The 57,671-nt window shown below is 40.9% G+C and carries 51 protein-coding genes, 1 tRNA gene and 1 pseudogene (1 of these 53 cut by a window edge); 10 read left to right on the top strand and 43 right to left on the bottom strand.

Going from position 1 to position 57,671, the window contains the following annotated elements; all coding sequences use genetic code 11:
* On the bottom strand, positions 1–544 hold the beginning of the coding sequence (locus tag A5877_RS13000; protein WP_005237340.1) for a glycoside hydrolase family 1 protein. It extends 899 nt beyond the left edge of the window; only the first 544 of its 1,443 coding nucleotides appear in the window; it begins with the start codon at positions 542–544; its stop codon lies beyond the left edge, outside the window.
* Positions 541–2,412 carry a beta-glucoside-specific PTS transporter subunit IIABC gene (locus A5877_RS12995; protein WP_086299180.1) on the bottom strand — a complete coding sequence of 624 codons (1,872 nt, stop codon included), beginning with the start codon at positions 2,410–2,412 and terminating at the stop codon, positions 541–543. Before A5877_RS12995 ends, A5877_RS13000 begins: the two co-directional genes overlap by 4 nt.
* Before the next feature lie 107 nt (positions 2,413–2,519).
* Between A5877_RS12995 and A5877_RS12990 the strand changes: the two genes are divergently transcribed.
* Together A5877_RS12990 and A5877_RS12985 are read left to right on the top strand one after the other, a co-directional pair.
* A complete protein-coding gene (locus A5877_RS12990) occupies positions 2,520–3,329 on the top strand; it encodes a MurR/RpiR family transcriptional regulator (RefSeq protein WP_008377267.1) in 810 nt (269 codons plus the stop codon).
* Positions 3,330–3,574: 245 nt separating this feature from the next.
* Positions 3,575–4,156: a polymer-forming cytoskeletal protein gene (locus A5877_RS12985; protein ID WP_005237347.1), complete on the top strand. Its 582-nt coding sequence runs from the start codon at positions 3,575–3,577 to the stop codon at positions 4,154–4,156.
* A 193-nt stretch (positions 4,157–4,349) separates the two neighbouring features.
* Here the strand turns inward: A5877_RS12985 and A5877_RS12980 are convergent, their stop codons facing one another.
* The 4 genes from A5877_RS12980 to A5877_RS12965 form a co-directional block, all read right to left on the bottom strand.
* Positions 4,350–6,014: a peptide ABC transporter substrate-binding protein gene (locus tag A5877_RS12980; protein WP_005237349.1), complete on the bottom strand. Its 1,665-nt coding sequence runs from the start codon at positions 6,012–6,014 to the stop codon at positions 4,350–4,352.
* Positions 6,015–6,168: 154 nt separating this feature from the next.
* Positions 6,169–7,116 (bottom strand): hypothetical protein, encoded by a 948-nt coding sequence (locus A5877_RS12975; protein ID WP_086316951.1) that lies wholly within the window; start codon positions 7,114–7,116, stop codon positions 6,169–6,171.
* Positions 7,117–7,224: 108 nt separating this feature from the next.
* Positions 7,225–8,064, bottom strand: coding sequence for a Cof-type HAD-IIB family hydrolase (locus A5877_RS12970; RefSeq protein ID WP_005237353.1), 840 nt, complete (start codon positions 8,062–8,064; stop codon positions 7,225–7,227).
* A gap of 157 nt (positions 8,065–8,221) precedes the next feature.
* Entirely contained in the window at positions 8,222–8,845 is a 624-nt protein-coding gene (locus A5877_RS12965; protein WP_008377258.1) for a GNAT family N-acetyltransferase, read from the bottom strand.
* A gap of 73 nt (positions 8,846–8,918) precedes the next feature.
* Between A5877_RS12965 and A5877_RS12960 the strand changes: the two genes are divergently transcribed.
* Positions 8,919–9,707 (top strand): MerR family transcriptional regulator, encoded by a 789-nt coding sequence (locus A5877_RS12960; RefSeq protein ID WP_005237356.1) that lies wholly within the window; start codon positions 8,919–8,921, stop codon positions 9,705–9,707.
* 87 nt (positions 9,708–9,794) lie between these two features.
* Here A5877_RS12960 and A5877_RS12955 read toward each other — a convergent pair whose 3' ends face one another.
* Both A5877_RS12955 and A5877_RS12950 read right to left on the bottom strand, forming a co-directional pair.
* The gene (locus tag A5877_RS12955; RefSeq protein ID WP_086316950.1) at positions 9,795–11,567 is read right to left on the bottom strand and encodes an oleate hydratase; all 1,773 of its coding nucleotides are present in this window, start codon (positions 11,565–11,567) and stop codon (positions 9,795–9,797) included.
* A 244-nt stretch (positions 11,568–11,811) separates the two neighbouring features.
* On the bottom strand, positions 11,812–13,455 hold the full coding sequence (locus A5877_RS12950) for an SH3 domain-containing protein (protein WP_008377254.1): 1,644 nt from the start codon (positions 13,453–13,455) through the stop codon (positions 11,812–11,814).
* 554 nt (positions 13,456–14,009) lie between these two features.
* Here A5877_RS12950 and A5877_RS17220 point away from each other — a divergent pair.
* Positions 14,010–14,150: a hypothetical protein gene (locus A5877_RS17220; RefSeq protein WP_005237363.1), complete on the top strand. Its 141-nt coding sequence runs from the start codon at positions 14,010–14,012 to the stop codon at positions 14,148–14,150.
* A 345-nt stretch (positions 14,151–14,495) separates the two neighbouring features.
* Here the strand turns inward: A5877_RS17220 and A5877_RS12945 are convergent, their stop codons facing one another.
* The 4 genes from A5877_RS12945 to A5877_RS12930 form a co-directional block, all read right to left on the bottom strand.
* Positions 14,496–14,954: a GNAT family N-acetyltransferase gene (locus A5877_RS12945; protein WP_086316949.1), complete on the bottom strand. Its 459-nt coding sequence runs from the start codon at positions 14,952–14,954 to the stop codon at positions 14,496–14,498.
* A 72-nt stretch (positions 14,955–15,026) separates the two neighbouring features.
* The gene (locus A5877_RS12940; RefSeq protein WP_086316948.1) at positions 15,027–15,326 is read right to left on the bottom strand and encodes a MazG-like family protein; all 300 of its coding nucleotides are present in this window, start codon (positions 15,324–15,326) and stop codon (positions 15,027–15,029) included.
* Positions 15,327–15,472: 146 nt separating this feature from the next.
* Positions 15,473–16,786 carry a PTS sugar transporter subunit IIC gene (locus tag A5877_RS12935; protein WP_005237366.1) on the bottom strand — a complete coding sequence of 438 codons (1,314 nt, stop codon included), beginning with the start codon at positions 16,784–16,786 and terminating at the stop codon, positions 15,473–15,475.
* Between the two features lie 12 nt (positions 16,787–16,798).
* Positions 16,799–18,178 (bottom strand): glycoside hydrolase family 1 protein, encoded by a 1,380-nt coding sequence (locus A5877_RS12930; RefSeq protein ID WP_086316947.1) that lies wholly within the window; start codon positions 18,176–18,178, stop codon positions 16,799–16,801.
* Between the two features lie 199 nt (positions 18,179–18,377).
* On the opposite strand from A5877_RS12930, the gene A5877_RS12925 reads away from it, so the two are divergent.
* On the top strand, positions 18,378–19,076 hold the full coding sequence (locus tag A5877_RS12925) for a GntR family transcriptional regulator (protein WP_034868333.1): 699 nt from the start codon (positions 18,378–18,380) through the stop codon (positions 19,074–19,076).
* A gap of 64 nt (positions 19,077–19,140) precedes the next feature.
* Here the strand turns inward: A5877_RS12925 and A5877_RS12920 are convergent, their stop codons facing one another.
* From A5877_RS12920 to groES, 5 genes are all read right to left on the bottom strand, one after another.
* Positions 19,141–20,460 (bottom strand): glycosyltransferase, encoded by a 1,320-nt coding sequence (locus A5877_RS12920; protein WP_005237369.1) that lies wholly within the window; start codon positions 20,458–20,460, stop codon positions 19,141–19,143.
* A complete protein-coding gene (locus tag A5877_RS12915; protein WP_005237370.1) occupies positions 20,460–20,966 on the bottom strand; it encodes a hypothetical protein in 507 nt (168 codons plus the stop codon). Before A5877_RS12915 ends, A5877_RS12920 begins: the two co-directional genes overlap by 1 nt.
* A 97-nt stretch (positions 20,967–21,063) precedes the next feature.
* Positions 21,064–21,810 (bottom strand): YcjF family protein, encoded by a 747-nt coding sequence (locus A5877_RS12910; RefSeq protein WP_005225303.1) that lies wholly within the window; start codon positions 21,808–21,810, stop codon positions 21,064–21,066.
* 805 nt (positions 21,811–22,615) lie between these two features.
* Positions 22,616–24,244, bottom strand: coding sequence for a chaperonin GroEL (groL, locus tag A5877_RS12900; protein ID WP_005237384.1), 1,629 nt, complete (start codon positions 24,242–24,244; stop codon positions 22,616–22,618).
* 32 nt (positions 24,245–24,276) lie between these two features.
* Entirely contained in the window at positions 24,277–24,561 is a 285-nt protein-coding gene (gene groES, locus A5877_RS12895) for a co-chaperone GroES (protein ID WP_005225291.1), read from the bottom strand.
* Between the two features lie 217 nt (positions 24,562–24,778).
* On the opposite strand from groES, the gene A5877_RS12890 reads away from it, so the two are divergent.
* On the top strand, positions 24,779–25,423 hold the full coding sequence (locus tag A5877_RS12890) for a CPBP family intramembrane glutamic endopeptidase (RefSeq protein ID WP_008377239.1): 645 nt from the start codon (positions 24,779–24,781) through the stop codon (positions 25,421–25,423).
* Positions 25,424–25,466: 43 nt separating this feature from the next.
* Here the strand turns inward: A5877_RS12890 and A5877_RS12885 are convergent, their stop codons facing one another.
* The 10 genes from A5877_RS12885 to A5877_RS12840 form a co-directional block, all read right to left on the bottom strand.
* Positions 25,467–26,897, bottom strand: coding sequence for a 6-phospho-beta-glucosidase (locus A5877_RS12885; RefSeq protein WP_086316946.1), 1,431 nt, complete (start codon positions 26,895–26,897; stop codon positions 25,467–25,469).
* Positions 26,898–26,922: 25 nt separating this feature from the next.
* Positions 26,923–28,215, bottom strand: coding sequence for a PTS sugar transporter subunit IIC (locus tag A5877_RS12880; RefSeq protein ID WP_005237388.1), 1,293 nt, complete (start codon positions 28,213–28,215; stop codon positions 26,923–26,925).
* Between the two features lie 155 nt (positions 28,216–28,370).
* Positions 28,371–29,108, bottom strand: coding sequence for a MurR/RpiR family transcriptional regulator (locus A5877_RS12875; protein WP_008377233.1), 738 nt, complete (start codon positions 29,106–29,108; stop codon positions 28,371–28,373).
* Positions 29,109–29,150: 42 nt separating this feature from the next.
* Entirely contained in the window at positions 29,151–29,957 is an 807-nt protein-coding gene (locus tag A5877_RS12870) for an MBL fold metallo-hydrolase (RefSeq protein ID WP_005237390.1), read from the bottom strand.
* A 55-nt stretch (positions 29,958–30,012) separates the two neighbouring features.
* Complete coding sequence (locus tag A5877_RS12865) at positions 30,013–30,867, bottom strand: two-component system regulatory protein YycI (RefSeq protein ID WP_005237391.1); 855 nt, start codon at positions 30,865–30,867, stop codon at positions 30,013–30,015.
* Positions 30,868–32,178: a YycH family regulatory protein gene (locus A5877_RS12860; RefSeq protein WP_086316945.1), complete on the bottom strand. Its 1,311-nt coding sequence runs from the start codon at positions 32,176–32,178 to the stop codon at positions 30,868–30,870.
* Positions 32,175–34,016: a cell wall metabolism sensor histidine kinase WalK gene (gene walK / locus A5877_RS12855; protein WP_008377228.1), complete on the bottom strand. Its 1,842-nt coding sequence runs from the start codon at positions 34,014–34,016 to the stop codon at positions 32,175–32,177. The genes A5877_RS12860 and walK overlap by 4 nt, the downstream gene beginning before the upstream one ends.
* A 3-nt stretch (positions 34,017–34,019) precedes the next feature.
* Complete coding sequence (gene yycF, locus A5877_RS12850; RefSeq protein ID WP_010747607.1) at positions 34,020–34,724, bottom strand: response regulator YycF; 705 nt, start codon at positions 34,722–34,724, stop codon at positions 34,020–34,022.
* A gap of 132 nt (positions 34,725–34,856) precedes the next feature.
* Positions 34,857–35,717: a DegV family protein gene (locus A5877_RS12845; RefSeq protein WP_005225280.1), complete on the bottom strand. Its 861-nt coding sequence runs from the start codon at positions 35,715–35,717 to the stop codon at positions 34,857–34,859.
* Positions 35,710–36,276 (bottom strand): DUF1836 domain-containing protein, encoded by a 567-nt coding sequence (locus A5877_RS12840; RefSeq protein ID WP_034872437.1) that lies wholly within the window; start codon positions 36,274–36,276, stop codon positions 35,710–35,712. The genes A5877_RS12845 and A5877_RS12840 overlap by 8 nt, the downstream gene beginning before the upstream one ends.
* A gap of 269 nt (positions 36,277–36,545) precedes the next feature.
* Between A5877_RS12840 and A5877_RS12835 the strand changes: the two genes are divergently transcribed.
* A tRNA-Lys gene (locus A5877_RS12835) sits at positions 36,546–36,618 on the top strand.
* A 419-nt stretch (positions 36,619–37,037) separates the two neighbouring features.
* On the opposite strand, the gene A5877_RS12830 is transcribed toward A5877_RS12835, so the two are convergent.
* The 5 genes from A5877_RS12830 to A5877_RS12805 form a co-directional block, all read right to left on the bottom strand.
* Entirely contained in the window at positions 37,038–37,253 is a 216-nt protein-coding gene (locus tag A5877_RS12830) for a Txe/YoeB family addiction module toxin (RefSeq protein WP_236919532.1), read from the bottom strand.
* 35 nt (positions 37,254–37,288) lie between these two features.
* A complete protein-coding gene (locus tag A5877_RS12825) occupies positions 37,289–37,540 on the bottom strand; it encodes a type II toxin-antitoxin system Phd/YefM family antitoxin (protein WP_005237397.1) in 252 nt (83 codons plus the stop codon).
* A 391-nt stretch (positions 37,541–37,931) separates the two neighbouring features.
* Positions 37,932–38,420 (bottom strand): ATP-binding protein, encoded by a 489-nt coding sequence (locus A5877_RS12815; RefSeq protein WP_005237399.1) that lies wholly within the window; start codon positions 38,418–38,420, stop codon positions 37,932–37,934.
* A 538-nt stretch (positions 38,421–38,958) separates the two neighbouring features.
* Complete coding sequence (locus A5877_RS12810) at positions 38,959–39,348, bottom strand: DUF4430 domain-containing protein (protein WP_016613764.1); 390 nt, start codon at positions 39,346–39,348, stop codon at positions 38,959–38,961.
* A gap of 85 nt (positions 39,349–39,433) precedes the next feature.
* Entirely contained in the window at positions 39,434–41,911 is a 2,478-nt protein-coding gene (locus A5877_RS12805) for a vitamin B12-dependent ribonucleotide reductase (protein WP_086316944.1), read from the bottom strand.
* Between the two features lie 141 nt (positions 41,912–42,052).
* On the opposite strand from A5877_RS12805, the pseudogene A5877_RS12800 reads away from it, so the two are divergent.
* Positions 42,053–42,592, top strand: a pseudogene (locus A5877_RS12800) (hypothetical protein).
* Positions 42,593–43,151: 559 nt separating this feature from the next.
* A complete protein-coding gene (locus tag A5877_RS12795) occupies positions 43,152–44,579 on the top strand; it encodes an APC family permease (protein WP_005225272.1) in 1,428 nt (475 codons plus the stop codon).
* 115 nt (positions 44,580–44,694) lie between these two features.
* On the opposite strand, the gene A5877_RS12790 is transcribed toward A5877_RS12795, so the two are convergent.
* The 5 genes from A5877_RS12790 to A5877_RS12770 form a co-directional block, all read right to left on the bottom strand.
* A complete protein-coding gene (locus A5877_RS12790) occupies positions 44,695–45,333 on the bottom strand; it encodes a TetR family transcriptional regulator (RefSeq protein WP_016613761.1) in 639 nt (212 codons plus the stop codon).
* Positions 45,334–45,380: 47 nt separating this feature from the next.
* Complete coding sequence (locus tag A5877_RS12785; RefSeq protein WP_008377215.1) at positions 45,381–46,082, bottom strand: ABC transporter ATP-binding protein; 702 nt, start codon at positions 46,080–46,082, stop codon at positions 45,381–45,383.
* 5 nt (positions 46,083–46,087) lie between these two features.
* Entirely contained in the window at positions 46,088–47,164 is a 1,077-nt protein-coding gene (locus tag A5877_RS12780) for an ABC transporter permease (protein WP_016613760.1), read from the bottom strand.
* Positions 47,165–47,482: 318 nt separating this feature from the next.
* Entirely contained in the window at positions 47,483–48,442 is a 960-nt protein-coding gene (locus A5877_RS12775) for an L-lactate dehydrogenase (protein WP_008377211.1), read from the bottom strand.
* 93 nt (positions 48,443–48,535) lie between these two features.
* A complete protein-coding gene (locus A5877_RS12770) occupies positions 48,536–49,504 on the bottom strand; it encodes a TDT family transporter (protein WP_086316943.1) in 969 nt (322 codons plus the stop codon).
* 150 nt (positions 49,505–49,654) lie between these two features.
* Between A5877_RS12770 and A5877_RS12765 the strand changes: the two genes are divergently transcribed.
* Positions 49,655–50,509 (top strand): LysR family transcriptional regulator, encoded by an 855-nt coding sequence (locus A5877_RS12765; protein ID WP_008377207.1) that lies wholly within the window; start codon positions 49,655–49,657, stop codon positions 50,507–50,509.
* 100 nt (positions 50,510–50,609) lie between these two features.
* On the opposite strand, the gene A5877_RS12760 is transcribed toward A5877_RS12765, so the two are convergent.
* The 6 genes from A5877_RS12760 to A5877_RS12735 form a co-directional block, all read right to left on the bottom strand.
* Entirely contained in the window at positions 50,610–50,954 is a 345-nt protein-coding gene (locus tag A5877_RS12760) for a hypothetical protein (RefSeq protein WP_005237412.1), read from the bottom strand.
* Positions 50,955–51,542: 588 nt separating this feature from the next.
* A complete protein-coding gene (locus tag A5877_RS12755) occupies positions 51,543–53,714 on the bottom strand; it encodes a glucosaminidase domain-containing protein (RefSeq protein WP_233499090.1) in 2,172 nt (723 codons plus the stop codon).
* 233 nt (positions 53,715–53,947) lie between these two features.
* Positions 53,948–55,465 (bottom strand): hypothetical protein, encoded by a 1,518-nt coding sequence (locus tag A5877_RS12750; RefSeq protein WP_008377200.1) that lies wholly within the window; start codon positions 55,463–55,465, stop codon positions 53,948–53,950.
* Positions 55,458–56,276: a hypothetical protein gene (locus A5877_RS12745; RefSeq protein ID WP_016621803.1), complete on the bottom strand. Its 819-nt coding sequence runs from the start codon at positions 56,274–56,276 to the stop codon at positions 55,458–55,460. The genes A5877_RS12750 and A5877_RS12745 overlap by 8 nt, the downstream gene beginning before the upstream one ends.
* 66 nt (positions 56,277–56,342) lie before the next feature.
* Positions 56,343–57,068: a class A sortase gene (locus A5877_RS12740; RefSeq protein ID WP_233499089.1), complete on the bottom strand. Its 726-nt coding sequence runs from the start codon at positions 57,066–57,068 to the stop codon at positions 56,343–56,345.
* Positions 57,069–57,162: 94 nt separating this feature from the next.
* A partial coding sequence (locus A5877_RS12735; protein ID WP_139843944.1) for an LPXTG cell wall anchor domain-containing protein occupies positions 57,163–57,671 on the bottom strand: 509 nt, incomplete at its 5' end.

Below are 57,671 nucleotides of genomic sequence, written 5' to 3'. Positions count from 1 at the left end.
TCGTATGGGTATGGTTGATTTCATTGAAAGTCATCCAATATTTCACTTTCCCTTTATAGCGTGCAAAAACCACTTTTGTATACCGATCAAAAAAATCGATCAGTGCACGATTTTGCCAACCACCATATTTCGTTACCAAATGCAGTGGTGTCTCAAAGTGAGCTAACGTAACAACTGGTTGGATCCCTTTTTCATTCAAGGCATCAAATAAATCATCATAAAATTGTAAACCTGCTTCATTCGGTTCCGTCTCATCCCCATTCGGAAAAATGCGACTCCAAGCAATTGAGGTACGCAAACACTTCAAGCCCATTTCCGCAAACAGTTCAATGTCTTCTGGGTACCGATGATAAAAGTCGATGGCTTCATGGCTCGGATAAAAGTTTTCCTCTTCAAGCTGCAGTGAAACTTGCTCAATACGTTTTTCACCAACTGGTAAAATATCTGCTACGCTTAATCCTTTTCCTCCTTCCAAATAAGCTCCTTCGGCTTGATTTGCGGCGATTGCGCCGCCCCATAGGAAATTTTTTGGAAATACACTCATGAAATCGCTCCTTTTAATAAATCATTTGCTACCAATGCGGTAACGTCTTTTTTCGCTTGATCCACAACTGTCAATGCATCTTCTTTGATCACACTGGTAAAGACCAACATGGTTGTCGGATCATATCCTTTTTCAATAATTTTTGCTAAGTCAAAGGTGCCAATTTTTTGCCCCTTCACGACTTGATCCCCTTGTTTCACCGAAATCTCAAACACGCCTTTTGCTAAATCAACCGTGTCTAAGCCGATATGAACCAACACTTCCGTCCCAGCAGCTGATTGGATCCCAAAAGCATGTCCAGTTGGAAACACTGTCACAACCGTACCAGTAAGTGGCGCATAAATATCGCCGGCTGATGGATAAACGGCTAATCCATCTCCCATTGCTCGAGAAGAAAATACTTCATCTTTGACATCATCAAGCGTGATCGCTTCACCAGCAACTGGTGTCATCACTTGCAACCCTGCCCCTTCTTCTAAAACAGGTTCTAGCGTTTCTTCAAATCCTAATACATAGGTCAAAATAGCAGTACCGAAGAACGCAAAGGCAATGCCGATCAAATAGTACACAAAGGTGTCCCCAAAGAAAGCTGGCAATGTCGTCAATGCTGGAAAAACATAGACGATGGCCTTGGTTTGCATCATGCCCATAAACGCACCAGCAATGGCACCAACGATGGTTTGAGCAATCAACGGCTTTTTAAATTTTACCGAAAGTCCATAGACGATGGGTTCTGTAATTCCTCCAAGCAATGCTGGAAGCAAGGAAGATAGCGCCAGACCTTTGGTTTCTTTTCTGCGAGAGCGTAAAAATACACCTAAAGCAACCCCAGCACTCGCAAATGTTGCTGCTGCGATCATCGGGCGCAGCGTATCATAGCCATATACCGCTAGGTTATTGACCATGATCGGTACAACTCCCCAATGGATCCCGATCATTACTAAGAATGTCCAACCGCCACCGATCAACAAGCCAGCCAACAGCCCACTCTTATCGCTGATAAAGTTCATGGCATTGCCTAAACCGTCCCCAAGCATTACACCGACCGGTCCAATGATCAAAACAGTCAGAGGCACCATGATCAAAAGAGCCACTAGCGATAGAGCAAAAATCTCGATACTCTTAGGAATGATCCGTTTGAGTAGGCGTTCCAAGTGCGAGTAGATATAGATCGAAACGATCGCTGGAATCACGGTACCCGAATACCCCATCAGCACAGCTGGGATGCCAAAGAAATCAACCGTCACACCGTTTTCCGTCACCATTGCTGTAAAATTCGGCTCCAGCAACGCCCCAACGATTGCTAAAGCAATAAACATATTGACTTTGAAAATCCGCGCTGCACTGATCGCTAAAAATAAAGGCAAGAAATAAAAGACACTATTGCCAGCAGCAGCTAATATTTTATAGGTGCTTCCTTCTGCGTCCATCAAATGATAGGTCGTAAAAACAACTAGTAAAGCTTTCAACATCCCTGCCCCTGCAAGCGCAACAATGATTGGATTAAAGATCGCAGACAATACATTGAAGAATCGGATAAATACATTGCCTTGTTTTTCTGTTGATTCTTCGGCATCTCCATCACTTTCCAAAGCGTTTTGGATCGAATACTTGCTCATGATCGTTTGAAAAACATCTGCCACATGATTCCCGATCACGACTTGAAACTGGCCATTTCCTTCAATGACTGACAATACCCCATCAAGCTGCTGAATTTTGTTCTTATTTTTTCGTGCCAACTCGACATCTTTCAACTTAAAACGCAATCTAGTGATGCAATGATACAGGCTAACGATATTTTGTTCCCCACCGACCTGTGCTATAATTTCACTAGCAAGTTTTGAATAATCTTTTGCCAAATGACTCACTCCCGTGTTTGATTTATAAAGCGCTTTATGGCGTTACTATAGCAGATTTTTTTCTCACACCTGCGAAAGTTCGCAATTTGGAAACTGCTTACAAGAAAGGAAAGAAAATGGGCCTCTTAATCATTCGTTTATTGAATCTTTTAAATAATGCACCCACTGATTCCACCAACTACTATATCGGTTTGACCATGATCAACTATTACGATCAGATCCAAACTCTAAGTATTGGTGAATTCGCCGCTCTTTGCCATGTGTCAAAGTCAACCGTTTCAAAATTCGCCCGTACCTTAGGCTTTGATGACTATGGTGATTTAAAAGACAACGCAGCTTTCATCGAGAACCGCTTCAACAATCCGCTAAATTATCGCTCGAATATTTTGTCTGCTTTGGAGCAAGAAGGCGTAGACTCCTATTTTGACGCAGTGATACAAGACATCGATTATCTGCGGCATCATCTTGATCTGCCAGCCATCGAACGGGTCGCACAAGCAATTGTTTCGCATAAAAATGTCTTTGCTTTTGGAATATTATTCTCAGAATCGGCTGCTATTGATTTCCAGATCAAACTAGCTTACAACGGCAAGTTCATTCGGACCTTCCAAGACGATCTCGTACAGGAAGAAATCATCAAATCTGCCGATGAAGAATCGCTTTTTATTATTTTTACCAATTCCGGTGACTACCTGACCAAGCAACAAATTCGAAATGGAACGCCTCGAAAAGATTTCTTTGATCGAACCAAAGCCAAAGTCATCGTGATCACCGCCAACCCACAGATCTCGGAACTTCCCTTTGTCCAAGAAGCAATCATCTTCCCTCATCAAACCCATTTCCAAACCCATGCCTTTATGTATCAGTTCATCATGGATTTGATCGTATCGAAGTTCAAGCAGTTGACTGATCGAAAGCGAATGTAGTAATGACCCTCCATTATAGAAGAAGTGCATTTCTTCCATAATGGAGGGTTCTTTGTGAATGAGATGTCTCATTCATTCGTAAGCGTCACGCATTTATTCCTAGTTTCTTTGAAATTTTTTTAATCCTAGGCTGATATTTATTAAATTTCTCCTCATTTATGTTTTTTGTTTCACAAACTTCACTTCGGTATGGTATAATCATTTTGTTTTTAAGAAAACTATGGGAATACAAAGGAGAAGGAAACATGAAAAAAACTAAAATCACTTTAATCGCTGCATCATTGCTTATGGGAGGCACTCTTTTAGCTGCATGTAGTTCAGATAACGACACAGCTGCAAGCTCATCATCAACAGCAGCTTCAACTGCTGCATCAACTGAATCATCAGATGATGTTGTTTCAACTGCTTCTATCAGTGACCAAACTTCAGTCATTGAAAAAGCATTGGGTGCAGATGGTAACTGGATCGTTGCTGTAACTGCTGACATGACATTTGATAACGATGTAACCGTTGATGGCGAATTCCATGATAAAGGCGATGACTCAGCTGATATCTACCGTAAATTTGCATTGTACTCACAAGATGAAGACCGCAACGTAACAGCTGAGTACACAGTAACTGTTCCTAAATTGATCGTTAACTCAGAAAACTTCAACATCGTTCACGGTGTAATCAAAGGTGACGTTGAAGTGAATGCAAACGGCTTTGTATTGAACGGTGCAAAAGTTGAAGGTAACGTAACATTCACTTCAAAAGAATTCCAAGATTCAGCAACACTTGACGAAGATGGCGCTTCTGTAACAGGCGACGTAACAGTTAGCGAATAATCTTTCACTGGATTTCTGTGAAATAGATGAAGAAAAAACGAGGTTGACAAGTTGATCATTGATCCTTGTCAACTTTTTTTTGTTTTTTTATAAACAATTGCATCCGCTCTCATTACTAACATTGTGTAAGTAAGAACAAAGCACAAGAAAAAAACTGGCATGCTTACGCAAAACCAGCTTCTTCTTTAGGCGCTTATTCTTCAATAACTGCCCACTTGTAATCGTATTGCGCACCGGCACCGTGAGAAACGACCCCTTTTACTTTTGGTGCACGTAAATGAGCTTCAACGTTTTGGTACACAGGGATAACCCCTTGTTGATCCATAATGATTTTCTCTGCATCCAACAAATCTTGCCAGCGGGCATCTGGATTGCCAGCATTTGTCGTGGCAGATGATTTCACTGCTGCATCGTACTCATCGCTTGTCCAACGACCTCGGTTGTATGAATTATCGGTTACAAATAGATCTGTAAAACTGCTGGCATCCGCATAGTCAGCACCCCAGCCACCCATAACGACATCAAAATCACCTGAGTTTGAACGATCAAGGCGAACGGAGAAAGGTACTGGACTTAGGCTAACTTTCACCCCATCAAGCGTATCTTGAATCGCACTTTGAATATATTCAATAGCTTTTTTGGTTGAGTCTGTGTCAGAGGCCAAAATTTCAAAACTTAAAGAATCGATTCCCAAAGCCTCTTTGGCTTTTTCCCAATGTTCTTTGGCTTTTTCTTGATCGTATTCAATGACACTTTCCGCTTCATCGACAAAATCAGTATTATCAGTTGGGTTAAAGGTCATTCCTTTTGGTATCAATCCTGTGGAAGCCAATGAACCATCACCTAAAATCGATGTCACTAATGCATCACGATCGATGGCATAAGAGATTGCTTTACGCAGATCCTCATTGCGAAATGGCGAATCTTCTTCTCGCTGATTCAACTCGATATAGGAAGTACGGGCTAATGGTTCTGACACAAACGCTTCATCATTGGCCATTTGCTGCGCCAATTCTCCTGTTAAGATGACGTCGTCCGCTTGCCCATCCTGGAATAGATTCAAGGAGGTCGATGATTCTTTTACGACACTGACATTGATCGTATCAAGTTTCACCGTATCTTTATCCCAATATTGGTCGTTCTTTTCATATGACCATTCTGTATCGGTTCCTGGACCATCAAAGCCAGCTAACACAAACGGTCCATTGTAAACGGCATTGTCGCTTGTTGAAGCATATTGATCGCCGTTGTCTTCTACGACTGCTTGGCTTTGAGGGAAGAAGGATGGAAATGCCAATAAGTATTGGAAGTATGGCGTAGGTGTCGTCAGCGTGATTTCTAATTCATAGTCGCTGACTGCTTTGATCCCCAATTCTGAGGCATCTTTTTCACCTGCTGTTATCGCTTCGGCATTGGTTACGGGCGCAAATAAGTACGCATATTCAGAACCTGTTTCCGCACTTACGGTGCGTTGCCAGCCAAAGACATAATCCGCTGCTGTTACTGGTTCTCCATTTGACCATTTGGCATCTTCACGTAATTTCAATTTATAGGTCAGACCATCTTCACTGACTTCCGCTAATTCGGCGGCACCTGCTGGTTCGGGCTTACTATCAGCATCTAAGCGGTACAACCCTTCATACACATTATTTAAAGCACTGAAACTGATCGTATCGGTGGCTAAGGATAGATCGGCACTAGGCATTTCTTGTTGAACCACAACATTAAAAATTTGTTCGGCAGCTGCTGTCCCACTACCACTTGAACTTTCACCTGTACTTGATGTCCCTCCTGTTGAGCAACCTGCTAATACGATTCCACAAACAGCGATGACACCATATCCCCATTTTTTCTTCATCTTACCTACCCCTTATGAAAATCCAAAATTTTCAGAATTATTACAAAACTCTGAATGTAAATACTGCATGTTATTATTTATGACACAAAAACAAAAAACACAAAGCGAAAGAGATCTCGCTTTGCGTTTTTTTATCTTTGGATAGAAAAGTGGATTACTCCATTTTATAGCTTTGACGCGTCACTTTACCCTCTCGTACCGCAGCGATAATAGTTGGAATAGCCCCAATCGCCGTAAAGAGATAGACCAGACCTAAGTTCCCGTAATATTGACTCGCTTCCAAATACCCTTCACGAATCAAATCAGGTAAAATACGGAAAGCGTAGAAGACATCAACGTCTGTGTAATAATTCGCTACACTGATCGACCAGTCGATACGATTCCCGACATAGACCATAATGATCATGACGATGATACTACTAATAATACCTTTTGTACTGAGTTTTCCACCTAATAATTCATACCCTTTGATGGCACAGATCGCCATTGCGATTCCAGACAATGCAGCTACATATCCCAGTTGTCCTAATAAAATAATTGCGCCGGCACCAATCAGTGAACCAAGAAACGCGCCCACTGTTCCAGCTAGCCAATTTTCTTTTTTCTGCCCTTTTTCCCGTTCTTGTGCAAGGACCGCTTCTTGTTGTTTCTTAAAGCAAGCTTCACACGCAATGACGGGAGTGCCGCCAATAGCATACAGCGAAACCGGCTCAGTGATCGTTCCGCAGAAGGTACAAGAATTTTGGTAACCTTTCGTCTTCAAGAAATTCGTCAATTGGTCCAACGCAGTACGGATCTTGTCCACAGTTTTCCCTGCAGTCATCGCTCCGCGTAATGTATAGGCAACTTGATATCCTTGGATCACACAGTCGGTGATCTCTTTTGACTCACTTAAAACTTCTTTGACTTCTTCTTGGTTCGGAAGTTCCCCCTCTTTGCTAAGGGAAAAATGAGCCACAAGAGAATAACTATTGTTATTCTCTTGAACTAAAAAAAGTTTATAACTATGATACGTTCCATAAATCACCCCGGTGGAAGTATCAACTGAGAGCCCCAACGGCTCGGCAAATTTGGTCAATGTCTTCTCGATCTTCTTATTCATTTTTCTCCTTCTTTCCAACAAACACTTACCTTTTTAGGTATAGCTAAAAGTTTAAGGAGAGTAGAAATGAAAGTCAATCAATTTGTTCAAAAAACCTAGTTTTTTTATTTATTCTGTGACAAATCGCCGCAATGCATCAGCAACCCCATGGTCTGTATTGCTAGCCGTCACAAAATCAGCTTTTGCTTTGACCAAATCGGGCGCATTCTCCATCGCAACACCGATACCAGCTGAAGCAATCATTGGCAGGTCATTAAAATTATCGCCGATCGCTAAGGTTTGCGCCAGCGGCACTTGGAAATAGGCCGCTAATTCATTTAGCGCCTTATCTTTTCCCACAGCTTGATGAGTGACTTCCAAATAATTCTCTTTGGATAAATAAAAGGCGCTTTCTAAAAAGTCAGCGTTCTGGCAGGCAGCATGAAGCGCTTGGATTTCTGCCGTTGTGCCGATCAAAAGAAACTTATGTACCTCAAAAGCTTCTTGTGCCAACAGTTGTTCCAATGAAGTTTCCAAAGGGGTCTCTTTGGTGATCGCCGCTTCTGCCTGTGCCCACTGATCCACTCTTTCGCAATACCACTGATCACCAGAGTAGACATTGATCGAAACGGCAGGAAAATCAGCTTTGATGCGAGCAACCAAAGTCTTTGCTTCTGCTTTTTTGACCTCATGACTAAATATTGGTACAAGCGTACCCGTATGATCGTACCGTCCAATCAGGGCACCGTTGTAGCAAGCCAAGGGCCAGTCTTCTATCTCTAATTCTTCAGCTATCGGTAGCATTCCTTTCGGGGAGCGAGCGGAAGCCAAAACAAAAGGAATCGCTTGCTGCTTCAACCGTTTGATTTCTTCAATCAAAACCGGATCGATTTGATGTTTATGATCCAAGATCGTCCCATCGATATCACTTAAAATAAACCCAATCTGCTTTTTTTCCAAATAAACCATCCTTTCCCATTCCCCATCCTTTTTACGAAAGCGAATTGATCCATCGCTTTCGACCAAAATAAGCGCCGTTTCCATAAAACGAAAACAGCTTTCTTGTCCTTCTTTGCTTCCAGTTTACCATACTAGCCAATGAAAAAAAGAGTGCATCGCTGCACTCTTAGGAAGTATAGATATAAAACTCGATTTCCTTCTTGATCGGCTTTTTGATCCAGCGTTTCACAGCAGCTGCCCGCTTCAAGCCCATATGCTCATAAAAACCGTAATTACAAGTGGTATCGGTATAAAGGAAAAACGGAGCTGTTTTATCATGCTGGACCATCGCTAAGAAGGAAGTAAAGAGTTGCTTGCCTACACCCAATCCTTGTGTTTTGGGACTAACGGCAAACAAACCAACTTCGGTCTGAAAAGGAATTTGTAAGTCTTTCAACATCGCTTGATTTAACTCAGCCACCTCTTTGGCATAATGCAGCAGCGTGTTTCTCCCTTGATTAGAAAGCATTAAGCAGCCAGCATGCCACATCGTTTTCCCCCAATAGCGCATTGGATGAAGCTTCTTCCCTCTTTTACTGTCTGCTAATAAGATACCGACAGCTTCACCATTTAAAAGAGCCACACGTGAATAGGTAGCACGGGCAAGTTCATAACACAAAAAGACATGAGCAAAGTGTTTGGCGGTCTTCTGGTCAAATTGCTTGTCGTAGTTCCAGCTATCAATAATTACTTGCACAAGCGCAGGCAGATCTTCTCGTTTAAATGGTCGATATGTTACTTGTTTATTCATTCTATCTTCCTCCCAGTAGTTGACTATCTTTAGTATAAAGTTTACAGTAACTGTAAAGTCAAGGAGGAGCGCCATGAAAACCAAATTAAAAGTATCGGAAATGGCACGCTTAGCGCGAATCAATCCTCGGACACTCCACTATTATGACGAGATTGGGCTATTTCAACCAAACAGCAAAGACGAAAACGGGTACCGGTATTATTCCCTTGATCAACTTTTGGATCTCGGATTGATCCTGTCATTGAAAGAATTATCGATGCCCTTAAAAGAGATTCAAACAGCGTTGCAGGGGGATGCCGAGACCATGAGAAACTTATTGGAAGCCAAGCGGCAAACCATCGATGAAAAAATTCAGCAGTTGTCCAACATCCAAAAAATCATCGAACGAAAAGCAGCGGACTTGCGTCTGGCTGCAGAAAAAACTTCCCCCTTCACCTTGAAGGAACAGCCAGAGGAGTATTTCTCCCTTAGTCCTAGATTAAACGGCAGCAGCATCCCAGAGATGATCACCCAAGCCTACGACCTTTTGATGGCACAGCCTTATCTTTTCTCGAATAACGAATACGGTTTTATGATTCGGACGAACAAAGACAATACGCAGGACATCGACTACGTTTATGTGCGGCAAGAAGAACCACAACGAGCTTCCTTCGTGAAACCAGCAGGTTGCTATTTAACCACCATTTATCAGGGGGATGACGAAGGATTGAAGCAGTTCTATCAAAAACTCAAGCAGCTGATTGCAGCGCACCAATGGCAAATCGATGACTACTTCTATGAACGATCGATCCATGAAACGACCCTTAGCAACGAGCAAGCTTATTTGACAGAGATCCAAGTACGGATTTTATCTGAGGAATAAGGATTCGTCTAAACAACACTAAAAAGTAAATGAAAAAACGCAACGACCACGAGCAGTTTCTTTCGCCTCGTTGTCGTTGCGCTTTATTTAAATCAAATGGTTTTCTTTCAACAGATCGCCAATGTAGGTATGTTCGGTTTTCTTAACGAAGCCTTCCAATAGTTTTCGTTCGATAAATGGTAGCTCCATTTCCGTGATTTTTTTCTTATCGGTCAGATAATAGACAGCTTTGGCCAAGGTACGCAGATCATAAGCGGAAGCAAACACTTCTGGTACCCCGCGTTCCACATCTAATAGCTGATAAACAGCCTCCATTGCAGTCCGAACGGAATACTCTGTTGTAAAAACAGTGTCTCTTTCAGTCTCTGCGAAATTACCGATAAAAGCTAAGTTTTTGGAGCCATTTGGAATAACCAATGGCCGATCCCCTGGCTCACGCAGCATGAAGTAGGAAGTGATAAACGGCATGTAAACCGGAACTGCCACACTTGATTCTTTTGAAATGCGTTGGATTTCTGCTTCCGGCACGCCTAAATGGTAAAGCAGTTCTTGCACGATTTCTTGTCCCGAACATTGTTCAATTGGTTTTTTGATGTAGTTTCCTGGCATATTTGACAACAATCCATACACCCATGTGATCGTTTGTTGGTCTTTTTGTTCTTTAAAGTGCGGTTGGCGATGGGTCGCAAAGCTCATCATCCAATTGGAATCTTTGATGGTGATGATCCCCCCAGTGACGATTCTGCCTGTTCGCAACTTGCGATGGGTCAATTTTTCTAAATAAGGTTCAACATCAAAATTTTGCCAAGTGACAGTTGCCGAAACAAACCAGCTTTCTTCAGGTAAGTTTTCATAAAAGACTTCTGGATGACCAAACTCAGGCGATTGCGCCGCCAAGTTTTTCCATAAACGCCAGCTACCACCAGGTGCTTTTGAGATAGGCGCTGGAGTATAATGGTCCCCTTGCGTGGAACTTTCAGTGATCGATCCGTTGGTAACAAAGACCAAGTCATCTTCTGACAAAGGAATTTCTTCGATTGCCCCCGCTTTTTCTAGCACAAGTTTTTGAGCAACTTTTTCCTCGCCCACGATCCGAACATCGATATTGCTGACTGTGCATTCATATTGGAAGTCGACTCCTTGTTCTTCCAAATAAGCAAGTAGTGGTTTGACCAATGACTCATATTGGTTGTAACGGGTAAATTTTAACGCGGTAAAATCAGGCAAGCCATCGATATGATGCACAAAACGCAACACATAGCGACGCATTTCAATCGCCGAATGCCATTTTTCAAAGGCGAACATCGTACACCAGTATAGCCAAAAATTGGATTCAAAGAATTCTTCGCCAAAAACATCTTCGATTTTTTTCCCGATCAATTGATCTTCTGAAGTCATAAATAATTGAGTCAATTCTTTTTGTGCTGTAGCAGACAAGGTAAATTCTCCATCATCTGCTGCTCGTTGGCCGCGATTGTGGATGATCCGACAGTTAGACGAATTTGGATCATCGTGATCCAACCAGTAAAACTCATCTAACACCGAAGCATCTTCCACCTCCAAAGACGGAATTGAGCGAAATAGATCCCACAGACACTCAAAATGATTTTCCATTTCTCGACCGCCGCGGGTCACAAATCCATCATGGGGAATGAATTTTCCGTCTAATGAACCGCCTGATAAAGAAAGTTCTTCAAGGACGTGGATTTTCTCACCCGCCATATGGCCGTCACGGATCAAGAAGACTGCCGCAGCAAGTCCTGCTAATCCACCACCAACAATATAGGCTTCTTTCTTTTCGACATCTTTCGGTTTTCTGCTTCTTGCAAAAGCTTCGTAATTTCCGTTCGTATATCTCATGTAGATCCCTCCTAATATTGGTACGTTTTTATGGTATCAGTAACTATTTTTTTTGACAAAAATTTGTACTAGTAAAATCAAGTGATTTTGACAAATCGGCCTTTTTGTCAAAAAAACAAGGGCAAAGTCCCACCTTTTAGAAGATCTGCGCCCAGCACAAAAAGCGCCCCTAAGAAAACTGATTGCAGCTTTCTTAGGGGCGTTTCTAACAAAGGACAAACCCTTTGCCTTTTCAATAAAATATTTATTTCACGCGTAGAGCGAAGCTAGCAGTCGAAAAGCCTGATTGTGCTTCGGTGACTGTATAACCCGTGCTTGGCGCATGGATATAGCTTGTATTACTTGTAGCGATCGCTACATGGTAGGTATTCCCTTTTTGACCCCAGAACAGCAAGTCGCCAGCTTGTGCTTGCGAGACAGGAATGATCGTCCCTGCGCTTTCTTGTGGGACTGTCCAATCACCGATGTTTTTGCCCGTCACTTTTAAGAAGACGTAGCGTGTAAACCCAGAACAGTCGAAGACATCTGGTCCTTTGCCTCCCCATTGATAAGGAGTGCCGATATGTTTTCTAGCTTCTGCAACGATCGCTGCTCCGTTCACGCTCATCGGAACATTAGTATTGCCTGCGTTGTTATTGTTGCCAGGAGTCGTCGCACTGACTTCTTTGACATATGCTGCAGATACCCAGCCACCAGTTGATAACTTATACCAAGTGGTATTGCCATTGACTGACGTGCCTTGTTTTTGAGCCACTGCTTTGAAGGTCGCATTACTGCCCAAACTGCTGACCACACTTGCAGAAGTCGATGCATTTGAGCGCACATTCATCCCAGTGGTTGTTTGGAACGTCTTATTGATGGCTTGCTCACTCGCATTGCTTGAGCCGTTTGATGAACCAGTATTGTTTGAACCTGTGTTTGAATTATTGTTATTACTTGTATTTCCAGAACTAGACGTGACGTCACGCACATATGCCGCTGTGATCCAGCCACCAGTCGATACTTTGTACCAAACATTGGTGCCGCCAACGGATGTGCCATTTTTCTGGGCAACGACCTTCACCGTCGTGCTGTTGCTTAGGCTGCCAACGACACTGCCGCTTGTTGACGCACTCGAACGAACATTTAATGCCGCTGTTGTTTTCACGTTCTTGCTGATAGCCGTTTCTGCAGAAACACTTGTATTGCCGCCAGAAGAACTATTGCCTGTGGAGCTACTGGAAACATCTTTGACATAGGCTGCCGTGATCCAACCGCCTGTGGACAATTTGTACCAAGTGGTCGTGCCATTCACCGATGTCCCACTCTTTTGTGCAACGACCTGTACTGTCGCATTACTGCTCAAACCGCGTACGACACTAGAACTTGTCGTTGCATTTGAACGGACGTTCAATGCAGTAGTCGTTTTCACTGATTTCGAAATTGCTTTTTCCGATGAAGAAGACGACGAATTGGACGAGCCTGTATTGGCAGAAGAAGAGCCTGAGGTGCTCTTCACATAAGCCCCTGAGATCCAGCCGCCTGTTGATAGCTTATACCATATTGTATTGCCATTCACTGAGGTACCGTTCTTTTGAGCCACCGCAGTGATTGTTGTATTTGCTCCTACACCACTTACGATAGAGGCACTTGTTGAAGCATTTGAACGAACATTCAGTGAAGCTGTTGTTTTAAATTGTCGATTGATCGCCGTTTCAGCTGACGATCTGGCAAGAGTAGCAGTTGTGTTGGTTGATGACGAAGCGTTCGTCGTTTCGGTCGCATGAGCAAGAGACGTAAAGACACCTGAAGTTGATGCTAACGCTGCTGTGATACCCAATCCTTTTTGTACGAAAAGGGACCGTTTTTGTTTCACTAAACGCTTCCGTTTGATTTTCCGAGATTCCAATAAAACACCCCCTGTACCCCATTTTAACAAAACGTGTCATTTATTTTCCTGCGTTATTCTTTTTAATCACTTTCTCTTTGACGCTGACCACTGACACAATATTTACAAAGATTTCTATAAACAACAAAAAAATGCTATTTCATTCAACGTTATTTTAATTCGCGAATAAAAACAGGATTTTTTTTTGCAAACAAACCCACTTTTTGAAAATCAAGACTGTTATTTGAATAACATTTCTTTCCTGATCCCCTTTTTCAAAAATCGATACTAAAATCACCCATTTATCATTCCTTTTTTACACACGGGATTCTGTGAAAAAGTTTTTTCAAAAAGAATGCTTCTTTCACCAGTGTGATCGACGCTATGATGAAATCCTGTTACATCGCTTCCAACCGGATACGAATTTTTTGATAGAGAAGTCACTCACTTCTACCGTAAGAAATATTTTCACAATGTATTTCATACGAAAGTTTATAATACCAAGGAGAAAACCAAGAATTTGCATAAGTTTGTGAAATTATGCTATACTAAAAAAAAGGAAGAGGTGACCGAGTATGAAAACAAAGACGAAAGAAAAAGTTTATGCTGAACGACAACATAACTACAAAACGAAAAAAGAAGAGATTTTCAAAAAAGCCCTAGATTCCGTACCGACCACAGACAAGAAAAAAGAAGAACAGAAAAAGAAAGCGTAGACTCCTGCGTTTTCTTTTTTTGTTGATCTGTAAAAAGACGAGGCTTCGCCAAAGGGTGGCGAGTCTCGTCTTTATTGTAATCGAAAAAAAGCAGGCTATGATACTTTCTATCTCAACCATTGTCAATTCACCTTGAAAATCACCGAATGACTACCATCAATGCAATAAAGGGAAACTCTTCCTCAAAAGAAGCGACAGTTTCTTATTCCAACGAATCTTAAACACAATATTTAGTAGGCGAAAACACGTTCCTACAATATATTGTGGATAAACCTGTTGAAACTGTGCATAACTAAAAAGCCTGCGATTTTTTCGCAGACTTTTTTATTTATTGACATGCTTGAATTAATCTAGAGATAAATAATAGCTCACATTATCTGGTAACGGTTTAAAGCCATTCTTTTTGTAAAAATCCGCTGCGGGCATACTTTCTTCGGTATCTAACAGGATCGTTGGAATCTCTTTCTTGAGCAGATCCTCTTTGATCCTTTCTAAAAAAGTGGAACCCAAGCCCTTTCCTTGGTGCTTGCCTGTAATTAAAAAGGTGTCGACCACATACTCTTTTCCTTGATACCAGGGCTTGATAAAGCCTAATGAAAGACCAATCAATTCATTCGATGCTCGGTTTGTTAGTCGATAACCAATAAAAGTATTCATTGCCATCATTGATGATACATAGTCGGTGATTTGCGGCACTGTCAATTGGTCATTCCATGGTTCTGCTGAAAATACAGCAATATAGTGGTCCACGACTTCTACTAAATCTGCCGTTGTTAATTCACGCATGCTTACGTTCTTTTCCATCCTATCTCCTGCTTCCATTTCTATTTCGGTAAGAGCCTATACTCGAAGAATCCACTAATTTTTGTGCGTGTATCAATCATCGATTCGTTTTGCATAGCCATTGCCATAATTGATATAACGGCGCTTTTGGTTGACGGCCATTTTTTTATGAATCTCTGCTTCAAGATCAATGGAAAGGATTTCTGCTAACCCAAGAAGATAAATCGCCACATCCGCCAATTCTTCTCCTACCTCTTGTTGCTTCCGATAGGCATCAAAGGCCTCCCCTATTTCACCATATAAAGCCAAAAACTCTTTTTCAATATTGGTGACATTGAATTGGTGATCAATCTTGTTTTGATAAATCGCTTTTTGCATTTCTGATAGTTTCATAGTCGCTCCTTTTGGGATAGTATACCATTTAATTAAAATTCAAAATAGAAACTTAGTAAAAAAATCACCTCAAAAAATAGTGACCCCAAAACGTTAGAATTTTGATCTAACTTTTGTAGGTCACTATAATATAGGATTCCCTTTTTTTATTCTGCCCGCTCCAATTCAGCAGATTTGATTGCAACCCGTTGAGCGATTTTTAAAAATGGAAAATAGATTGCTACACAGACGACGATGATGATCACTTGAACCAAAACAACTTTAAAATCCCCTTTTGATGCCAACAATGCACTAAGAATTGGTGGTGTCGTCCAAGGAACCATCACAGAAAGTGGCTCAATGAATCCTACTGCGGTAGCAAAGTAGCCAATCAACGTCGCCACAATTGGACTTGCAACGAAGGGAATGATCATGGGTAAATTGAAGACGATCGGTAAACCAAAGATGATTGGCTCATTGATATTAAAAATACCCGGAGCTAGGGATAGATTGACGACATCCCGAAAAGGTTGGTAATTGCGGACGAATAAGAGCACTGCAATGATCAAGCTGATCGTAAATCCAGTCCCGCCTAGTTGTGCGAAAACCGTCACGAATGCTGAATTTAAGATATTGGGCGGCGCAGCACCGTCCTGCACGGCTTGCATGTTTTCATTCATATTGACTAACAGCAATGGATCTAATAAGGTGCCATTGATGACGGTTTGGTGAATGCCTAAAGTAAACAGAAAGTTGCCCGTTGAATAGATGATCAAGAACCCAAAAATCGATGTGTTCAATAAACGCAGTGGTTCTTGGATCACTGTGGAAATGATTTGAATCAGATCGGTATCAAAGGCTGCTAGCACGGTCGCAACTAAGGCAAAGAAAGAAATCACTAAAATAGCAGGGATCAACGTGCTGAAGGATTTGCTGACGGCAGGAGGAACTTGATCCCCTAAATTGATTTTTAAGTGCTTGTTTTCTGATAGCCGAATAAATAATTCCGTGGCAACTAGCCCACAAATGATTCCAGAAAACATCCCTTTGGTCCCGACATCATCAAACAGCATCACACCACTGATGGTCACTTCTGCTTGGGCGCCTTCTGGCATCACGGCATGAGCCATCGCCAACATGACCACTAAGCAAGTCGTTGCCACAAAAGTTGCATTGATAGCGCTTGGATTATTTTTGTTGCGACAAAGGAAGTAGGCGATCATCGGAGCAATCAGCAAACCGGCGATATTCAATGTTCCATTGGTGATGGAATTGCCAAACACTTGCATTCGCGCCAAGGCAGCCCCTTCTAAGAACCACGGAAAGAAGACATTATTAAACAACACAGCGATCCCTGCGATAATAAAGGCAGGCATTAAGGTCGCAAACGCATCACGAAGACTTTTGAGATGAACCTGATTGCCGAGACGGACCGAAAACTCTGTAAATTTATCTAAAAACGTGCGCTTTTCTGCTGCCATTTTCTGTTCCTCCTATTCTGCATATGGGTTTGTATAGATCGTACTACCATTCGTTTTGATCACTTCTTTGAACCATTCATACGATTTTTTCGGCACACGTTTCATATCTCGCAACTCATGATTGCCACGATTGACATACACAAGTCCGTATCGTTTCTCCATATCACCTTGAGAGCTCAAAATGTCGATCAGTCCCCAGCCAAGATAACCAAGACAGACCACTCCATCTTCCACCATCGCTGCAAACATCGCTCGAATATGCTCTTGATGGTAGGCAATCCGGTAATCATCTTGAATCGGTTCGTTGCCATTCCAATGCTCTCTGACACCAATTCCGTTTTCAATCGGAAACACTGGCAACCGGTACCGCTGATAGACTTTATTTAAGACATCACGGAAGCCGAGCGGATCAATTTGCCAATTCCATTCCGTCGTTTCAATATACGGATTGTCTTGTTTTCCAAAAGTCATGTACCGATTTGGCGGCGTTCCTTCAGGGATTTTTTCAGCGTTCAAGGTAGAAGAAGCATAATAGCTAAAGGCAATGTAATCATTTTTCTGCGCTGCGATCGCTTCTAATTCCCCAGGTAAAATATTCATATTGAGTTGATGATTTTTCACGTATCGGTCTTGTGCTGCCGAATACTTGCCGTGCGCATAGCAATCTAATAAAGTAAAATTCGCAAATTCATCAAACTCTCTTGCTGCTTTGATGTCTTGTGGACGACAAGTCGCTGGATACGCTTCAGAATACGCCAGCATGCCGCCAATCTTCGCATTTGTTGTTTCATGAAGATAGTTACAGATCTCTGCATGGCAAACCATGAGATTGTGGAAAATTTGATACAATTCTTCTGTTGTTTCTTCCCCTTCTAAATAGCCGCTGATCTTAAAACCATGGTCTTGGTGGAAAAGATTTTGTTCGTTAAAGGTTAACCAATAATGGACTTTATCCGCAAAACGATCCACCATTTCTTTTCCAAAGCGAATGAATGCGTCCTTCACTTCTTTACTGATGAACCCGTTATAGGTTTTCGCTAGATGCAGGGGCATATCAAAATGGTACAAACAAATCATAGGTTCGATTCCTCTAGCTAACAGATCATCAATAAAACGATCGTAATAGGCGATCCCTTCTTCATTAAAGGCACCATCTCCATCGTGAACGACCCTTGACCAAGAAATTTGAAAACGATACATGTTCATCCCCAAATCTTGCATATAATCAAAATCTTCTGTATACGCATGATAGTTATCATTTGCTACATGCCAATCGCTAGCCTGTTCCGAAGCTTCCCGTATATCATAAACGGATAAGCTTTTACCACCTTCATTCCATCCACCTTCTGTCTGCATACTGCTGACACTGTTTCCCCAATAAAATGTCGTCATATTGATTCCTCCATCATTTGTATTCGCTTACAAAACCTATTATAATTAGGTGAAATCGGCATGTAAATTTTTCGAGAACACATGTAAAGCTTTTTCTGTACATATGAATTTCAGTTGATTCTTTAATGATATACCTTGTTTTTATCCCCTTCAAACAAAACTCAAGTCCATGAATTACTTTACATAAGGAGTGATGACTATGACAAAATACAAAGAGATCGTTGATCAGTTGCGGACGAATATTTATGAAGGTGTTTTTCCAGCTTTATCAAAGCTACCGGAACAAACGGCGTTAGCCAAACGATTTCAAACCTCGCGAATGACGATCCAAAAAGCGCTAAATCAACTGAAGCAAGAAGGCCTGATTTCCACCAAAAGAGGTCATGGCACCTATGTCAATTCAGCGACCTACCAAGGACAGATCAATGAGTATATCGGTCTAGTCAACCGATATGGCGGGCGGCATAAAGTGCAAAGTAAAATCATTAGTTTCAATGTTCGTTTCCCAGAAGCCAACGAAATGGATTACTTGTCCTTGCGAGAAAACGAACCTGTTTATGATATCGTACGACTGCGCTATGTTGATAACGAACCCTTTGAATTGGAGTACACGATCATGCCCATCAAAACCATTCCCGATATTGATATGGCGATCCTTGAACACTCGATCTATCGATATATCACTGATTCCTTACACCTCAAAATAGGCCCCGCCATACGTAAAATCCGTGCCGACAAAGCGGATTCCTATGATATCAAATATTTAGAAGTTGATCCCAATGATCCGATCTTAGAATTAGAACAAGTTGCTCGTCTCTCCGACGGACGGCCCTTCGAATTTTCACAAACTCGTTATCCTTACCAAAATCGTGAGATTTACTATCTTTCTGAACCTTAATGGCAAAAAAACAAGTCTGAAGAAAACTCAGACTTGTTTTTATTGTCTAGGAAAGGTGAACTCGTTAAGATTCTTCGTTTTTTTTCGCCGTTCGCTCGGGACTGACCCAAACGCCGCTACCGTAGCCAAGGATGGTTTTGACGGCTGGAATAAAGGTAGTGACGATCGTTATGGCATTAATCATCCAGTAAAACAGCATGTAAAAAGGGGCAAAGCGGAAATACTTCAGCTTGCTGCGGTTGTCATCCGCCAAAAGGCTGGTAAATAGCTGCATGACCCCTGCAATCATCTCAAAACAAACAAAGAGAAAGGCCATCGTAAACATATGGTAGATCCGCTCGTAATTCCCAGTTGCCCCATAATAAATCAGATAAAAAACAAACAAAGCCGAAGACAACCAGAAAAAGAATGACCAGATAATACTTAAGGACTGATCCACAAACATGGCGGTTCGTCCGATATTTTCAAAAGGGTGTAAGAAAACTTTTTTAAAATTGGTCAACCACACTTCCGTTCCGCCTTTCGCCCAACGTTTCCGTTGCCGATAGAGCATCTTGAGTGTTTCTGGCACCTCCATGAAAAACATCACTCGTGACGCAAACAATGACAACCAACCATGGAATTGGTGGTCCCAGGCAATACTGATATCTTCCGTGGCACGATTTTGTCGAAAGAGACCAACGTCCATCAATGCGGCTCTACGATACATTGTGTTGGCACCGCTATAGGCATAGATGACGCCGAAAACGGCTTGCTGGGTTCGTTTGATAATTCCTACGATACTTGAAAATTCAACGGTTTGCGATTTCCCGACGATCGTTGTGCGATTTTGAACGTCCATATTCGCCGTAATGGCAGAGATATTGATGGAATCTTGGCGGATGAAATAATTGACATATTTCCACAATGCATCAGGTTCAGGGACCGTATCTGCGTCGTTGCTCAAAATCAATTCCCCTTTAGCAAACCCTACACCAATATTAAAGGCATGGGCTTTCCCTTGGTTTTTTTCGATACGCAAAACCCTTAGATTCGGGTACTGTTCCATCAATCGATCTAGTATCACAGGAGTTTGATCCGTTGAGCCATCATCCGTCACCAACACCTCATAGTTGCTGTAGTTTAGATTGTTCATTAAATAATGAATCGTGTCTTCAATTACGACTTCTTCATTGTGAGCCGGTACCATAATGGTGATCATCGGCTCGATTTCTTCGGGGATCGGTATCCACTCTAACTGACGATAGCGGAACAAAAAACGATTGCAGATCACCCCGATGAACCAAGCAAAGCCGCCTAAAATGGGATACGTGAACAGAATCATTAAAACAACCGTTAAAAATGTATCCAACCACGGGAACCCAGTATCAAAATTGACAACCATCAGCCCACCCCATTTCTACGGAAAAGTTCTTGGATCTCCGTTTCTCCAATGTTTTGCTCAGGAGTAACGGCATAGTACTTGGCAGCGTGACGCTCTTCTTTCGTTCCGAAGCGTTCTTCGTAAAAAGCTTCTAATACTTCTTTGCGTTTTTCTAAGGCAACTTCGTCATGCATCGATTGCTTTTGCAACAATCTTTTGAAACGCCGGTTGTTCCTCAAGGTCAACAAAGTAAATGTCAGAACCAAGACCAAAAAAGAAATTCCTAGGAACAACGCCAAAAAATCAAAAGTCACTGCTTCTTCCAGATATGTCCGAAAGGCGATCCGATCCGCTAGATTCGGTAAAGTCAGCGGGATGGCCAGCCAGACAAACGGAACCAAGACCATCAGCCAAGCAAGAATCGTCAAAATCGTTTGGCGGGTCTTCAAAGCAGAACGACCTTTTTGAAAATACGCATCGGTGACCAACCGTTCTTTGACTTCTTCCCGTGTCACTCGTTGTTTCATTTTACTCACTCCTTAAAAAGTATTTTTTGCTGTGAAGAAAAAGAAGCAACAAAAGCAAGTCGTCTTTTGATGGACCTGCTTCGTTCTTCTTTTTGACCTACTTGGATTTCTTGCCAACTTTCAACGCATTGAACAGCGTGTGAAATTGGCCTTTAAAGGACATCACTTGCTCAAACACATCTTCCCCATCATTCAGCATCTTGACAGTCACCCAGCCTAATGCTTCGGTGATACCACTAGCCACACTGGCATTGATCGCAGCTCCAGCAACGGTGCCTACTGCTGGGACAAATTTCAAGATATTGCCAACGGCACTGCGTCCAAAACTCACCACCACTAACTCTTTCGAGATACTCTTCGCTAACCCTTCACGCCACGTTCGCCCAAAAATGCGATACAAACGTGCCATCATCGTCATTTGAACCGGCACAAGTAACACTGCATCTGAAAAAGGAATCGGTGAACAGCCGATGATCGCCGCCGTCAAAGAAGCCGCATGGATCGTGCGGTGGGCTTTTTTCCGCGTTTCATCATCTACGCCAACCAAAAACTCCTCAAACACCTGATCAAATTGATCCTTGCTTTTCGCTAACACTTTTTCCGCCTGGGCTTTTGATCCGTCATAGCCTTTCATCACAAGGGCAGCCGATTTTTTCGGCATTCGCTTCATGACATCCGCAAAAAAAGAAGTAAACTCCGCTTCTTCTTGCAGCTCTTCTCTCGTTTGACTTTGCTCGACTTGAACGGACTGTTCCGTTAATAATTCATTTTCGTTTTGCTTCTTTTTGCGTTTTATCCATGGTTTTTTCAAAGAAATGTCTCCTTCTTTCGACTCGTTGTTCATTTAAAAAATCAAAGTGAGCCATGATTTTGTTCCTCTTTCTATTTTAGCTCAGGTTTTTCAAGATAGCGAAAATGTAGCTTGAGAGAGCTTACACTTGATGAAAAATGCAAATTTGCATCTTTAGATTATTTATTTATATTATCGTTTTTTTATGCTATGATACACAAAAGGAGTGGATCAAATGAAAAAGAAATTGAATTGGAAAGTCCTTTTTTATTTAGGCTTATTGACTTACTTTCTTTTAAGCGGTATCTTCGCATTCTTTGGGGTCGAAATACCGTTTCTTTATAAACGTTGATCTTCACGTTTTCTCAGAACAATATCATTCAACCCTTTGCTCTATGCTAAGACAATCCATCATTCTAACATCCATATAATCTAATTAGAAAAGGTGATTTTCTTGTCCATTTTATTTGATTTATTGCAGCTACTTGCCGTTATCTGTATCGCGTATTTATTGTTCACAAAAAACCATTTCCTCAAGCAATTAACCGCTGTTCAGAAAATGGTCTTTCTCGTCTTATGTGTTTCTGTGCTCCTACCGGCTCTTTATGAATTTATTACTGGGTTTGCCCAGGGATTTTGGGAACGGTTGTAATTCACGGTTCCTTAGAAAACACGCTGCCTTTACAAGACAAATAGATAGCTCATATCTACCAGTCCTTTCTCCTTTTATTCAAGCAATGAACCAATTCTTTGGTGCTTAGAATACTAAGAAGAGAGGTTTTTTGTCTTTTACTGTGTTAAAGTATTTTTTGATCGTACAAAAAAAGAACCCCTCAAAAGAGGAGTTCTCAAGGCTTGCTTACATCATGCCGCCCATACCCATTGATGGGTCCATTGCAGGAGCTGCTGGCGCTGCTGGTTCTGGTTTGTCGGCAACGACTGCTTCAGTTGTTAACAATAATGCGGCAACAGAAGCTGCGTTTTGTAATGCAGAACGCGTTACTTTTGTTGGGTCAACGATCCCAGCTTCTAGCATGTTTACCCATTCGCCAGTTGCTGCATTGAAACCAACACCTAAGTCAGCGTTTTTCAATTTGTCGATGATGACTGAACCTTCGTAGCCTGCATTTTCAGCAATTTGACGAACGGGTTCTTCTAATGCACGTAAAACGATTTTGACACCTGTTGCTGCATCGCCATCTGTTTCGATTTCTGCAACTTTGTTGATGACATTGACTAAGGCAGTTCCACCACCAGAGACCATGCCTTCTTCAACAGCGGCACGTGTTGCGTTCAATGCATCTTCAATACGTAATTTCAACTCTTTCAATTCAGTTTCAGTTGGTGCCCCAACTTTGATCACTGCAACTCCACCAGCAAGTTTTGCTAAGCGTTCTTGTAGTTTTTCACGGTCAAAGTCAGAAGTTGTATCAGCGATTTGGTTTTTGATCAATTGAACGCGTGCGTCAATTGCTTCTTTTTCACCAGCACCTTCAACGATCGTTGTGTTGTCTTTATCCACAACCACTTTGCTTGCTTGACCTAAGTTATCGATGGTTGCATCTTTCAACTCAAGACCTAAGTCTTCAGTGATCACTGTACCACCAGTTAAGATCGCAATGTCTTCTAGCATTGCTTTACGACGGTCACCAAATCCTGGTGCTTTCACTGCGACAACGTTGAATGTTCCACGGATTTTGTTCAAGACAAGTGTTGGTAATGCTTCGCCATCAACGTCATCAGCGATGATCAATAATGGTTTTGATTGTTGTAAGATTTGTTCTAACAATGGCAAGATATCTTGGATGTTAGAGATTTTTTTGTCAGTGATCAAGATGTATGGATTTTCTAACGCTGCTTCCATTTTATCGTTGTCAGTTACCATGTATTGTGATAAGTACCCACGATCAAATTGCATTCCTTCCACAACATCTAATTCTGTTTCGATCCCTTTTGATTCTTCAATAGTGATAACACCGTCATTGCCGACTTTTTCCATTGCATCAGCGATGTATTGACCAACTTTTTCACTACCAGAAGAAACAGCACCAACTTGTGCGATTGCTTCTTTTGAATCAACGATTGATGAAATGTTGTGTAGCTCTTCTACAGCCACTTTTGTTGCCATTTCGATCCCACGACGAATACCTAATGGGTTCGCACCAGCGGTGACATTTTTCAATCCTTCACGAACGATTGCTTGTGTCAATAACGTAGCAGTCGTTGTTCCGTCACCAGCGATATCGTTTGTTTTTGAAGCGACTTCAGAAACAAGTTTTGCGCCCATGTTTTCAAAATGATCTTCTAATTCGATTTCTTTAGCGATCGTTACACCGTCATTTGTAATCAATGGTGAACCGTAAGATTTTTCTAAAACCACGTTACGACCTTTAGGACCTAAGGTTACTTTTACTGTATCTGCTAATTTATCTACCCCACGAAGCATTGCTGCGCGTGCGTCTTCTGCAAATTTGATTTCTTTTGCCATGATTTCATCACCTCAAGTATTTTTTATTTTTCTTATTCTACTACTGCAATGATATCTTTTGCAGCAACGATCAAATATTCTGTTCCTTCATATTTCACTTCTGTGCCAGCGTATTTTTCAAACATTACTTGTTCGCCAACGTTGACAGCAACAGGAGCTTTTTCACCGTTTTCGAGCGTGCGTCCTTCGCCGACTGCAATAACGGTACCCGTTTGTGGTTTTTCTTTTGCTGCTGATGCAAGCACGATTCCGCCTACAGTTTTTTCTTCTTCTTTTGCGACTTCGATAATCACACGATCACCTAATGGTCTTAACACGATAAATCCCTCCAATGAATGTTATAGAATTTAGTATTAGCACTCTCTTGTATCGAGTGCTAACTTACAGTTTCAATATTACTCATTTTCCCAAATTTTTGCAAGCCTTTTGCTAAATTTTTTTTGCATTTCTATTTGATTGATAAAAATAGTAGGATTTTTTGTTTCTAGAAGCAACCTAGTCTATAATGAAGCAAAGGAGTGTGAGGAAACAACTATGTCTTTATCAAAATATTCTTTGTCCACGATTCTTACTTACGGCATCGTCTTTTTTCTACCGATCGCCTTCATCCCTAGCGGACATCAAGTGGCCGCAACAACGATTGGTTATTTAGTTGGTGCTGCGATCATGTTTTTCTTGTATTTCAAACAAACGGAACCGTTATCGTTTGAACACAAAAGATCAAAAATTTCATCGATTCTTATTTATGGACTGACAGGTATTATTGCAGCGATCTTGTTGCAAAATCTAGCCATTTTTATCGAATCGCTTTTCGGTGAAGTCAGTGCTTCGCAAAATACCGAAAATATCATTGCTATTGTGCTGCAAAACCCACTGTTCGCCCTCGCGGCAATGGTTGGTGGACCAATTATGGAAGAATTTGTCTTCCGCAGAGCCTTAGTTGGCATCATTGGGAAATACAGCAATGTTTGGGTCGGTGTAGTGGTCAGCGCTGTAGCCTTTGCCTTTGCCCATAATGACAATCATCTCTTAGTCTATATTTTCTTAGGACTGTTCTTTTCTGGGCTTTATGCCTTGACCGGCAGCATTTGGACTTCCATGATTACCCATGTGGGAATGAACACTTTAGTTATTATTATTCAGTTGTTGCTTCATTACGGCTATATCCAAATGCCCTAAAGAAAAAAACGCTACGCAGAAATTTTGCGTAACGTTTTTTTCTTTATACCTTCATGCCATTGGACGCAATCACTTGCTGATACCATGCAAATGAATCTTTCTTCCGACGATCAAGGGTCCCATTTCCTTCATTGTCTTTGTCCACATAGATCACACCATAGCGTTTCTTCATTTCCCCTGTACCAGCAGAAACCAAGTCAATGATGCCCCACGGTGTATAACCCAATAAGTCGACGCCATCATAAGCTACTGCTTCTTTCATCATTTCGATATGGGCTTTCAGGTAATCAATACGGTAGTCATCATGGATCTGTCCATCCTCTTCCACTGTATCTACGGCACCAAAGCCATTTTCTACAATGAAGAGCGGCAATTCGTAGCGTTCGTTGAACCAATTCATGGCGTAGCGTAAGCCCACGGGATCAATCTGCCAGCCCCATTCGGAAGCATCAACATAGGGATTATCCACCAGATCTTGGCTCTCATCATAGTCATAGGTTGGATCATTTTCCTTACCTTTGATCGCAAAAGACATATAGTAACTAAAGCCGATGTAGTCAACACAGCCGTTTGCCAAAATTGCTTCATCTTCAGGGGTGATATCTAAATCAAATTGTTTTCTCTCAAAATAGCTACGCATATATCTCGGATAGTGTCCACGGGCATGCACATCTGAAAACCAATAGCGGCGCTGCATGGCCACCGTGGCTGCCATCATGTCTTTGGGATTGCAAGAATACGGATAGATTGGACACATCGCGATCATCGATCCGATTTGAAACGCAGGATTGATTGCATGCCCTAGCGCCACCACTTTCGCACTAGCAACGAGTTCGTAATGGGCTGCTTGGTACATGATTTTTTCTCGGTCTTCTCCTTCGGTAAAGAACAGACCGGAATTGGTAAACGGCGCAAAATCTTCTTTGTAGTTTGCTTGATTGTTGATTTCATTGAAAGTCATCCAATACTTCACTTTCTTTTGATAGCGCGTAAAACAAACTTCTGCAAAGCGGACAAACAAATCGATCAACTTACGGTTACGCCAACCTCCGTATTCGGTAACTAAATGATAGGGCATTTCAAAGTGAGAAAGGGTAATAACCGGCTCAATGCCATAGCGTAAACACTCATCGAATAATTGATCATAAAAGGCCAAGCCTTCCTCATTTGGCTCGCGTTCATCACCTTTTGGAAAAATACGGGTCCAGGCAATCGATGTTCGGAAGCACTTCAACCCTAATTCGGCAAAAAGCTTGATGTCTTCAGGATACCGATGATAAAAATCGATCGCTTCATGATTGGGATAGCTTTCGCCCGGTTGGATACCTTCCGTGATTCGGCGAGAAATTCCGTTGCCTCCTACAGTCATGACATCAGCGACACTCACGCCTTTTCCACCCGCACGATAGCCGCCTTCCAATTGGTGAGCAGCGACTGCGCCACCCCATAAAAAATCGTTTCTAAGTTTATTCATTTCTGTTCAACCTGCTTCCTTGGTATTAAACGATCTCTGTTTCTTGTTTATAGTTCAAACTATCGACCTTACGAATGAAAGGATAGTAAATAAAGAAGCCGATTGCTAAAACAACAAATTGTAAAATAGCGGTCCGGATGCCCCCTACTAGAAATCCTGAAATGATCGGCGGGGTCGTCCACGGAACTTGCACAGCAGTAAATAACGGTACGATACCGGTATAAAGTGCAAAATACGTGATCACGCCTGAAACCATCGGTGTCAAAATAAATGGTAAGACCATGATTGGGTTCATGACGATCGGTGTCGCAAAAATAATTGGTTCATTGATATTAAAGAATGCTGGGATCAGGGAGAGACGTCCTAATTGTTTGAACTGCGCTGAACGGGCAAAAGCAACCATGTATAGCACGATGCCAATCGTCATTCCTGCGCCAGTTACCGTCATAAATTGATCTAAAAACTGTTGGGTCACGATGTGTCCCCCATTTTCCAATGTCAATGCTTTACCAGATTCAAGAATAGCCGTATTTGCTAATGAATTGGCTTGTAAAATCGGCCCCATGATGCCGCCCACGATCGTCGAACCATGAACCCCGAAGAACCACAAGAATGGTACTAAGAAGCCTAGCATCATTGCACCGCCAAGAGAATCCGTCACACCTTGCATTGGACTTTGAATCACGGTGTAGATCCATTCGACCACGGTTGTCTGAAAGACTTTATCAAAGAAAACATAAATGCCTAATGCGATGGTCGTCAAAACAGCTGCCGGAATCAACGCTGTAAATGAGTTTGCAACATTGGTGGGTACTTGTTCTGGCAGTTTGATCCGGATGTCGCGTTTTAAGAACCAAGTATAGCCCCAACCCACAAAAAGCCCTACTAAGATGGCACTGATCATGCCTTGTCCACCAGTCCATGTTTTATCAATGACATTTGCGATGGTCACATTTGCTTCAGCATCCGTTACACTTGACTCCATAGTTAATAAGAAAATAACTAAACCAATCATTCCTGCTGGGAGTCCTTCGTAACCTTCTGCTTTTACATACGAATAGGCGATACCCATTACGGCGAAAAAAGCCATAATTGCAAAAGAGGCGCCATAGGCTTGGTTGAAGTATTCACCTAAGCCACTATTCGTTACCCAATCCGCAATCGACTGGACGGGAAAGTTTGCTAATAGCAGGAAAATCGATCCTACGATTGAAAAGGGCATCGTATAAAGCATACCGTTTCTTAATGCAGTGATTGCTTTCGTATTAACAAATTTTAATATTGGGGGTAATAATTTCTCATTGATCCATTCGTTCATCTCACATCACTCCTAAAATAAAATTCCATCCACCGGCCAGTGAATTCGCTTACAAATAAATCTTAATGGATAATATTCCCCTTGCCTATAGCTTTTCTAAGTTATGAAACATGTTCCAACAAAAAAAACAGCCGAAGCTGTTTTTTTACGATCGCTTAGATTTGCTTGTAGACTTGATGGGCTAAAAGTTCGATCAGTGTAATCACCGGGACTTGCGTTGTCAGGTTCAAATCGACTTCTTTTCCGCCACTTACGACGGGCATATAATACGATATATTGTAGTCCGCCATTTGGGCGATCGTCGATTTTTCATCATTGGTGATGCTGAGTACTTTTGCTCCATAGCGTTTGAAGTCTTCCGTTTGCTTGATCATTTGAATGGTTTCACCCGACACCGATAAAATGATCGCTAACGTATTTTCCATTCCACGAGACGGTACTGGCAAAAAGGGATCAACGATGCTATAAGCATTAATGCCTAAGTTGGCAAAATAGCGACTGCCATAGGTGCCCAGAATGCCGCTTGTGCCGATACCGGAAAACGCCACATGGCGTGCGGAAAGAATCAATTCTACTGCCGGTTGGATAAACTTACGGTAATCTTCATTATTGACTTTTTTTAAGAATGTATTGACTTGAATCGTTGCATCATAGAAAAGATCAAACGCTCGTGCGTCTTGTTCCTTTTTTTGACAGATTGCATACTTTAACTCTGAATATCCACGATAGCCCAATTTCGTGATACATCGTAAAATCGTCGACGTTGAGACGTGGCATGCAGCTGACAATTCGCGAATCGTCAGCTGATCGATCTCTTCAAAATGCTGGACAATGTATTTATAAACTGCCATTTCAAGCTCGTTCAAAGTCTTGATTTTTTCTTCATCAAACATCCCACTGCCTCCACCCAACAAATTCATCGCTCTGATGATCGATTAGATCGCAAATAATTCCGTCGCTTTGTCAGGATCGGTATCAAAGACTTCAAACGTTTCTCCAACACCTAGATCATGTTCTTTCATGGTGTTGACCATCGTTAAGTGCGCCAACTCTTTCAGGTTGTTTTCTTTACTTAAATGACCAAGATAGACCCGTTTGGTGTTGTCGGTCAAGATATCCGTCATGACAAGTGCGCCATCTTCATTCGATAAGTGACCGCGATCTCCAAGAATCCGCTGCTTGAGACTCCATGGATAAGGACCCATTCGCAACATTTCTAGGTCATGGTTGCTTTCCACAAGGTACGCATCGGCGCCTTTGATAATGCCTCGCACATGATCGCTGCAATAACCGGTATCCGTCAACATCACGAATGATTTGCCGTCTTTATGGAAACGATAAAATTGCGGCGCTGCAGCATCGTGAGAGACGCCAAAGCTTTCAATGTCCAAGTCACCCAAGGTCAGCACTTTTCCCATTTCAAAGATATGTTTTTGTTCGACAGCGACGTTACCGATCATTGGATCCATCGCTTGCCATGTTTTTGTATTCGCATAGACATCAAGTTTGTATTTTCGTGCCAGTACTCCAACACCGTGGATGTGGTCCCGATGTTCGTGGGTCACAAGAATGGCGTCCAAGTCTTCTGGTTTGCGCCCTACTTCATCCAATAATGAAGTGATCTTCTTGCCGCTCAAACCGGCATCCACTAAGATCCGCTTTTTATTGCTTTCGATATAGAGCGAATTCCCTGAGCTTCCGCTGGCTAGAATACTTACTTGAAAGGCATTTTCCTTCATCATGGTTTACGTGACTTCCTCTCTGGTTGTTTCAACGAGTTCCATTATACCCGCTTTTTTATGGATTTTCTACCTTTTGAACGGCATTATTCGTGATGATCCGATTGCTGAAGGCATTGACCGTTTCGATTTGAATGGTGTCATCGCCATCTAATTGGAAAGCAATAAACCATGCAGGAATATACACGTTTTTTTCCCTAACCTTCAAAATCATCGTATAGGCTAATTCCGTCCAGAGAATTTTCGAGTGACTTGGCAGCTTGTTGTTCAGATAAAGCGTATTTACTGCTTCTTTTTCTGAATAGACCGTCATCTTTTCCCTTAGAGGCGTAATATTGGAGATATGTGTTTGCGTATAACGGGCAATCTGCAGTAGATCATCCGTTTGTTCTAAGGTGATATCGATCCGACTTGAGCTGTCATTGAAAGGAATGCCTTCATACGACTGGACCGCCACCACCGTCGGATGATTGGCGTTCAAGACAGAGAGGTTTTCCAAATAGTCATATTCATCCCCAAACAGGACTTGGTCTTTACGTTGCAAGAAACCATTGACGGTTTCTTCCGTTTGAGAATCATCACTGATATAAAAGCCATTGGTTGAGACATGGATCAACTGCTGCCCTTTGACCGTCGACCCTCTTTTGAACTGAGTATTGAGTTGCGGATTTCGTAGTTCTGCCTCAAAATCCGTCTGTTCACCGCTCAAATAATAGCCACTCAAGACCTCGTCTGATAATTCACCAGAATACCGAATGTCCTCAGAATCGAGTCGTTGTTCGATAGGAATCGTTTGGTTTGATTGTGAAACCATCTGATGCTCGCTGCGAGCCTCACTATAAACATTGAATAAAAAGACATTCAGACCAAGAAAAGCGAGGAAAAAAATCCATTCGATTCGTTTAAAATCCAATTAATTCTCCTCCGTTTCTGCTAATTTTGTCATTAATGCATCATAGCTAATCCAAGACGAGTCATAATTGACATACCAAGCAGGTGTCAAATCAACCAGTGGTGCATCTTTGATCTCCCCCCATTGATAGCCGACGATGATCTGTTGCAACAGCTCTGGGTCAGCCCCTGCCGCAATCAAATCATTTTTGACTGACAAACTAGAAGGCAATTCAATCTCCGTTTCAGAAGGAATCGGCACTTGAATTGCGTTCAAGCTGGCAGAAATCGTCATTTCACGACTGCCGGTCTGACCACTTTCTGAAAAAGCGACACTGATCACCCCTTGGCCGCCAGTACTAAAGACTGGATAGCCTTCGACGAAAACCCGATAATCCAAGTGTTTGTCTTGTTGATCAAAATAGCGGATCGTCCCAAAGTTATTGCCTAGACGAATAATGTAATCCGCACTCAACATTGCCAGATCCATTTCATCGGAACCGTCTGTGGTGGTTTCAAACTTGACTTGCTGCTGATCTTGCAAGACCGTCATGTTTTGCCCACCTTCATAATAGTAGGTATCGACACTTTCGTCATTGATCTTGACATTTTTAGGATTGCTGAAAAAGGCTTCTCGGAACAAACTCTGAGACTGTGTCGAAGAATAGTAGCTGTATTTTTTTAGCTTGATCGAATCCTGCGTATAGTATTGATTGCTGGATCGTTCTTGATCAGTCCTCATTGCCGTCCATTCCCGAGGATTGTCTGCTAGCAAGTGTTTTACTTGGCTTTTATCCCAGTCGATCTTGCCTCGAACTACTCGTTGATGGGTAAAGTCAACAAATTGGATCGTATTTTCTTCGAGATCAAACTGGATGCGAGAAAACGGAAAATCCTCTGTTTCACTTTCGTCCTCTAAGGACAGTTCTTTATCAAAGGTTTTCTCGTAATCTTTCAAGTAAAATGTCGTATAGTAGTTTAAGGATATTCCTTGCTCGACCTCTTGGGCTTTCGAAAAAGCCTGTTCTTCACCATAGGTTCGCAGGGTCAAATCACTGATCGTTGCCTCGTTGATCACCTCTTGGATCTCTCGAATCACCGCTTCAGAGTTGGTTTCTTTGATATCCTCTTCATCATTCCATGTTAGATATAGGGGCAAAAACAAATCGCTTTTTTGTTTGTACGTTTGAACCGAAGGATTGACGCCAGTATCTGTTTCGGTGCTGGCATTGTTGAACCCGGTCGGATTTAGCCAAATCATATAGGAGAAATAAAAACTCAATGCGATCATCACGATTAAACCTGCTCGAATGATTTTTTCTGAGATTCTCATACCCACCAATCCTCCTCATACGGTTCATACGGCAACATAATGTAAAATGTTGACCCGCGATTTTCTCGACTTTCCGCCCAAATCGCACCGCCATGAGCTTTGATGACTTCACGTGAGATCGCCAACCCTAAGCCGGTACCTCCTTGTTGCCGGGCTCGAGCTTTATCGACTCGATAAAAACGATCAAAGATCTTCGTGAGATCTTTTTTCGGAATTCCTAGTCCTTGGTCATTGATGCTAAGGACGATGTTGTTATGAGTCTCCATCAATTTCACCGTAATAATCCCACCATCTGGCGAATATTTGATGGCATTATTCATGATGTTGTCGATCACTTGGATCATTTTGTCCGTATCGACTTCTACCCACAATTCTCGTTTGGTGAACTCCCGACGAATCAGATATTTTTTGCTTTCATTCGTCACCATCATGTCAAAACGATCCAACACGAAATTAACCATCTCATTGAAATTGATATATTCCAATTGCAGTTGTGAATTGCCGCTATCCATCCGCGACAAACTCAATAGGTCATTGATCATGCGAATCATCCGATCCGTTTCATCCAAGGTCACTTTTAGAAAGTTCGGTGCAATTTCTGGATCTTTCCAAGCGCCCTCACTCAGCGCTTCGATGTAACTACGCATACTCGTTAGAGGTGTTCGCAACTCATGGGAAACATTGGAGACAAATTCTCGCCGTTCCTGCTCATTTTTTTCTTGTTCCGTGACATCATGCATTACCGCAACTAGACCGGAAATGAACCCGGACTCCCGACGGATCATGGAGAAATCAATGCGCAAGATCAAATTTGTTCCCGTCAAATCATTGCTAGGACGTTCCAAAAGCATGTCTTCAGGATTCTCCAAAAGTTTTCGCAACGTGTATTCTTCATCGATTTCCAATAACGTCAAAATCGACTGCCCGATCGCTTCTTCGTTAGTGACATTCAACAAGGACATCGCCATCTCATTGATGGTTATGACTTTGCCTCGTCGGTCGGTGGCAACTACGCCATCTGTCATGTGGGATAAGACACTATCCAAGCGATTTCGCTCGGACTCCATCGCCTCTTGAGTCTCTTCGATTCGTTCCCCTAGTTGATTGAAGGTTTCCGCCAGTTGCCCCAATTCATCTTTTCCATGAATCGCGACCTTGCGGCTATAATCTCCTTTAGCGATGCGAATCGCTTGTTCCCGCATCTCTCCAATTGGTTGGGTAATCGAACGAGAGACCAATAGTGCCACAATGATCGAAATCACTGCCGCAATCAGCGAGGCGGTAACAAAAATGACAGCCGTCGTACTGACTTCATTGTACTTTGACTCTAGATTGCTCCGTAAATAAAGGGTTCCTAAAACGGTATCCCCAGTCGGTGATTGGATCGACTGGACGATATTGAACACCCGCTGACCGCTGGATTCATCATAAAGGACTTCACTGCGGTTCGTATCGTAATCACGGTAATCATTTTTTTCACCCACCGAGCCACGATCATTGATATTGGTGGTTGCACGAATAATCCCTTGCTCATCCACCACCCGCATCTCCAAAATTTCTGAAGAGTTGGTACTCGTTAAGATTCGATTCAAGGAAGCATTCATGGAATCCCAATCCAATCCGTCATCATTATCCATGCGACTCAATTCAGAGCCTAATGTCACCACTAACGTGCTGGCCCGTGCCTCCATGTCGCGTTTGAAGGCATCGACCGTTGTTCTTTCCAATTCGCGAATAAAATACGCCCCGATAATCTGGATCGCAATCAATAAGATCAAGATAAAAGTCAGGGCGATTTTGAAGTTCACCGATTGAAAAAAGCGAACCTTATTTTTCATAGCTTATTCCTGTTCTGGGTTCCGCAAGTAATAGCCCACTCCGCGACGAGTAACCAAATAGTTTGGATGGCTCGGGCTGTCTTCGATTTTTTCACGCAAACGGCGCACCGTCACGTCAACGGTTCGGACATCACCAAAGTAGTCATAGCCCCAGACAGTTTGCAATAAATGTTCTCGGGTCATCACTTGACCAAGATGTTTTGCCAAGTAGTGCATCAATTCAAACTCCCGGTGCGTCAATTCGATGGCTGCACCATTTTTGGTGACCATGTAGGCATCGGGATGAATTGTTAAATCACCAATCGTTAATTCGCTGTTGGCATTGTCGTCTGCTTCCTTCGCAGCTGCCGAGCCGCGACGCAGATTGGCTTTGACGCGGGCCACCAATTCCCGGTTTGAAAATGGTTTGGTTACATAATCGTCCGCACCAAGCTCAAGGCCTAGTACTTTATCGATTTCAGAATCTTTGGCTGTGACCATGATGATCGGCATGTCATGGGTTTTGCGCACTTCCCGTGCAACTTCCAATCCATCCATTTTTGGTAGCATCAAATCAAGCAAAATCAGATCAGGATCGACCTCGGCTACTTTTTCTAATGCCTCTTCTCCATCATAGGCGGTATATACTTCATATCCTTCTTTGGTTAAATTAAATTTGACGATATCAGAAATTGGTTTCTCATCGTCCACGACTAGGATCTTTTTCAAAAATGTCACCTCAATTTTTTTTGGTTTCTTACTTATTATACATTATTTAAACGGGCTTTTCATCTTTCCCAAAAACCGCGGCCTTATTCTTAAGGAAAGCACAAAAAAAGAAAGGCACGGGGCCTTTCTTTTTTACTCTTCTAAAAGCTGGATACCGATCCCTAACAACCCAGGACCCGTGTGGACGACTAATGCGGGAGAAATTTGTCCAAATAAGATTTCTTTGACCTTAGGAAATTCGGCTTCTAATCGTGCTTTCATTTCTTTGGCTTCTTGCAGTGCATCACCTTGCGCCACAGCTAAACGCACATGGCGATGATCACCGATGAATTGCTTGATCAAGTCAACGGTTTTGTCCAAGCTTTTCTTCCGTCCACGAGATTTTGCGACCGTATAGTAGATCCCTTCTTCATTACAAGAGATAATTGGATTCAATTTCAAGGCATTGCCTAAGATGGATGCGACCAGACCGATGCGGCCGCCTTTTTGTAAATACTCTAAGGTAGCTACGTTGAAAAAGACTTTGTTTTTCGGCACTTCATTCGTTAATTGTGCCCGCAGTTCTTCCCAAGTCACGCCTTTTTCTAACAGTTCTGCTGCACGAATCGCTTGCAGCCCTGCACCGATTCCGATATTTTTCGTATCAAGCACGAAAACCTCAAGATCCGTCCGCTGTTCACCTAACAGGCGAACAACATTAAACGTTCCACTCAATCCGCTGGAGATGGTTACAGCAAAGACTTTTTCATACCCATCGGCTTTGATCCGATCAAAGATTTCCCCGATCGCCGCGCCATCAGGTAATGAAGTACTAGGAATCTCTTGCGGCAAACGTTCGTAAATTTCTTCGGCAGTAATATCAACTTTATCGGTATAGGTCCGATCCTTGTAAATAATTTGCAATGGCAGCATATACATGCCGTATTGCTCCATGATCTGTGCGGGAACATCGGTACCTGAATCAACTAATAGGGCAATTTTCTCTTTATTCATGGGCTTCTCCTTTATGTGTTTCTAAATAAATGACTTCTAATTCGATGGTTTTTTCTGCCAACAATTTATTAGCAAAGGAACGCGTTGCACCTTTCATGGCCACTAATTCAATCGGGATTGGTTCCGATGCCATTTGCTCGGGCTCTCCCATTGCTTCTTTGCCAACAAGATGAATTGCTTTTTCTTGTTCTTCACAAAATACATTATAGGCATTTCTGATTCCGACAGCTTTCCCTTGAAAAAGGATGCCTGTCTTTATTTCTGGAATTGTCAACACTTGCTTCAGCATCGTGATCGCGATCAAAAATGCGAGATGCTTTTGGTTGTAACGTTTTTTTTCTGGTGCGGGGATCATCCCTTTTTTGACATAATTATTGACCATAGAAGAGGTCAATAGCGGATGTTTTTCTGTTTGGATCACAGGTGATAAATATTGGTCAATCAAAGTGATTACCTGATCCATATACAGTTCCAGGGTTGGCAACTCTTCCCACCTAGGCAGATGGAATTCCAGCAGCGATTCACCCCATGTTTTCATGTCCGATTGTAATTTTTCCATGTCATCCTCCATTTTGACTAACAGAAGGTTAGATTATCACAAACTAATCATCTAGTTTCGATAACTAGATACATTTTATCACGGTTTTCTGAGTTTTTAAAGCAATCTGATCAATCTTTTAAGAATTTCCTATCATTTGAAATTGGGGAACGAATGGTGTTTTTTTAAGATAACCCCTGTTTTCCAACTGAAAAAAGCGCACATTTTTTTCAAAAGAATGATTGATTTTTAAACACCGGAGTGCTAAGATAATGAAGTACTTTTGGTACGGGCCGTTAGCTCAGTTGGTAGAGCAGCTGACTCTTAATCAGCGGGTCGCGGGTTCGAGCCCCTCACGGCCCATTGGGTGCCAAACCCACGGAACAGGTAAATGTTGGTGCGAAAGCATTTCGAAAACATTTATGCTGTTCCATTTTTTTGTTTATTATTATCACCTTGCGAATAAAGGGATTTTTTTTGATAAGAGGATTTCTTATTTGAAGAGGTCTGTGTAAAACTTCAAAAACTTTTGAGCGATGAAGAAGGCATCTCAATACGATTCTCTCCCTTACTCAAACGATGACTCATTTACCGATCACGAAACGAGTATTCTACAGATTTAAATCATTTGAGAACATGAGAATTAGAATCATTTTGATCAATCAACTAATCAAAGTAAGCTAACAAAAAATCTGAGCCAGAATGCTATTTATTCTGACCCAGATTTGATTTTGTACGACTCATCAGTCCTTATTGACAAAGAGTCGAAATAGTTTAGCATATTATATCCCACGTTCATAGTGTGACCAAACAGAGAGAATCGTGATCGTTTTACTCTCTTCTTCCACGCTGTATACCAACCTGTGTTTGATATTGAGACGTCTTGAACAGTAAGGTAATCCTGTTAATTTTTCGTAAGGCGGCGGTGTTTGAAAAGGATTTTCCTTAATGACTTTGATCAGTTCATCAAACTTACTAGTTAGATTGATACTCTTCAATTTAGACAAATCTTTGCGAGCATTCTTTTTGATCTTTACATTCTATCCCAATCAATTTCACCTAAGTCTTCACTTTCTTCATTCTCAAAGTGTTTGATCCGATCAAGTACACCCACATTTTGTAAGTTGAGCGTTTCTTGTAAGGAGTTCCAATCGCTCTTACTAATCATGATGACGCTTTCTTCCTCTTTTGTACTCGCAATTTCTACAGGTTGACTGTCAGCCACAACATGCTTAATGATTCCATAAAGGTTTTTTCTTGCATTCGTTGGTGTAATTACTTCCATGTTTTCTCCTCCTTCTATTTAAAAATCTTAAGCATATTATAACGTACGTAAATAAAGAGGAAGAATATATTTAATTTTTCTTACAAGTCTTCAAGTCTTGTAGTAATCGTTTTTTGAGCCTTAACTTGTGGTTTCGATTGCTCAAAGTGCTTACTGTTTGCCGTCCTATTTACCAAATGGGCGGTTTCTTGTATTGATTCTTGGTCTTTAACAGCTGTCATAGTCATTTTGTCTTCAGCGGATTGCTTTTTGATCCGTTTATTAATCGAAGAATGCAACAAGAAAAGAAATTGCCAATCACTGTTTTGCTTCTAGTATGACTGTCCTTTGTGTCCTGCACAGTAATAAGACTAAATGTATTGAAAAGGAGTAAAAACATTTTGATGCTACTTCATTTATTCTTTTGCTCAATCACTACTTCATCTTCATTTATCGGTTCTTCGAATCCTGAAAAAAACCGTTGAAGGATTTCTTCTGTAATAGGAAAAGCGGAATTTGCAGTCTGGACTTTATTTCTGATCGCTAATCGTTTTCGTAAAGTATCATAATCAGCTTTTAGATAGATTACTTTAATCGTCACATCATATGCTGCCAGTAGTTCTCTATAAGCGTCTCGGTGACTTTTAGCCCAAAAACTAGAATCGACAACTACGTTTTTTCCTTCTTGAACAGCCCTTACTGTAAGCTCTTTCAATTTAACTGAAGATAATGACGAAACTTTTGCATATTTTTCCGAAGGGTAATCAACACCATAAACGCCATAGTCTTCCCAAATTAATTCATCTATTGCTAATCTTACATAACCTTCTTGCTCTTTTTGTTTTGAGTAAGTGGTTTTGCCTGCACCACTAACGCCACACATCAAAAGTACCTCAACCATTATTCTCCTCCTACCTTTTCTGATCAATAAACAAAGAGAACGAAAAAACCTTATTTGTAATCAACGCTCGTGTTTTAGACCACTGTTCGCCACCCACATCTGATGATACAATGATAACATTGTTTTTATGAACAACAAGCAGATTGGGAAACAATCGCAAGAAAAATAGTAAGTAAAACCATATATTAGAGAATAGAAGCGTTAGCCACTTAAGCTAACGGATAAATCAAATTTTTGTCCATTTCCACTCTACTATAAAAAAATTATTTTCTACAAAAAATAGGAACGCAAGCCAAAATACGAAAGAAACATCATGGCTAAAACTTATGTATGTAATGGTATCTTTATTTCTATTATTCCAATTTTAAAATAAAATAGGCCACCACTCCAAACTATGATAGAAAAACAAGAATAGACTCTTGAATAGAACTTGAATGCAAAACTACCTCCAAAATCAACGCAAGAGTCTATCTGTATAGATAAAGATCTTTATGTGCAAGTTCTTTTGCACCAATAAAGATCCTTAGAATCAAACAAATCAGAATGCTTTCAAATCAAATGTGATAGTGTCATTGTTCTTTAAAATCAACGCTTGTGTCCCTTTATCGGTCATTTCGTCATTGACGGTATAGACCCAAAATAGATTGGCTTTTTGATCTTGGCTGATGCCGTTGATCGAGGTGATAAAGCCATCTTTTTCTTTGATCGCAAAGTTTTCTTTCATTACTTCCATCAGCGACTCATTTTCTCGGAACGTTACTTCTTTTGAGGTCACATCTTCTTGATTTTGGATGACGATCGTAGCTGTTCCTTGTTCTTGCTTCAAGGAACTTTGCTGCGTGCTTTCTGACGTTACACTTGCCTGTTGGCATCCTGTAGCGACGAGTAATGTGCTCACTAGCATAAATACGACAAATACTTTTTTCATCTATTTCTTCCTCGCCAATAGTCAAAATACAAATCTTTTTTATCCAATATGCGGATAAGACTTGCTCTATCAATCCTGTATCCTTTTAGAGCCCGCATTTTAATTGGATTTTACAGTTTGTGCAGGTACTACAGCCGCCGATTTCCTCAATGGTTCCTTCATGGCAGATGGGGCAGATTTCACCAGAGACGACGGGTTCATCTACTTGAACGACAGGCAGCGGTTCAACTTGTGCGGTCAGCTCATTTTCTACCGCTTCTAAGGTAAGTACTTGTGAATCTCGGCTGCCATCTACATAGACGGTTCCTCCTTTGGCTCCTCCTTCATAAAGATCTCGATAAACCTTGGCTACTTGGCTTACTGTATATCCTTTTGGTGCATTGACCGTTTTTGAAATGGAGCTATCCACCCAACGTTGAATGGTGCATTGCACACCGACATGTTCTTCGGGCGTCAACTCCATAGCGGAAATGAACCATGCCGGCAACTGCGCTTTGGTTCTTTCAGGATGATCCATCAGGTATTCGTCAACGATCTCCGCATTGATTTCAATAAACTTACCTAGTCGACCGCTTCTAAAATAAGAAAAGGAGTAGTAAGGTTCTAAACCGGTTGAAACTCCCGTCATCGTGCCTGTCGATCCTGTTGGTGCAACGGTCAAAAGATGAGAGTTACGAATGCCGAATCGCAGCACGCCTTCGTGGATGTGCGCTGGCATTTTTTTCATGTATCCTGTATCGACAAATTTCTTCCGCAACGCTTGCGTCTCTTGGTCATTTTTTCCAATCAGGAAGGGAAAGCTGCCTTTTTCTTTCGCCAATTCAATGGATGCCTCATAGGCAGTGACTGCCATTGCCTCGAAAATTTGATCAACGAATTGATTCCCTTCTGCCGATCCGTATTTTTTCCCACAGTAGATCAATAAATCTGCCAAGCCCATGATCCCTAATCCAACACGTCTTTCCCCTTTCGCCTGCTGCTCATTTTTGTCAAAAAAGTAAGGCGTTGCGTCAATAACATTGTCTTGGAAACGAACTGCTGTTTTCACGGTTTCTTTTAGTTTGGCAAAATCAACGGTGTCTTTCTGGCGATCCGCCATGTTTGCGAGATTGATGGCTGCCAAGTTACAGACGGCATAAGGGGTTAGGGGCTGTTCACCGCACGGATTGGTTGCCACGACTTTTTGTCCGTATGCTGTAGCATTCGTCATCTTGTTGGCATTATCGATAAAGAAAATACCAGGCTCAGCAGAATACGTTGCACAAAAAGTAATCAACTCCCATAACTCACGAGCTTTGATCCTTTGATAGGTTTTGACTTTATGACCAGCTGCTGCCCATTCTCGCACATCCCCGACTTCCGCCCATTTTGCATCATATTGCGCCATCTCTGCTTCTGAATAATTGTCAATATCTGGAAAGCGCAGCTCATACCACCCATCTGTCTTCACTGCTTCCATGAATTCTCCTGTCAAGCAGACTGAAATATTCGCACCAGTTAAGAAATCACTTTCTTTTACCGTATAGCTGCCACCTATTCGCAATTTTTCTTTTGCCTTTTGGATCATGTCATTATGTTCCTTATCTGACGATTCAGGCAGTTGCGCTAGATAAGTGAACATTCTTTCTTCCATTTTTGTCAAAGGATCAAATTGCAGTTTTTCATTGATCAGTTGTTTGATTGCTGTATTCGTGACTGTTTTTTTCAGATGAAGCAATACAGCAGGATTTTGAACTTTAGAAAGAATAAACGTAAAAATATCTGGATGCCAATCTGCCATCATAATCATCTGCGCTCCGCGACGACTACCTCCTTGTTCGACAAGGTTCGTCAAGTTCGCCAAATCATTCAACCAAGAAACTGCCCCAGAAGACCGACCGCTGACGCCGTGGACCACACTTGATTTTGGTCGCAAGGTCGACCCATTGGTTCCAACCCCACCACCACGACTCATGATTTCCATGACTTCTTGTCGATGGACAGCAATCCCTTTTCGGGAATCATGGATGAAAGGCATCACAAAGCAATTGAAGTAGGTAACTTGAGAATTTGTTCCTGCTCCATAAAGTACTCTGCCTGCGGGAATTAGGTTTTGCGCCACGATTTGTTGGTAAAACGTCTCAAGGAAGCGCTCCTGGTCATGGGACTCGTTGGCAGAAATCCCTTTGGCAACACGATGCGCCACTTGCTCAAAAAAGAGTTCTAACGGTTTTTCAATGGCACTTTTTCTTCTTTTCACAAGTCCACTGGCTTGTTCATCAGTATCTTCTAACGCTGAACGATAGGCCTCTTCCACTTCGATAGAGACTAGTTCCCCATCGATTGCTTTCACAATACCGATTCCTCGTGCAGGATATTTAGGATCAGCTTTCGTTGTCAAAATCACCAAATCATCCTTACCCAACGTTTGATGGGTTTGATCCTTGAATGAGTAACGATCCAACATAATCAAACGAGCGATTCCCTCAAATGTTTTGGTCATTTCCGGTGTGATCGCCGAAACTTCTTGGAACAACTTGATATCCTCGTTCAATTTCTCAATCGTTTGTTTTTTGTAGTCCATTTCTTTCCCTCTCCTTCTAAAAACACAACATATTGTGCTCCGTTTTTATTATCGTACTATATGATGTGTATTTCAATCTTGAATTATATTATTTTCCATGTATAATGAGAATGATTATCAATTAGAAAGTCGGCGATTTTCATGCTTCCTCCCCAATCCAAGGTATTCTCCGTTCAAAGAATTTCTCATTTAGCACTGCTCACCGCAGCGTGTATCGTTGGACGGTTGGTTTTTGTCTTTATCCCTAACGTTCAGCCTATGAGTGCCCTTTTATTTTTAGTGGCTTTTTCTTACTGCTTAACCGATGCGTTGATGATTGCCTTGCTAAGTTTGCTCGGAACAAATATCTATTTAGGCATGGGTCCCTGAACGATCAGTCAATTGGCTGCACTTACCGGCACCATCGTTCTTTTTCAACAGCTTGGAAAAATCCCGATCATCAAGAAAAATCGTATCCTGCAAGCTTTCTTTGCCTTTCTTTGCGGACTTCTTTATGGCTTGATCGTTTCGTTGATGGAGGTTTGGCTTTATCAGTTTCCTTCGTTTCTTGCCTATTACCTTCAAGGACTACTGTTCGATTTCTTTCATGCCAGTGGAAACTTCGTCTTTTATTTGCTTTTATGGCCAGTATTTGAGCGAATAACACCCAACTCCTATAAATTGAAGAAAAAAAACCAGTGATTTCGATGGAATGAAGAATCCGGCTAACTTTGTTTTCGTGTTTCTTTGAAAGAATGTTAGCGTAAAGTTATTGTTAGAAAAACAAAAAAGCTACGACTACTCTTCTGTTTCCTTTGCTTAAAAATCTATCCAAAAAGTACCAGCTAAAAGCCTTTCGAAAGGGTTTCTTTCATCTTTATGCGTCCATTCATTTAAATGAAACGTTCTCTATTTCATCCACGCCCTTGACCGAATGTAGTAGCATTTCTTTCAGATTATTAATGAATGATGATGTTTGCTTTTTCTATCATCAGAAATTTATTATTTTTTTTAAATAACAATTTAATTTTTCTTGACCAAAAGAATTCAGAGGTTTATCCTAACTATGGAAAATCAATGACTGGATAAAAAAGAGCAGCTGAAATTTTTTTATTCAATTTGACCTTTGACATTTGTGAAAAAGTGCATAAGAAACTTGATAGTGATCAAGCGCTTATGGAAAGAAATTTTTTTCTCACTAAATTTCAAAAAACGCTCTATTTTAACCAGTCAGAAAAATCATTTTAAGAAGGAGAAAGCGATGAATGAGAAACAATTACGCTGGTATAATATTGCGCTGATGGCGTTCGTCTCTGTTTGGGGACTGGGAAATGTTGTAAACAATTACGCTCAACAAGGATTGACTGTTGTTGTTTCGTGGCTATTAATTATGGCTCTTTATTTTGTACCCTATGCATTAAGTGTTGGTCAGTTAGGATCGACCTTCAAAGAGTCAAGTGGTGGGGTCTCCTCATGGATCAAAGAAACCTCAACAAAGCGGTTGGCTTTTTTTGCTGCTTGGACTTATTGGGTCGTGCACGTGCCCTATTTGGCACAAAAACCTCAAGGAATCTTAGTGTCCTTGAGTTGGTTATTTAAAGGAAATGGTACATTTGTATCGACGATGGGTTCCATGGAAGTCTCGTTGATTTGTTTAGCTATTTTTCTATTCTTTTTATGGATTGCCTCTAAAGGATTGACGACCTTAAAAATGATTGGGAACATCGCGGGAACAGCCATGTTCGTGATGTCGATTCTTTTTATTCTTTTAGCAGTCACCGCTCCAGCAATGACTGGTGCTGAAATTGCTACACCAAACATGTCATCTGTTTCAACCTATATCCCTAAATTTGACTTTACCTATTTAACCACGATCTCGATGCTGGTATTTGCGGTAGGCGGCTGTGAAAAAATCTCGCCTTACGTAAATAACACAAAAAATCCTGCAAAAGAATTTCCAAAAGGCATGATCTTTTTAGCCGGTATGGTGGCGTTATGTGCCTTGCTCGGCTCGATTGCTATGGGGATGCTTTTTGATGCCAACCATATTCCAGAAGATTTGATGGTCAACGGCGCTTATGAAGCCTTTCAACGACTTGGAAACTTCTACGGAATCGGCAACTTCTTTGTCATTCTTTATTCCATCGCCAATGCGTTGGCGCAAATCTCTGCTTTGGCCTTTTCAATTGATGCCCCATTGAAAATATTACTGTCTGATGCTGATTCAGAATTTGTACCAAATGGCTTAGCAAAACTAAACAAAAAAGGAACACCAGTAAATGGATATATTATGACTGGTATCCTGGTAAGCATTTTGATCATTATTCCAGCACTAGGAATCGGCAATATGACCGAACTGTACCGTTGGTTGCTGAACTTGAATTCAGTTGTCATGCCACTGCGTTACTTATGGGTCTTCTTAGCCTTTATGCTAGTCAACAAACACGCCAATCGCTTTACTTCCGATTATAAATTCGTGAAAAACACCAAAGTTGGCTTTGGGATTGGCTTATGGTGCTTCTTGTTCACGGCCTTTGCCTGCATTTTAGGGATGGTTCCTAAGCTTGATTATGCGGCAGATCCGCAAGCTTGGTTCTTCCAATTGGCCTTAAATATCATTACGCCGATCGCCTTTCTTTTGATTGGCTTGATCTTGCCAATCATTGCGAAACGTGTAAATAAAAAATAATCATTTGCTCAAAAAAAAGGTGTCCGACAACTATTTCGGTTGTCGGGCACCTCTTTCTTTGTAAATGAACTTCTCCGCCGCGTGCGGTATTTGATCCATCCTCTTGCCGAAGCGTTCATTCCTCTTTGTTGTACTCTTTGTTGTCCTTTTTGATTCCATACTTGATCCACTGCACCTTATAGCGGAAATCTTTGATCAGCTCTTTTGCGGTCCATTCATTCGAAATAAAATCTGTCAGACTATCCATCACGACCGCCATAATAAAGTAAAGGAAACTGACGGCTTCTTGCGTATCATGGATCGTGAAGCGATTTTCTTCCAACAGCTCCAACCATTGGCGAATCATGGGCGAATCGTCAGGGATCGCATCGCGCTTCGTCCAGGCATTGCTTTGGGTACATAAGTGGATCATTTTCCAATGATCATCTTCAGGTGACCATTGACTGCACCAAGCCAAGTATTCTTCGATCCCTTTGAAAAAATCATTTTTGTTGCGATTGATAAACGTAAAAATCGCAGAATGGATTTGGTTGGAATAGTTGGTGATCGCATAGTCATAGGCATCTTCTAAGTTTTGAAAGTACTTGTAAAACGCCCCTCTAGAAATGTGCGATTTTTCGACGATGGCAGAGACCTTGACTTGACTGATATGCTTGCTAAAAAATTCTTCTAAAAGCACGGCATCGATTTTTTCTTTTTTCTCTTGTTTTAAATGAAAAAATGTTGTACTTGGCAAGGGATTCTCCTCCATCATTCGCAATCTACTCCCTCTATTATAAACAAATCCCTCTACTTTTCCACTCAGACTTGTGCAGTTTCTCTTGATGGGGCGTTTTGTTCGATCAGATTGCCATCTTCCATTCGGAAAATGCGATCACTCCATTGGATCATTCGCTCGTCGTGGGTGACCATAACTGTCGCTTTCTTTTTCTCATGCGCTTCTTTCACTAATAACTTCACGACTTCATACGCATGATCGGTGTCTAAGCTGGCAGTTGGTTCATCCGCTAAAATCAAGCTTGGGTCATTAAACAAGGCCCTGCCGATCGCTACTCGTTGACGTTCCCCACCAGATAAATCGCGGGGAAACTTGTCTTGAAGATCGAGAATATCTAATGAAGCAAGCAATTCATCAATCCGTTCCTTTTCCTTGGCTTTTCCTGAAACTTTGTCGACCAAATAAAATTGTTCCTTTACTGTTAGAAAAGGGATCAAATTCGAGCTTTGCAAGATAAACCCAATCTCTTTAAAACGCAACTTCCCTCGTTGCTTTTCATTTAATTGGGAAAAGTTGACCTGGTTGATGATGATCTCTCCGGCTGTTGGACTTTGTAAGCCGCCAGCGATGGTCAAAAAGGTACTTTTTCCTGAACCAGAAGGACCGATGATACTGACAAACTCCCCTTCTTGAACGTGAAAATTCAGTCCTTTTAGTGCCGTTACTTCGGTATGCTGCTTGCCAAATTTTTTTATAATATCCTTCATTACTAAAATGTCTTTCATCTTTGTTACCCTCCTATTGCCGTTATTGGATCGACTTTTGTGACCGTCCGAATGGAGAATAAGCCGCCTAGAACTGCCACGAGAATCAAGATGCCGCTATAAAGCAGCCATTGCTTTAATTCAAAGAAAAATGGCATGGCATCTGGTAAAAACAAGCTGGTGCCGTATGCCGCCGCAAAGGCTAGGGCTACCCCGATCACTCCTACCATAAATGCTTGCGCAATAATTGATTTGGCAATGAAGCTGGTCCGAATCCCTTGGGCTTTCATCACACCAAAAATCGCTGTTTTTTGTAGGGTGATCACATACATGAAAATCCCCACGATTGCCGTTGCAACAACAAACAAGAAGTAGATCATGGCATTTAAGGTCAAGTTTTGGGCAGAAAATCCGGGAAGCTTTTCAATAAAGTCTTCCGTTGCCAACACTTTGAGCTGGGTTCCTTCCTGGTTATTGACTTTCGGATCACTTGATTTGGTCACAATGATATTGATTGGCTGCTCCTTGTCAGATGCAAATGGTTGATTAGCAAACTTCATTTTCGTCCAAGTATCGAGGGAAGTATAAATCACTGGTGACACCGTATAAGACGTTTCTGGGGTGATCCCAACGACTTTGAAGGTTTCATCTGAGCGTCCGATTTTCACTTGATCCCCGACCTTGATACCTTCTTCTGCTAAGTTTTCTGAAATCGTGATCTCATTTTCTTTTGAAAACAGCTTGCCCTCTAAGACTTCTGGTAACAAGAACGCATCGTCTTGTGTACCAAAAACAGTCACATTGACTTGTTCATCGTTGACCGTAATGACACTGCTGTATAAACCAATTGGGGCTTTTTGTGTCCCTTCTACACGGTCTAAATCCCCTCTCGTCAATTGCGAAGCCGCAAATGTGTCATTCGCATCTTCTGATAAAACGATCGCGGATGAATCCCAGTCGACGATGGCCTTTTTAAAATCCCAGTTAAGTCCGGTAGCTAAGCCAGACAATATAAAAACAACATAGGCGATCAAAAACATGATTCCTACGATCAACCCATATCTTAATTTTGAATAACGCATTTCTTTTATAGCCAGAAACATTGTTCTTTCCTCCTACTTTCCAAATATTGACAAAGTGTCACTTTTTGAAGAATACCACATAAGGTGACACTTTGTCACTTTTTACAACTCGGAAAGTTTGTAAGGTTGATCGATCATTCTTTTTCTGTCATTCACTGAGGATGTTTTTTCCTAAAGGAGTGTGAATAAAGAGAGTTGAATATTGGGCGTTTCGCGTAAAATACGCCATTTCCTTTTAACATTCTTTGCTAGATGAAAAAAAGCATGGCAGACCGTAAATAGTCGAACCATGCTTTGGCAAAAACGAACACGAGGATTTCATTATTGGTGTTCTAGAGATCAGCTGACTTTGCTTTGTCCAATTGTGGAAATTACTGCTCGTAACTGATGACACGAAGTATCAAATTGCCGTTTTTCCTCAGGTGTAAGCGTCAATTCAATAATTTCGCGGACGCCGTTTTGGTCCACGACTGCAGGAACCCCTGTGAATAAATCGTTGATGCCATATTCCCCATTAAGGTAGGAAGATACCGGCAGAATCGCTTGCTCATCATTTAAGATCGCTCGAACGATTCTTGCGACACTCATCCCTATCCCGTAAAAAGTTGCTTGTTTTCGATCGATGATTTCATAGGCAGCATTTTTTACTCGTTCAGAAAGAACCGCTAGATCGGCAACGGTCAAACGATCCTTTTGCTTGATCAATTCTACGATCGGTTTCCCACCGATCGTTGTATGGGACCAGACAGCGACTTCCGAGTCACCGTGTTCCCCAATGATGTACCCATGAATATTCCGTGGATCGATGGCTAATTTTGCCGCCACTTCTTTTCGAAGTCTTGTGGTATCGAGGGTCGTTCCCGTACCAACGACCCGATTGGCTGGCAACCCGGACACACGCCATGCTTGATAAGTTAAGACATCGACTGGGTTTGAAGCGATAACAAGCACGCCATCAAAGCCTGAATCCATCACTTGTTTTGTGACGCTTGCCATAATTTCGGCGTTCACATCAATCAATTCAAGCCGTGTTTGTCCTGGCTTTTGGTTGACCCCTGCGGTAATAACCACGATGCCAGCATCTTTACATTCCGAGTACTCTCCAGCCCAAACTTTGATGTTTTCTTGCCCCCATGACATACCGTCTAACAAATCGAGGGCTTCTCCTTCTGCTTTGTCCCGATTGACATCGATCAAGACCAATTCATTGATCAGTCCTTGATTGATCATGGAATACGCAATGCTCGTTCCAACGAAACCTGTTCCGACAACGACAACTTTTCTGCTTGTACTTTTCATGTGCGATCCCTTCCTTTTCTTTTCAAATACTTGTGCTATTGTTTTGCGTATATTACGTATTTTCTCAAAAAATGTATGATCTCTTGTGCTTCCTTAGTAACTATGACCGGCAATCAGCGCTTTGGCTTGCTGATACAAATGAATTGCATATTTTCCTAACACATAGCAGACGACAATCACGGCAAAGCTTGTTTCAATAATCGTTAAGGCTTGTAGAAACCCAAATATCAGTGGGTGATTCGCAAAAAACAGCGCTGATTTGAACATAGCAGTCGCTGAAATCACAAGAGGAAACGTAAATGCCGCATAGCTTGGGTAAAAGCCGACTGCCAGCATGTTTTTCATATAAGCGACGACACAAAAATAAATCGTTTGTGACAATAACAGCATAAAGGCGACAAACCAAGCAGGGCCTTGTTCAAATACGGAAAGGTAACCTGCTAAGCAAAGAGAACCTGGTGCTGTTAAAATCGTGATCAAAGGAACTGCCGCACGTTCCGTCAGCTTCTGATGGACGATTCGTTTTAAAATAATCGGCAAAAGCGCAAAATACAATACCAATGCGATCCAGACGATCACTTCCCCCAGCTCTTTAAAAAAGACAGCAGAAGTATTGGGAATGACGCCAATACCGACGAAGGTAATAAACCAGCTCGGATAAATGTATTCCAGCGAAAGGTCGACAGGCAAAATATGCACGACAACAAAATAGATCATTAAAGCAAAATGTAAGCCGATAGCCCCCCACCAGAGCAGATCATTCATCACTGCATCGGGAATGACCCGTTCAAAAACAGTGGAAATCACCATCAGCGCCATCGTAAAGGTCGGCGCCACAGAAGCAACGATTGGGTTTTGCAACTCTGACATCGTGTGCTTAAATGTAAAGCATACTTTCAGAAGGAAGAGCCCCATGATGAAAATACCAAGGGTGCAAAACGCATTTCCAACCGTCTCCATTCCTTCTGAATACAATAAATTCCCCAATGACACAGTGCCTAAAATCAAGCCACAAATCGGGATTGGCAATGAATGTAAAAAATGCTGGATCGATGTTTTCATCAACTCATCCTTTCTAAACGTATGAAAATTTCAACTAAATTTGCTTTCTTTTTTCTCTACACTTATACTATAATCACCTGATAACTATTTGTAAAATTATACTTTTAAATACTAATTATAAATATTATTAATAATAAAGGAGTCCCCAAAATGATTGAATTGCTCAAAACCTTCATTGTTGTTTATGAAACGAGAAACTTTAGTCTTGCCGCCAAACAACTCTATAAAACTCAACCAACGATTTCCTTGCAAATCCAACGCTTAGAGGCCGAACTTGGCTTCAAACTTTTTGAACGTAAAGGAAAACAATTGATTTTACCCACCAGCCAAGCGGAGTTTTTGTATCCTCGTGTGGTCGAGTCTCTCCGCTCATTGTCCACTATTTTTTCGCAAGCCAAAGACACCAAAAATTTTAAAACAGAGTGTGTGCTCGCTTGTTCGAATACGACCGCCGTCTACTTACTGCCCAGCATCATGGCGCAGCTGATTGAAGAATTTCCAACGTTTGCCTTTGAAATCAAAATCATGAATTCTCAAGAAGTAATCGATGCCGTCGAATCAAACAAAGCCCATATTGGGCTGATAGAAAAATCAATCGTTTCGCCATTGATCCAAAAAGAATTCGTTTATCGCGATGAATTGGTGTTAGCAGGCAACCTCGCTTCTGATTTTTGGGTCTTGCGGGAAAACGACTCGGGGATGTACTACATTAACGAAACCTATCTGTACGCACAGCACTTGCATCCGCAAATCATCAAAGCCAATAACAGCGAAGTGATTTTGTCCCTACTAAAACAAAACATCGGCAAATCGATCATCTCGAAACTTTCATTACCAGAAGAGTTGCCTTGGCAGGAACTTGATCCAGAGTACCGCTATCGTGATCTTTTTATCATTCAGAATCGTCAGCGTGCGACGCCGGAGACCGGAGAGATTTATGAGGAGATTAAACGGCTGTTGTTGGAAAGGAATAGAGCTGCTGGTACTGGTGAATCGAGAAGATAACAAAATATCCTTTATACTGATTCTTAAGAAAATTTCTCAGAATCAGTATAAAGGATTTCCATCAGACAACTTCGATTTTTTGCAAAAAAACAAAATACATTTATGCGACGTTAAATACTAAAGAATATCTCGTTTCCATACTTAAATCATACCCACATAGTTCTTTAAAATAGCTTTGATAGTCATTTTCAATGATACGGATAATTTCTTCGCTTGGTAGTTCTTCAAATTTAATCAATTCAACTAATAGGTTTAATTTTGCATCAATTCCCAAAATTCTTGGCAGCACACTCCAAAAATTTTCTTTTGAGATTTCATCAGTTAGTTGGTTTAAACGCCGCAACAAATCAATTAAATAGTCTTTCAAATCTTTTTCTTTTCTTGATGCATTCCTAAATTCTTTTTGATAATAGCTGCTATATTCTTCTTTCATTGTGAATAGCATGATTCATAAGGTCCTCTCTATGTGATTATTTCTTTCTAATGCGTTCCAAAAAATAGTGAACATTTTTTGGAAGCTAATAAAATACATGCCTCTCGATAAAGTAGTTTAATAGGTGAGATAATGTATGAATGATACTCTTGAAACCTCTTCTTTAAAAAAATTTCCAGATGTAATTTATGAAGAAGCGACAATAGCCAATAAAAATCTCCTTCATTATGGGAGTCACTCTTGATCAACAAAAAACGATCAAGATGTAAAAGTGATTTTAAACATGCTATTAACGTCGGATTCATTGAATCCCCCTTGAATCCGAACGAGTTGGAAAGAGAAGATCCCCCAAAGAATACTGATAACCGCCAGTCTACTATTAAACATTTTACTTTTATTTTACATCACTGCCGATACCACTAAGCATTCATTTTGAGCAACTGACGTTCTTCTTTTAATACTTGTAAGACTTTTGATGTTAAGGTTCTATCGAGCATTTTCTCTTCCTGCTTTACTACCTTCATTTCCTTATTGACTCTTTTAGTTACACCTTTCCATAATAAGATTCATTCATCTTTTACTTGCCTCTTTTATTATTACTTATTTCGGTGTGATATATTGAACCAACGAGGAACGAGCTAGATCATTGCCAATCACTCGGTAAGAAATCGTTGTACCACCATAAACGTTTGCTTCGGAAATTAAAATACCATTCGGTCCAACCGCTTCTACAAATGCGACATGACCATACCTGGGATCCGACCCCGCTGTCCCGTGGCTGAAAGAAATCAAGGTTCCGGCTTTGGGGGTTCGACTAACTTGATAACCTAATCTAAGACCAGTAGTTCCCCAATCTCCCCCATTTCCCATGTAATCATCTACACGACCACCTAATTGTGCGACTCGATTAAAGGCATACCAAGTACACTGACCTACAGGATAAGAACCAGAAGTATTATAATCTTTCCCATTATAAGCTGGGAAAGTCATTAACTCCCGATATTCATTTGGAACTTCTTCCAATCCTTTAATGAAGACACCACTTTGTTGTGATTGATCCTCATCGTATTGGGTCAACTCGTAAACAGCAATCAAAGAATTCAATTTCTGATTATAGCTAGTGTCTGTTGCATAGGTTCCGGTTAAAGCATCAGTTGCACGCAAATAGTTTTTTGCTTCTGAGCGCCAGACTGATTTATAAAAAAATGAATCGTGGGAAACGCCTCCGCGAATCAATGCAATATAATCTGTTAACGATTCATCGTAACTTGGATAAACACGAAAAGCATCTTGAATTTCAATCATTTCGCCATTTCCTAAATCCTCTTTGGTAGTCATCACTACTGCACCTTCTCGATAACTTCCTTTAATACCGAAAAGGTTATAATAGGGTGCCTTTGATAAAAGACTACTACCGTTGCCACTTTCTAAAATAGCTTGCGCAATCAAGACTGAAGCAAAGACGTCATACTCTTGCCCTAGTTTCCGAGCTTTTTCACTAATTTGTTTGATAAATTCATGTGTAGCAGTATTAAATTGGAAATCAAGTTGTGCTGGATAATTTTTCACCAACTCTTTACCTACTTCAGTTAACTCTGGTGATTGCGCACGTTTAATCAATAATGAAATGTTTTCTTCATCCCATTCTTCTTGATCGACCTGTTGATAGGACAGCTTCTCAAGATAAACCACTGAAGTCGCTGATTGATTTAAATCAACGTCTTCATTCACTTCATCTTCTTGAGATTCTTGTTCCAATGTTTCTGACATTTCTTGTGTACCAATTGTCCCATAATAATCGTTTCCTAGCCAAATTCCCAATAATTGATTCCCTTCCGCAGTTTCCTTATAGAGAATATCACCAGGCTGTAATGAATTATAGGTTGATTCTTTCATATCAAGATTTTCTAGATTTGTCGCCAGTACTTCGTTATAAAGTTCTTTCAGCCAAGTATCGACTTCTTTACTCTCTATGTCATCTGCGCCAACCTGTCGAATTGTTTGATACACCAACGCAGCTTGCCAGGAGTGGTCAAAGCTAGCTAATAACGGTAATGTGAAACTCCCTAACGTTGATTCAGCCACTTCACTACTTCTAAATGCATCTGGAAGTTGATTCTCTGCACTATTGAGTAAACCTTCAAAAATTGTATCAATTTCTTGATCTGTAGCAGGTGGTCGAGTCACCGGAGCACTCGGTGGAAATGGATTAGCTCCTGAATCAGAACTTTGATCCTCTTGATTTGTTGAGGAAGTTGGTGGATCGGGCTGCACTGGTGCCTCAGAAGAAGGTGGTACTGTTTGTTCAGCTTCTGGTACTTCAGACGGAATCGTTTCTTCTATTGGGATATCTGGTTGCTGCGATTCTTCAGGTTTGTCTGACTCTTGTTCTTCAGTGTTTTCTTCCCCCAACTCTTCATCTTCCCAATGAGACTCTTCTGGAAAGTCGGTACTTTCATCGGAAGATTCACTTGACTCTTCTATTATTGGAACATAACCACTAGACAATTCGGTTTTGGAGCTGGTACTCATTGCTATATTCGATGTTACATTAGACGCTTGTCGCATACTCGAAACTAACTCTATGTTGGGTTCTTGCAAATCAACATTCGACTGCTTCCTTTCCTTTGAGAAGGTGGATTGGCTTGCGTCTTCTGATTTATCAGAAAGATGATCAGTTAAATTGCTTGCCAACAAAGTTGGTGTGGTAAAACTTTGTGCTGCTAATACACCTAGGCTGATTAGTGTGATACCTATCTTCTTATTTTTCATCTTAATACCTCCTCGCGCTTCATTCTCTCTTTCATTGTTTCTTGCTTTCCTATTTCTATTCAAATAAACGCTTTTTTTAAAAATGTTAGATTATTACACAAAAATTTATCTATATTAAATATTCTTTGTTCTTAGTATTTTGCAACAGTTGACCATACATGACCGATATCCGATAAAAATGGTATGATTATCTTGTTTCTGTTGACTGTTGCAAGAATGCTCTTTCACAAAAATTATTTGTATTCTTCAAAGTCATTAAATTGTAATTTATTATGTGCTAGCTGTTTTACTTTAAATTGCAAATCTTCAAAAAGATTTGTCACTTCGTCTTTTGTTTCATCTACGTCGAATAGAATCTCTTTTGCTCTCTCATGAATAGAACTAACACGTACTTCTGCTAATCGAATCATTTTATTGGCTTCTAACTGTGCTTCTTCGACAGTTCTTTTAGCTTTTCGTTTTGCGAATGCTAATACTTCACCAATTTCCTCTTCGAACTCTTCTTTCTCTTTTTGCAACTTCTCTTTTTCTTTTGTTAATTTACTCAACTCTTTTTTTAATTCTTGAACTTCTTGAATTTCTTCAAGTTCTGTCTCTAGTTCCTGAAGGTCCTGGATTGCTTTTGGAATATCTTTTTTTGTAATAACTAATTCTGCTATTTCTTTCTCAGAAAGCTTATCTTTCAAAGTATCAATCTCATGTTGTTTTTCTTCTAATTTTTCTTCATAGCTTTCTTCAACTTTGTTGATGGTTGCCTTTAACTGCTCTTTCTCGACCTGCCATTCATCATATCTTTTTTGTGTATCAGCAATAACATTGGTTAATTGGCTTTTTAGTTGTTCAATTCGATAATCTTCCGTATTTTCTTTTTCTAATTCTTCACTATTTAAATGATTAGGGCCGTATTGCTCTAATGATTGTGTTAATTCAATTACTTTTTGTGTTGCTTTATTTAGTTCGTGTGTAAGATATTGGTTATCCTTCTTACTAGTTTCGAATTTATTTTTTAACTCCTGATACGCTTCTTTTATTTCTGAATTTTTATTTTGATTTTCAATCTCTTCTAATTTTGTTCTTAACTCTAGGTTTTGTGTATTCAATTCACTTTCAACCATATTTTTTTGACTAACCATTTCTTCTAACTTAGTTGAAAGTTCATTTTTTTCATTTATTGCTTTTTGAAGTTCCTTTTCAGTCGTTTCCTTGACTTCAATAGCCAATCGTAATTGTTCCTTCAAATTACTTCCGTCTTTAGTCTCTTTGTTCTTTGATTCCAAGTCATTTTCAATTTTTTCTTTTTGGCTTGTAATCTCTTTTACTTTAGTTGAAAGTTCGTTTCTCTCTTTTAATGATTTTTGTAATTCCTTTTCAGTCGTTTCGTTTACTTCAAGAGCTAGTCGTAATTGTTCCTTTAAATTATTTCGATCTTCGGTAATCTTTTTTAAATTATTCTCCTGCTGCTTCTGGATTTCTTTTATTGCGCTAAGATCATTATTTATTCTTTGATGGTTTTTCTTACTCATCTCTAGTTCTTGAAGCAAATTGTTCTTCTCAGCTACTAATGTATTGACCTTTTTTTCAAGTTGTTCAGTTCGCTCTTGTTTCTTATTGTTATTCTCCTGAGAGTGCTCTTTGACTAATTTATCGCTTTCTAACTCAGACTCAGTGTCATATAGATCAATAGACTCAACATTTACTTCTTGAATTTCATCTAATAATTTTTTGTAAAAACTTTTTTCTTTCTTAGCCATTCGTTATTACTTCTCCTTTTTGCTCTACTTTTTCTTTGACTTCAGTCTTATTTTCATTTTCTTGCTCCACACTATCATCGCCCTTTTCAAGCAATTCTAGTTCACCAGAATCTGTCCTTAAAAATACTTCATCAGAAATCATAGTTTCTGTATCGCTATCAAAAATTTGAATGTTTGCCTGATTTAAAAAACTTATGTCTTGAACTTCGCTTAAATAAACTTCGATATTTTCCTGTATCTTTGGTAGATCTTGTTGATTATTTACTTCAATATAGATTGACAAAATTAAGTATTGTAAAGGTACATTATTAGTGATGATTGACACAGTACGACCAAAATAGGGCGTAAGATCCCTGCCTATTTTTTCTTCATAAACAAAACGCTCTTCTGGCGTTATCTGTGCAAGGAGATCTTTCCAATCAATCTCAGAAAGACCAATACCCTCTTCCGGATAGCTATAGATTGATAGTTCCAAAAATTTTTCTTGTGCTTTTGATAATTCATCTACTTGTTTTTCTAGTTTCGTTAATTCTCCCGAAACATTTTCTACATACTTCTTCTCTTTCATTTGTAATGTTCCTAATGTAATTAGGCTAAGGAGCATTGTGGCAGTCACACCTAAAATAATCCAGATATTTACACTTTGCTGTATTTGCTTAAAAACTATTAATTTTTTTTTTAGCAGCAAATCATTTCCAATTGCTAATTCTGTTTTCTTTAATTGTCGCTCTTTAAAAATCCTCCATGAGATGAGTATTAATAAGGCTATGCTCACGAGAAGCACAGATAAATAGATATACAATTTTTTCACCCTATCTTAATTGAGTTTTTTGGTACACCGTCTGTTCCATTGGAAAAGTAAGTATTAATTTAATTTTTAAGTAGATTCAAAAAAATCATTATGATATTCCACTGTCTCTATCAATTCTCCTTGAATTACTAGTCTTCTTGTTCCTCTGGCATCATCACATGTCACAAGAGTAATCATCTTCCGATCGGGGATATCTTCAATTAAATACGTACTTTCTGGGTTTACGATTTCTTTAAAAGAAACACTGTAGATATAAACTTGTTCCAAGTCTGTTATGTAAATCAAATCATTGATTTCCACACGCTCTAAAGGCCTAAATAATAAGCTTTTACTTTCACTTCTATGACTTGCAAGACTATAGTTTCCCTCTCCCATAACTTGGTCTTGTTTCATAGTTCCTGCTCCAAAACTTAACGTAAAATCTGTTACTCCAAAAAAAATAGGTAAGTCAATACCTACGCTTGGAATCAAAATTGCGCCCATCGTCCTATCCTTAGCTACTGTTTCGTTATTTTCATCTAGCTGTAATCTGACAATCGAAGACAAACTTGTCAATGAGATTGACTCAAAATCAAAACTGTTTTCTTCAATGGGATCATTTTCTAATTCTGTTAATTTTTCATGATTCTCCTTCACTTGTTCCTTTGTCATATTTTCGATGGAAAACTGTTTTACATTCATATTAATGATTTGATTTTTTAGAGGAACACTAAAAATAGCTATTGCCCCTAAAATTATTAAAAATACTATGAGTATATTGGATATATACTTCTTCAGCGTGTCTTTAGCCATATACATTGACCTCTAAACTATTAATCCTTAAAATTGTTGATAGAACACGAAGAGTGTGTTCTATCAACAATCCAATTTTTATTTCTTTCTATTTTTATTTCTTTTTCTTTTTCTTTCTATTCCACAATCCAAATCCAGCACCTACAGATGCTAAACCACCAACAACTGAGGCTGCAATCGAGGAAGAACCTGTTTGTGGTAATTTGCTACCCGGTTTCTTATTGCCAGAGCCTGAATCGGAATCAGCATCCGCATCTGAATCGGAATCGGAATCGGCGTCCGCATCTGAATCTGCGTCGGCGTCGGCATCGGAATCTGAATCGGCATCTGAATCCGCATCAGCATCGGCGTCCGCATCGGAATCTGAATCAGCATCTGAATCAGCATCTGAATCGGAATCGGAATCAGCATCCGCATCGGCATCTGAATCCGCATCAGCATCAGCATCTGAATCGGAATCGGAGTCGGCATCCGCATCAGCATCGGCGTCCGCATCCGCATCGGAATCGGCGTCCGCATCGGAATCGGAATCGGAATCGGAATCAGCATCGGCGTCGGAATCTGAATCGGAGTCTGAATCTGCATCCGCATCGGAATCAGCAT

Source organism: Enterococcus sp. 3C7_DIV0644, from assembly GCF_002141235.1.
Taxonomy (GTDB): domain Bacteria; phylum Bacillota; class Bacilli; order Lactobacillales; family Enterococcaceae; genus Enterococcus_D; species Enterococcus_D entomosocium.
Note: the sequence above shows the minus strand (reverse complement) of the source record. Positions and strands in the feature narration are given on the sequence as shown.

Bases quoted from the DNA above. Each gene is read 5' to 3' on its own strand.
- A5877_RS12760 (WP_005237412.1), bottom strand. From the start codon at position 50,954: ATGCTATTCACAATGAAAGAAGAATATAGCAGCTATTATCAAAAAGAA.
- A5877_RS12845 (WP_005225280.1), bottom strand. From the start codon at position 35,717: ATGAATAAAGAGAAAATTGCCCTATTAGTTGATTCAGGTACCGATGTT.
- A5877_RS12910 (WP_005225303.1), bottom strand. From the start codon at position 21,810: ATGAACAACGAGTCGAAAGAAGGAGACATTTCTTTGAAAAAACCATGG.
- A5877_RS12990 (WP_008377267.1), top strand. From the start codon at position 2,520: ATGGGCCTCTTAATCATTCGTTTATTGAATCTTTTAAATAATGCACCC.
- A5877_RS12780 (WP_016613760.1), bottom strand. From the start codon at position 47,164: ATGTTTCTGGCTATAAAAGAAATGCGTTATTCAAAATTAAGATATGGG.
- A5877_RS12885 (WP_086316946.1), bottom strand. From the start codon at position 26,897: ATGAATAAACTTAGAAACGATTTTTTATGGGGTGGCGCAGTCGCTGCT.
- A5877_RS12980 (WP_005237349.1), bottom strand. From the start codon at position 6,014: ATGAAGAAAAAATGGGGATATGGTGTCATCGCTGTTTGTGGAATCGTA.
- A5877_RS12915 (WP_005237370.1), bottom strand. From the start codon at position 20,966: ATGAAACAACGAGTGACACGGGAAGAAGTCAAAGAACGGTTGGTCACC.
- A5877_RS12825 (WP_005237397.1), bottom strand. From the start codon at position 37,540: ATGGAAGTAATTACACCAACGAATGCAAGAAAAAACCTTTATGGAATC.
- A5877_RS12945 (WP_086316949.1), bottom strand. From the start codon at position 14,954: ATGGAAAAGAACGTAAGCATGCGTGAATTAACAACGGCAGATTTAGTA.
- A5877_RS12920 (WP_005237369.1), bottom strand. From the start codon at position 20,460: ATGGTTGTCAATTTTGATACTGGGTTCCCGTGGTTGGATACATTTTTA.
- A5877_RS17220 (WP_005237363.1), top strand. From the start codon at position 14,010: ATGAAAACAAAGACGAAAGAAAAAGTTTATGCTGAACGACAACATAAC.
- A5877_RS12810 (WP_016613764.1), bottom strand. From the start codon at position 39,348: ATGAAAAAAGTATTTGTCGTATTTATGCTAGTGAGCACATTACTCGTC.
- A5877_RS12890 (WP_008377239.1), top strand. From the start codon at position 24,779: ATGTCTTTATCAAAATATTCTTTGTCCACGATTCTTACTTACGGCATC.
- walK (WP_008377228.1), bottom strand. From the start codon at position 34,016: ATGAAAAATAAGGTTCGCTTTTTTCAATCGGTGAACTTCAAAATCGCC.
- A5877_RS12940 (WP_086316948.1), bottom strand. From the start codon at position 15,326: ATGAAACTATCAGAAATGCAAAAAGCGATTTATCAAAACAAGATTGAT.
- A5877_RS12785 (WP_008377215.1), bottom strand. From the start codon at position 46,082: ATGAAAGACATTTTAGTAATGAAGGATATTATAAAAAAATTTGGCAAG.
- A5877_RS12985 (WP_005237347.1), top strand. From the start codon at position 3,575: ATGAAAAAAACTAAAATCACTTTAATCGCTGCATCATTGCTTATGGGA.
- A5877_RS12975 (WP_086316951.1), bottom strand. From the start codon at position 7,116: ATGAATAAGAAGATCGAGAAGACATTGACCAAATTTGCCGAGCCGTTG.
- A5877_RS12970 (WP_005237353.1), bottom strand. From the start codon at position 8,064: ATGGTTTATTTGGAAAAAAAGCAGATTGGGTTTATTTTAAGTGATATC.
- groL (WP_005237384.1), bottom strand. From the start codon at position 24,244: ATGGCAAAAGAAATCAAATTTGCAGAAGACGCACGCGCAGCAATGCTT.
- A5877_RS12965 (WP_008377258.1), bottom strand. From the start codon at position 8,845: ATGAATAAACAAGTAACATATCGACCATTTAAACGAGAAGATCTGCCT.
- A5877_RS12805 (WP_086316944.1), bottom strand. From the start codon at position 41,911: ATGGACTACAAAAAACAAACGATTGAGAAATTGAACGAGGATATCAAG.
- A5877_RS12770 (WP_086316943.1), bottom strand. From the start codon at position 49,504: ATGAAAACATCGATCCAGCATTTTTTACATTCATTGCCAATCCCGATT.
- A5877_RS12790 (WP_016613761.1), bottom strand. From the start codon at position 45,333: ATGATGGAGGAGAATCCCTTGCCAAGTACAACATTTTTTCATTTAAAA.
- A5877_RS12750 (WP_008377200.1), bottom strand. From the start codon at position 55,465: ATGGCTAAGAAAGAAAAAAGTTTTTACAAAAAATTATTAGATGAAATT.
- A5877_RS12880 (WP_005237388.1), bottom strand. From the start codon at position 28,215: ATGAACGAATGGATCAATGAGAAATTATTACCCCCAATATTAAAATTT.
- A5877_RS12875 (WP_008377233.1), bottom strand. From the start codon at position 29,108: ATGTTTGATGAAGAAAAAATCAAGACTTTGAACGAGCTTGAAATGGCA.
- A5877_RS12765 (WP_008377207.1), top strand. From the start codon at position 49,655: ATGATTGAATTGCTCAAAACCTTCATTGTTGTTTATGAAACGAGAAAC.
- A5877_RS12755 (WP_233499090.1), bottom strand. From the start codon at position 53,714: ATGAAAAATAAGAAGATAGGTATCACACTAATCAGCCTAGGTGTATTA.
- A5877_RS12960 (WP_005237356.1), top strand. From the start codon at position 8,919: ATGAAAACCAAATTAAAAGTATCGGAAATGGCACGCTTAGCGCGAATC.
- A5877_RS12925 (WP_034868333.1), top strand. From the start codon at position 18,378: ATGACAAAATACAAAGAGATCGTTGATCAGTTGCGGACGAATATTTAT.
- A5877_RS12930 (WP_086316947.1), bottom strand. From the start codon at position 18,178: ATGACGACATTTTATTGGGGAAACAGTGTCAGCAGTATGCAGACAGAA.
- A5877_RS12860 (WP_086316945.1), bottom strand. From the start codon at position 32,178: ATGAGAATCTCAGAAAAAATCATTCGAGCAGGTTTAATCGTGATGATC.
- A5877_RS12815 (WP_005237399.1), bottom strand. From the start codon at position 38,420: ATGGTTGAGGTACTTTTGATGTGTGGCGTTAGTGGTGCAGGCAAAACC.
- A5877_RS12935 (WP_005237366.1), bottom strand. From the start codon at position 16,786: ATGGCAGCAGAAAAGCGCACGTTTTTAGATAAATTTACAGAGTTTTCG.
- A5877_RS12740 (WP_233499089.1), bottom strand. From the start codon at position 57,068: ATGGCTAAAGACACGCTGAAGAAGTATATATCCAATATACTCATAGTA.
- A5877_RS12955 (WP_086316950.1), bottom strand. From the start codon at position 11,567: ATGAGATATACGAACGGAAATTACGAAGCTTTTGCAAGAAGCAGAAAA.
- A5877_RS12840 (WP_034872437.1), bottom strand. From the start codon at position 36,276: ATGGAAAAATTACAATCGGACATGAAAACATGGGGTGAATCGCTGCTG.
- A5877_RS12775 (WP_008377211.1), bottom strand. From the start codon at position 48,442: ATGAAAAGTACAAGCAGAAAAGTTGTCGTTGTCGGAACAGGTTTCGTT.
- A5877_RS12795 (WP_005225272.1), top strand. From the start codon at position 43,152: ATGAATGAGAAACAATTACGCTGGTATAATATTGCGCTGATGGCGTTC.
- A5877_RS12870 (WP_005237390.1), bottom strand. From the start codon at position 29,957: ATGATGAAGGAAAATGCCTTTCAAGTAAGTATTCTAGCCAGCGGAAGC.